The organism is Sphingopyxis panaciterrulae, assembly GCF_014199295.1.
Lineage (GTDB): Bacteria > Pseudomonadota > Alphaproteobacteria > Sphingomonadales > Sphingomonadaceae > Sphingopyxis > Sphingopyxis panaciterrulae.
On the sequence record NZ_JACIJH010000012.1, the window covers coordinates 1 to 57,671 of the forward strand.

Annotated in this window: 44 protein-coding genes and 1 tRNA gene; 18 read left to right on the forward strand and 27 right to left on the reverse strand. The window is 67.8% G+C overall.

Annotated features, from left to right (window positions below; translation table 11 throughout):
* Positions 1 to 14 precede the first annotated feature (14 nt).
* A complete protein-coding gene (locus FHR21_RS15585) occupies positions 15 to 443 on the reverse strand; it encodes an Arm DNA-binding domain-containing protein (protein WP_184100000.1) in 429 nt (142 codons plus the stop codon).
* A 196-nt stretch (positions 444 to 639) separates the two neighbouring features.
* Positions 640 to 715: transfer RNA gene (locus tag FHR21_RS15590), tRNA-Thr, on the reverse strand.
* 32 nt (positions 716 to 747) lie between these two features.
* Between FHR21_RS15590 and FHR21_RS15595 the strand changes: the two genes are divergently transcribed.
* The 6 genes from FHR21_RS15595 to FHR21_RS15620 all read left to right on the forward strand — a co-directional run bounded on the left by FHR21_RS15595 (position 748) and on the right by FHR21_RS15620 (position 5,164).
* Positions 748 to 990, forward strand: coding sequence for a hypothetical protein (locus tag FHR21_RS15595; RefSeq protein WP_184100002.1), 243 nt, complete (start codon positions 748 to 750; stop codon positions 988 to 990).
* A gap of 51 nt (positions 991 to 1,041) precedes the next feature.
* On the forward strand, positions 1,042 to 1,308 hold the full coding sequence (locus FHR21_RS15600) for a hypothetical protein (protein ID WP_184100004.1): 267 nt from the start codon (positions 1,042 to 1,044) through the stop codon (positions 1,306 to 1,308).
* The gene (locus FHR21_RS15605; RefSeq protein ID WP_184100006.1) at positions 1,309 to 1,746 is read left to right on the forward strand and encodes a periplasmic heavy metal sensor; all 438 of its coding nucleotides are present in this window, start codon (positions 1,309 to 1,311) and stop codon (positions 1,744 to 1,746) included. It abuts the gene before it with no gap.
* Positions 1,743 to 2,309 carry a sigma-70 family RNA polymerase sigma factor gene (locus FHR21_RS15610; protein WP_184100007.1) on the forward strand — a complete coding sequence of 189 codons (567 nt, stop codon included), beginning with the start codon at positions 1,743 to 1,745 and terminating at the stop codon, positions 2,307 to 2,309. The genes FHR21_RS15605 and FHR21_RS15610 overlap by 4 nt, the downstream gene beginning before the upstream one ends.
* 93 nt (positions 2,310 to 2,402) lie before the next feature.
* On the forward strand, positions 2,403 to 4,196 hold the full coding sequence (locus FHR21_RS15615) for a copper resistance system multicopper oxidase (protein ID WP_184100009.1): 1,794 nt from the start codon (positions 2,403 to 2,405) through the stop codon (positions 4,194 to 4,196).
* The gene (locus FHR21_RS15620; protein WP_184100011.1) at positions 4,193 to 5,164 is read left to right on the forward strand and encodes a copper resistance protein B; all 972 of its coding nucleotides are present in this window, start codon (positions 4,193 to 4,195) and stop codon (positions 5,162 to 5,164) included. The genes FHR21_RS15615 and FHR21_RS15620 overlap by 4 nt, the downstream gene beginning before the upstream one ends.
* Positions 5,165 to 5,355: 191 nt before the next feature.
* Here FHR21_RS15620 and FHR21_RS15625 read toward each other — a convergent pair whose 3' ends face one another.
* The 8 genes from FHR21_RS15625 to FHR21_RS15660 all read right to left on the reverse strand — a co-directional run bounded on the left by FHR21_RS15625 (position 5,356) and on the right by FHR21_RS15660 (position 16,129).
* Complete coding sequence (locus FHR21_RS15625) at positions 5,356 to 6,351, reverse strand: bile acid:sodium symporter family protein (RefSeq protein WP_184100013.1); 996 nt, start codon at positions 6,349 to 6,351, stop codon at positions 5,356 to 5,358.
* Positions 6,352 to 6,643: 292 nt separating this feature from the next.
* Positions 6,644 to 7,504, reverse strand: coding sequence for an acyl-CoA dehydrogenase family protein (locus FHR21_RS15630; RefSeq protein WP_184100015.1), 861 nt, complete (start codon positions 7,502 to 7,504; stop codon positions 6,644 to 6,646).
* Positions 7,504 to 8,655, reverse strand: coding sequence for an acyl-CoA dehydrogenase family protein (locus FHR21_RS15635; RefSeq protein ID WP_184100017.1), 1,152 nt, complete (start codon positions 8,653 to 8,655; stop codon positions 7,504 to 7,506). Before FHR21_RS15635 ends, FHR21_RS15630 begins: the two co-directional genes overlap by 1 nt.
* Positions 8,656 to 8,743: 88 nt before the next feature.
* Positions 8,744 to 10,423, reverse strand: a complete 1,680-nt coding sequence (gene nagE / locus FHR21_RS15640) for an N-acetylglucosamine-specific PTS transporter subunit IIBC (RefSeq protein WP_184100019.1) — start codon at positions 10,421 to 10,423, stop codon at positions 8,744 to 8,746.
* Entirely contained in the window at positions 10,420 to 12,906 is a 2,487-nt protein-coding gene (gene ptsP, locus FHR21_RS15645) for a phosphoenolpyruvate--protein phosphotransferase (RefSeq protein ID WP_184100021.1), read from the reverse strand. Before ptsP ends, nagE begins: the two co-directional genes overlap by 4 nt.
* An 11-nt stretch (positions 12,907 to 12,917) precedes the next feature.
* On the reverse strand, positions 12,918 to 14,060 hold the full coding sequence (gene nagA, locus FHR21_RS15650; RefSeq protein ID WP_184100023.1) for an N-acetylglucosamine-6-phosphate deacetylase: 1,143 nt from the start codon (positions 14,058 to 14,060) through the stop codon (positions 12,918 to 12,920).
* Positions 14,057 to 15,082, reverse strand: coding sequence for an SIS domain-containing protein (locus tag FHR21_RS15655; RefSeq protein ID WP_184100025.1), 1,026 nt, complete (start codon positions 15,080 to 15,082; stop codon positions 14,057 to 14,059). The genes nagA and FHR21_RS15655 overlap by 4 nt, the downstream gene beginning before the upstream one ends.
* A 309-nt stretch (positions 15,083 to 15,391) precedes the next feature.
* Positions 15,392 to 16,129, reverse strand: a complete 738-nt coding sequence (locus tag FHR21_RS15660; protein WP_246427274.1) for a GntR family transcriptional regulator — start codon at positions 16,127 to 16,129, stop codon at positions 15,392 to 15,394.
* 442 nt (positions 16,130 to 16,571) lie between these two features.
* On the opposite strand from FHR21_RS15660, the gene FHR21_RS15665 reads away from it, so the two are divergent.
* Positions 16,572 to 19,136 carry a family 20 glycosylhydrolase gene (locus FHR21_RS15665; protein ID WP_184100029.1) on the forward strand — a complete coding sequence of 855 codons (2,565 nt, stop codon included), beginning with the start codon at positions 16,572 to 16,574 and terminating at the stop codon, positions 19,134 to 19,136.
* Positions 19,137 to 19,347: 211 nt separating this feature from the next.
* Here the strand turns inward: FHR21_RS15665 and FHR21_RS15670 are convergent, their stop codons facing one another.
* Positions 19,348 to 21,114 (reverse strand): GGDEF domain-containing protein, encoded by a 1,767-nt coding sequence (locus FHR21_RS15670; RefSeq protein ID WP_184100200.1) that lies wholly within the window; start codon positions 21,112 to 21,114, stop codon positions 19,348 to 19,350.
* Positions 21,115 to 21,202: 88 nt separating this feature from the next.
* Complete coding sequence (locus tag FHR21_RS15675) at positions 21,203 to 22,066, reverse strand: lipase family protein (RefSeq protein WP_184100031.1); 864 nt, start codon at positions 22,064 to 22,066, stop codon at positions 21,203 to 21,205.
* A gap of 165 nt (positions 22,067 to 22,231) precedes the next feature.
* Here FHR21_RS15675 and FHR21_RS15680 point away from each other — a divergent pair, with 165 nt between their 5' ends.
* On the forward strand, positions 22,232 to 26,158 hold the full coding sequence (locus FHR21_RS15680) for a Dyp-type peroxidase (protein WP_184100033.1): 3,927 nt from the start codon (positions 22,232 to 22,234) through the stop codon (positions 26,156 to 26,158).
* Here the strand turns inward: FHR21_RS15680 and FHR21_RS15685 are convergent.
* The 7 genes from FHR21_RS15685 to FHR21_RS15715 all read right to left on the reverse strand — a co-directional run bounded on the left by FHR21_RS15685 (position 26,145) and on the right by FHR21_RS15715 (position 36,479).
* Positions 26,145 to 29,195: an ATP-binding protein gene (locus FHR21_RS15685; RefSeq protein ID WP_184100035.1), complete on the reverse strand. Its 3,051-nt coding sequence runs from the start codon at positions 29,193 to 29,195 to the stop codon at positions 26,145 to 26,147. The genes FHR21_RS15680 and FHR21_RS15685 overlap by 14 nt on opposite strands.
* On the reverse strand, positions 29,192 to 29,887 hold the full coding sequence (locus FHR21_RS15690; RefSeq protein WP_184100037.1) for a Crp/Fnr family transcriptional regulator: 696 nt from the start codon (positions 29,885 to 29,887) through the stop codon (positions 29,192 to 29,194). Before FHR21_RS15690 ends, FHR21_RS15685 begins: the two co-directional genes overlap by 4 nt.
* A gap of 71 nt (positions 29,888 to 29,958) precedes the next feature.
* Positions 29,959 to 31,554 (reverse strand): acyl-CoA dehydrogenase family protein, encoded by a 1,596-nt coding sequence (locus tag FHR21_RS15695; protein ID WP_184100201.1) that lies wholly within the window; start codon positions 31,552 to 31,554, stop codon positions 29,959 to 29,961.
* A gap of 159 nt (positions 31,555 to 31,713) precedes the next feature.
* On the reverse strand, positions 31,714 to 32,928 hold the full coding sequence (locus FHR21_RS15700; RefSeq protein ID WP_184100039.1) for an acetyl-CoA C-acetyltransferase: 1,215 nt from the start codon (positions 32,926 to 32,928) through the stop codon (positions 31,714 to 31,716).
* Between the two features lie 128 nt (positions 32,929 to 33,056).
* Complete coding sequence (locus FHR21_RS15705; RefSeq protein ID WP_184100041.1) at positions 33,057 to 34,253, reverse strand: CoA transferase; 1,197 nt, start codon at positions 34,251 to 34,253, stop codon at positions 33,057 to 33,059.
* Between the two features lie 128 nt (positions 34,254 to 34,381).
* Complete coding sequence (locus FHR21_RS15710) at positions 34,382 to 35,551, reverse strand: acyl-CoA dehydrogenase family protein (protein ID WP_184100043.1); 1,170 nt, start codon at positions 35,549 to 35,551, stop codon at positions 34,382 to 34,384.
* A gap of 10 nt (positions 35,552 to 35,561) precedes the next feature.
* Positions 35,562 to 36,479, reverse strand: coding sequence for an SDR family NAD(P)-dependent oxidoreductase (locus tag FHR21_RS15715; RefSeq protein WP_184100045.1), 918 nt, complete (start codon positions 36,477 to 36,479; stop codon positions 35,562 to 35,564).
* A gap of 104 nt (positions 36,480 to 36,583) precedes the next feature.
* On the opposite strand from FHR21_RS15715, the gene FHR21_RS15720 reads away from it, so the two are divergent.
* Together FHR21_RS15720 and FHR21_RS15725 are read left to right on the forward strand one after the other, a co-directional pair.
* Complete coding sequence (locus FHR21_RS15720; protein WP_184100047.1) at positions 36,584 to 37,315, forward strand: helix-turn-helix domain-containing protein; 732 nt, start codon at positions 36,584 to 36,586, stop codon at positions 37,313 to 37,315.
* Positions 37,316 to 37,398: 83 nt separating this feature from the next.
* Positions 37,399 to 38,625 (forward strand): NAD(P)/FAD-dependent oxidoreductase, encoded by a 1,227-nt coding sequence (locus tag FHR21_RS15725; protein ID WP_184100049.1) that lies wholly within the window; start codon positions 37,399 to 37,401, stop codon positions 38,623 to 38,625.
* Here FHR21_RS15725 and FHR21_RS15730 read toward each other — a convergent pair.
* On the reverse strand, positions 38,622 to 39,254 hold the full coding sequence (locus FHR21_RS15730; protein ID WP_184100052.1) for a DUF4126 domain-containing protein: 633 nt from the start codon (positions 39,252 to 39,254) through the stop codon (positions 38,622 to 38,624). The genes FHR21_RS15725 and FHR21_RS15730 overlap by 4 nt on opposite strands.
* A gap of 101 nt (positions 39,255 to 39,355) precedes the next feature.
* Between FHR21_RS15730 and FHR21_RS15735 the strand changes: the two genes are divergently transcribed.
* The gene (locus FHR21_RS15735) at positions 39,356 to 40,153 is read left to right on the forward strand and encodes an NUDIX hydrolase (protein ID WP_184100054.1); all 798 of its coding nucleotides are present in this window, start codon (positions 39,356 to 39,358) and stop codon (positions 40,151 to 40,153) included.
* Between the two features lie 89 nt (positions 40,154 to 40,242).
* Positions 40,243 to 40,572, forward strand: a complete 330-nt coding sequence (locus tag FHR21_RS15740) for a hypothetical protein (RefSeq protein WP_246427275.1) — start codon at positions 40,243 to 40,245, stop codon at positions 40,570 to 40,572.
* A 167-nt stretch (positions 40,573 to 40,739) separates the two neighbouring features.
* Here the strand turns inward: FHR21_RS15740 and FHR21_RS15745 are convergent, their stop codons facing one another.
* A complete protein-coding gene (locus FHR21_RS15745) occupies positions 40,740 to 41,588 on the reverse strand; it encodes a carbon-nitrogen hydrolase family protein (RefSeq protein WP_184100056.1) in 849 nt (282 codons plus the stop codon).
* A gap of 87 nt (positions 41,589 to 41,675) precedes the next feature.
* Between FHR21_RS15745 and FHR21_RS15750 the strand changes: the two genes are divergently transcribed.
* A complete protein-coding gene (locus tag FHR21_RS15750; RefSeq protein ID WP_184100058.1) occupies positions 41,676 to 44,618 on the forward strand; it encodes a M16 family metallopeptidase in 2,943 nt (980 codons plus the stop codon).
* A 3-nt stretch (positions 44,619 to 44,621) separates the two neighbouring features.
* Here the strand turns inward: FHR21_RS15750 and argC are convergent, their stop codons facing one another.
* The 3 genes from argC to FHR21_RS15765 form a co-directional block, all read right to left on the reverse strand.
* Positions 44,622 to 45,548, reverse strand: coding sequence for an N-acetyl-gamma-glutamyl-phosphate reductase (gene argC, locus FHR21_RS15755; RefSeq protein ID WP_184100060.1), 927 nt, complete (start codon positions 45,546 to 45,548; stop codon positions 44,622 to 44,624).
* A gap of 4 nt (positions 45,549 to 45,552) precedes the next feature.
* On the reverse strand, positions 45,553 to 46,497 hold the full coding sequence (locus FHR21_RS15760; protein ID WP_338113179.1) for a C40 family peptidase: 945 nt from the start codon (positions 46,495 to 46,497) through the stop codon (positions 45,553 to 45,555).
* Between the two features lie 84 nt (positions 46,498 to 46,581).
* Positions 46,582 to 47,985: a leucyl aminopeptidase family protein gene (locus FHR21_RS15765; protein WP_184100061.1), complete on the reverse strand. Its 1,404-nt coding sequence runs from the start codon at positions 47,983 to 47,985 to the stop codon at positions 46,582 to 46,584.
* Between the two features lie 54 nt (positions 47,986 to 48,039).
* On the opposite strand from FHR21_RS15765, the gene FHR21_RS15770 reads away from it, so the two are divergent.
* Genes FHR21_RS15770 through FHR21_RS15780 form a run of 3 tightly spaced genes read left to right on the forward strand, consistent with a single transcriptional unit; the run spans position 48,040 to position 50,029 of the window.
* Positions 48,040 to 48,873 (forward strand): DUF4163 domain-containing protein, encoded by an 834-nt coding sequence (locus FHR21_RS15770; protein WP_184100063.1) that lies wholly within the window; start codon positions 48,040 to 48,042, stop codon positions 48,871 to 48,873.
* 14 nt (positions 48,874 to 48,887) lie between these two features.
* Positions 48,888 to 49,823, forward strand: a complete 936-nt coding sequence (locus FHR21_RS15775; protein ID WP_184100065.1) for an SDR family oxidoreductase — start codon at positions 48,888 to 48,890, stop codon at positions 49,821 to 49,823.
* A gap of 23 nt (positions 49,824 to 49,846) precedes the next feature.
* Positions 49,847 to 50,029, forward strand: a complete 183-nt coding sequence (locus FHR21_RS15780) for a DUF3008 family protein (RefSeq protein WP_184100067.1) — start codon at positions 49,847 to 49,849, stop codon at positions 50,027 to 50,029.
* On the opposite strand, the gene FHR21_RS15785 is transcribed toward FHR21_RS15780, so the two are convergent.
* Entirely contained in the window at positions 50,030 to 51,583 is a 1,554-nt protein-coding gene (locus FHR21_RS15785; protein WP_184100069.1) for a flavin-containing monooxygenase, read from the reverse strand. It lies immediately after the preceding gene.
* Between the two features lie 180 nt (positions 51,584 to 51,763).
* Here FHR21_RS15785 and FHR21_RS15790 point away from each other — a divergent pair, with 180 nt between their 5' ends.
* Positions 51,764 to 52,888: a DUF47 family protein gene (locus tag FHR21_RS15790; RefSeq protein ID WP_184100071.1), complete on the forward strand. Its 1,125-nt coding sequence runs from the start codon at positions 51,764 to 51,766 to the stop codon at positions 52,886 to 52,888.
* 142 nt (positions 52,889 to 53,030) lie between these two features.
* Complete coding sequence (locus FHR21_RS15795) at positions 53,031 to 54,044, forward strand: inorganic phosphate transporter (protein WP_184100073.1); 1,014 nt, start codon at positions 53,031 to 53,033, stop codon at positions 54,042 to 54,044.
* A 362-nt stretch (positions 54,045 to 54,406) separates the two neighbouring features.
* Here FHR21_RS15795 and FHR21_RS15800 read toward each other — a convergent pair whose 3' ends face one another.
* Positions 54,407 to 55,888, reverse strand: coding sequence for a DUF4403 family protein (locus FHR21_RS15800; RefSeq protein WP_184100075.1), 1,482 nt, complete (start codon positions 55,886 to 55,888; stop codon positions 54,407 to 54,409).
* A 186-nt stretch (positions 55,889 to 56,074) separates the two neighbouring features.
* On the reverse strand, positions 56,075 to 57,445 hold the full coding sequence (gene rimO, locus FHR21_RS15805) for a 30S ribosomal protein S12 methylthiotransferase RimO (RefSeq protein WP_184100077.1): 1,371 nt from the start codon (positions 57,443 to 57,445) through the stop codon (positions 56,075 to 56,077).
* Positions 57,446 to 57,671: the final 226 nt, after the last annotated feature.

The window sequence follows — 57,671 nt, forward strand, 5'->3', positions numbered from 1 at the left end:
GCGCAAGGCCATCTTCAACAAACCAACATCATATCCAAAAAGGGGGTCCCTCTTCGACGCCGATCGGGGGTCCCTTTTGAACGCCGTTTGACAATGAAGTTCGTCGCCACCGCGTGAAAGGTGTTGGCCGCCCCAATTTTAGCAGCCCGCTTGTCGCGCTGTTTCTTTTCGGCCGGATCGATACCGCTGGCGAGTTGCTGGCGCGCCGCGTCGCGCCGCTCGCGCGCCGCCTGTAAACCGACGTCGGGATAAGCGCCCAGCGCCAGCATCTTTTCGATCCGCTTGGGCTGGCCATCTGCGCCGATGCCATCGACGCGATATTTCCAGCGCCACAACATGCCCCCGGATGGCGACACGATAAGGGACAGCCCCTTTTCGTCGGCCAATTTATACGGTTTCGCCTTGGGTTTTGCTGCTTTTATCGCGGTTACCGTCAACGCCATTGGGGGTATCTCCCAATCCGTCACCGGCAATTTGGGGGTATTTTAAACGGCCCTTTTGCCAAATACCCCCACACATACCCCCTGCGGCATGCGATTGTCGGCGACCAGTCGCGCACATTGGCGACCGTTCCGACCTAGTTTTTGGCAGATTTCCGGGGTTTTTGCAACCATTCCCGGTCATTGGCGAACAGGGGAATGGTGCCGCTTACAGGACTCGAACCTGTGGCCCCATCATTACGAATGATGTGCTCTACCAACTGAGCTAAAGCGGCAACGCGGGCGCCTCTAACAGCGCCGCCGGATGATGACAAGCGCCCTCTGGCATTTGTTTTCGGCCCCGGTCTCGATCGTCGCGGGGACGAGTTTCTCGCCGAATGCCAGCTTCACCGACGTCGCCTTCGAGACCATCGAGCCGGTCGCGGGCATTCGTACTCGCCGCGACCGGCGCGACAAGCGGGACGAGTGCGGTCGCTACATCTCCAATCATGGGTCTGCCCGCCAATACGCTGGCCGGCGGATTTACCTCATCGCGTCGTTTGAGGGATGATTGCCGCAGCCGCGTATGCTGATATGAAAAAGACCTCCGGCAGGACGGGCCATGGACGACGAACTTCGTATCTTGAGCAGGGTCGATATACCGACGGCGCTGAGCGCGCTCGACGACCGGATCATCCATGCTCTCGGCGTCCGCCGTCGCGAAGCGGCGGCCATGCGCCGGGTGATGGCGCTCTCCGCATTCATATCGCTGGGTGGCGGCTTCATTGCGGGAAGCGCTGTTTCACAGCCGGCGGTTGCGGCCGGCCCGCTCAGCCCGCTTGGTGCGGCAAGCGTGCTCGCTCCGTCGACCCTGCTGGATGCGCAATAGATGCCGTCGCGCCGCATGCTCCTCGTTGGGCTCATCGCCTTCGCGGCCGCCATCGCCGGCGTGTTCGTCGGGCGTATGGTCACGCAGACGCCAAGGGCGAGCGAGACCGAACTGCATGCGCTGCTTCACAGCCAGCTCGACCTGACGGCGCAGCAGGAAGCGCGCATCGAGAGGATCGAAGCCGATTTCACCGGCCGTCGTCATGCGTTGGAGAAGGAGATGCGCGCCGCCAATATGCGGCTTGCGCAGGCGATCGAGGCCGAACATGGCTATGGCCCGCGCGTGACCGAGGCGATCGACCACAGCCATCAGGTCATGGGGACGCTGCAAAAGGAAACGCTGGAACATCTCTTCGCGATGCGCGCCGTTCTCGACCGCGACCAGGCGCGTATGTTCGACAAGAGCGTGGTCAAGGCGCTGACCGCCGATGCGCGGTGAGTTCCGGCCCGGGGCAATGCTCCGACAAGGAGCTGGCGGCGCAGGCGCGCGCGGGGCGCGAGGGTGCCTATCGTGAGCTGCTGAATCGCTACAAGGCACCGATTTTCGGGCTGATCGTCAAGCAGGTCGGCGATGCCGACGAGGCGATGGACCTGACCCAGGAAGCCTTTGTCGCGGCCTTCGCGGCGATCGACCGCTACGACAGCGAACGGCCGTTCCGCATCTGGATCAGCCGCATCGCGATCAACAAGTGCCGCGACTGGGCGCGGCGGCGTAAGGTGCGGGCATTCTTTGCGCGCGCACTTCCCATCGAGACCGCGCGCGCCGTTGCCAGCGACACGCCGCTTCCGGACAGGGAGGTTGACGGCCGGTCCGAACTCGCCCGCGTCCAGGCGGCGATAGCGCGGCTGCCCCAGAGTCTGCGCGAGGTTCTGGTCCTGCGAGGCGTGGAGGAGGTCAGCCAGGCCGAGGCAGCGGCAATGCTGAACGTCAGCGAGAAGGCTGTCGAAACGCGCCTGTATCGCGCGCGGATGCGGTTGAAAGCCCTGCTGGCCGAAGTGTGATCCGGCGATACGCCAACGGAGGCGTTTTGGGTGAGGGTCGCCGACGGCACCTGCGTATGGTTCTGAAGAGCAGCAGAAACGGTCGGAAAGAAAATGCAGATAGACAGGCGTGGGTTCGTCAGTGCGGCTTTGGGCGGCGGGGCGGCAGCCGCCGCGATGGCGGGCTGGTTCCCCGTCTGGGCGCAACCGGTGTCGTCCGGAATCATCGCTCCCCTCCCGGCCGTGTCGGGGAACGACATCATGCTGCGCATCGCACGCCAGACAATGCGGATCGACGGCAAGGTCAGCCGCGCGATCGGAATCAACGGCACCGTTCCCGCACCGCTGATCCGGTTGAAGCAGGGTCAGACCGCACGCCTGACCGTCGTCAACGACCTCGACGAGGACAGTTCGATCCACTGGCACGGGCTGATCCTGCCCTTCGAGATGGACGGGGTTCCGGGCGTCAGCTTTCCGGGGATCAGGCCCAGATCGACCTTCGTCTACGAATTTCCGGTCGTCCAGTCGGGGACCTATTGGTATCACAGCCACTCGGGCCTTCAGGAACAACTCGGCCATTATGGGCCGATCGTCATCGACCCCGCGGACACCGACCCGATCGCCTATGACCGTGAGCATGTCGTCGTGCTGTCGGATCACAGCCGGATTTCGCCCGAGGCGATTTTTCGCAAACTCAAGGTCAATCCCGGCCATTTCAACCGGCAGCGCCAGACGCTCGCCGGGCTGCTCGCCGGCAAGGATCAGCCGCTGAAGGACCGTCTTGCGTGGGGCGCGATGCGGATGGACCCGACCGACGTCGCCGATGTCAACGGCTCGACCTACAGCTTCCTCGTCAATGGCCACGGTCCGCGCGACAATTGGACCGCGCTCTTCGATCCGGGCGAGCGGGTGCGGCTGCGGATCATCAATGCGTCGGCGATGTCGATCTTCAATGTCCGCATACCGGGTCTTCGAATGACCGTCGTGCAGGCCGACGGCCTGAACATCGTGCCGGTCGAGACCGACGAGTTCCAGATCGCGGTCGCCGAGACCTATGACGTCATCGTGACCCCTGCGGAGGATCGCGCCTTTACGCTCATCGCCGAAGCCAGCGACCGGTCGGGGATGGGGCGGGCGACGCTGGCGCCGCGCGCCGGAATGGTGGCCGAGGTCCCGCCGCTGCGTCCGCGGCCGCTCGCGACCATGAAAGACATGGGGATGGGCGACATGGGCGCGATGGCAGGAGATGACGCGTCCTGTCCCCCCGAACATGCCGCGATGGGCCATTGCACGCCCGCAGGCGGCGGCGCGATGGCGGGCATGGACCATGGGTCGGGCGGCGGCGCGATGGAGCACAGCATGCGCGATTTCGACGTCGCGCCGCAGGTCAAGCGCGACCCGAGCGTCCAGACGATCTCACCGATGCCCGTCGACCGGATGGGCGAGCCCGGCCAGGGTCTCGAGGATGTCGGACACGACGTCCTGACCTATAAGGATCTCGTCGCGCTCGACCGCAATCCCGACGTTCGCGCGCCCGAGCGTTCGCTCGCCATCCATCTGACCGGGAACATGGAACGCTTCATGTGGTCGTTCGATGGCGTGAAGATGTCGGATCATCACGAACCGATCCCGTTTCTGGAGGGCGAACGGGTGCGGGTGAACCTCATCAACGATTCGATGATGAGCCACCCGATCCACCTGCACGGTCATTTCTTCGAACTGGTCACCGGCAAGGGCGACCGGGCGCCACGCAAGCACACCGTGCTCGTCCAGCCGGGTGGGACTGCGACCTTCGATTTCACCGCCGATGCGCTCGGCGACTGGGCGTTCCACTGTCACCTCCTTTACCACATGCATGCCGGCATGATGCGCGTCGTCAGCGTCCGCCCGCGGGGAGAGGCAGCATGATCCGGCTCGCGCTGACTTTCGCCAGCACCGGCGCCTTGATCTTCTCTGTGCCGGCGGTGGCGCAGGACCATTCGATGCACGAAATGCCGCCCGCTGAGCCGGCAGAGGCCCGGCCCGCACCGGTCGCCGCCGACCCTGAGTGCTCGCCGGTCCATGCCGCGATGGGCCACTGCACGCCCAAGGCGATGCCCGATCGCCCGACCGGTGCAGTCGGCACCGACCTGCCCGCCGGCGATGCGCCGGCGCCGGCTCCGCCGGACGACTGGTATGCCGATCGAATCTACCCAAAGGCGGAGATGGATCGGTCGCGTCATGCGATGATGGAAGAAAATGGCGGGCAGACGATCGCCTTCCTGAACTTCGATCTCGCCGAATATCAGGCACGCAAGGGCCGCGACGGATTCCGCTGGGGCGTCGAGGGCTGGTATGGCGGCGACATCGACCGCCTGACGCTGAAGAGCGAGGGGGAGGGCGCCTGGGGCGAAGGCGTCGAGGCGGCCGAACTCCAATTGCTCTACAGTCGGGCGGTCGGCCCCTATTTCAACCTTCAGGCCGGCGTGCGGCAGGATCTGGGCGAAGGGCCAGACCGCAGCTATGCGACGGTCGGCTTCGAAGGACTCGCGCCTTACTGGTTCGAAACCGCAGGTGCGCTGTTCCTGTCGAACAAGGGCGATGTGCTCGGGCGGCTCGAAGGCTATTATGACCAGCGCATCACCCAGCGGCTGATCCTGCAGCCGCGGGCAGAGGTCAATTTCGCGGCTCAGGATGTTCCCGAAACGGGCATCGGATCGGGGCTTTCCGACTTCGAGTTGGGACTCCGGCTTCGCTACGAGATCGTCCAGGAATTCGCCCCCTATGTCGGGGGCGTATGGACGCGCAAGTTCGGCGATACCGCACGCTTCGCGCGCACGGCAGGCGAGGATGTCAACGGCGTCGGCCTCGTCATGGGGGTGCGTGCCTGGTTCTAGGTTCGCGAGGGCGCGGCCGCAATGCGGACGTGCGCTATCAGGAATGATGTGCTCTACCGACTGAGCTGCCGGAGCCTCCATCGGCGGGCTTGGCGATGACAAGCGCTGTTGCACGTTTCGGCCGATGGCTGGGGAATGAGCCGCCCGCCGTCGCAGAAATGCGCCCCAGTCGACCCAGACGATTATTGCGGTCAGGCGCCCGCCAGTTGCCGGTCCGTTTCGTCCTCTTCGGCGGTGTGGCTGGCATAATGACGGGCCAATATGGCGCAGGCGAAGAGCTGGATTTGGTGAAACAACATCAGCGGCAGCACCGCGAGACCGACCTGCGACACCGGAAAGAGAATGCCCGCCAGCGGTACGCCGGAGACGAGACTCTTTTTCGATCCGCAGAATTGCAGCACGATGGCATCGGTGCGATCGAGCTTCAGCAACCGGCCGAGCAGCCAAGTCGCGGTCAGGATCGCCGCGAGCAGCCCGATGCAGCAGACTGTCAGCACCAGCAACTCGGCAGGGGCGACGCGATGCCACAGCCCTTCGACCACCGCGGCGCTGAAAGCGGTATAGACGACGAGCAGGATCGACCCGCGATCCGAGACACTCACCAGGCGTTTATGCGCCGTCACCCAGTCACCGATCAGCGGACGCAGCAGATGCCCGGCGGCAAAGGGCAAAAGAAGCTGGAACAGGATGGTGCGCGCGCTTCCCCACGACAGGATGACGCCGCTCGCGCTCATCAGCAGGCTGGCGAGCAGCGGTGTGAGTGCGATGCCGAGCAGGTTCGAAAAGGACGCGCTGCACACCGCCGCGGCGATATTGCCGCGCGCGATCGAGGTGAAGGCGATCGACGATTGCACCGTCGACGGCAGCAGGGTGAGGAACAGGAATCCGGCCGCCATCGTTGGATCGAGCAGATGGAGCCGGCCGATCCCGAGCCCGAGCAGCGGAAAGATAAGGAAGGTCGACGTCAGGACGGCCCCATGCAATTTCCACGCCCCGGCGCCCGAGAGCAGCGCCTGGCGCGAGAGCTTCGCCCCCTGCAGAAAGAAGAGCAGGGTGATCGCGGCGTCGGTAAGGATATCGAACAGCCTGACGCCGGTGCCATGGGCGGGCAGCAGGGTCGCGAGGACGACGGTCGCGATCAACGCGAAGAGAAAGGGATCAACGGCGGCTTTCAGGAGACGGGACATGGCGTCCCTCTACACGCCCGGCCGGCTAATGTCCGGGGCAATCCTCGCCTTAGAGCAATCTGCATCACCCTTTCTTCCGTTCGTGCTGAGCTTGTCGAAGCACCGTCCTTTCTTTTCGGCGTCGCAAAGAAAGAATGGCCCTTCGGCAAGCTCGGGGCGAAGGGTTCAGATTTAACGCACGATGCTGTAGCGGCCGGCGGCGCAAAGCGGAACGCCGTCGACCTTCCAGGAGAGAGCAAGAGACGGGTGCCGGCATATCATCCGTACTTGTCGCGAACGTCTGATTGCGCCCTCAGCCCGTCACCGCGGCCCGGACCCAGTCGACCGAACCGACGTTTGCCGCGAGCCGTTCCGTCCCCAGCCGCGCTTCCCACCAGCCTTCCGATCCATGTTCCATCCGCCAGGCGAGCAGGCGCCGCGTGTAAAGGTGGAGGTCGTGCTCGGCGCTGATGCCGATGGCGCCGTGGACGGCATGGGCGGTCGCGGCGATCGATGGCGCGGCGGTCGAGGTGACGATCTTGGCCGTGGCGGCGGGCGCGAGGGACAGCGGCAGACCGGCGGCGCAGGCGATCTCGACCGCGATGCGCGCGGCGACAGTCTGTTCGGCCATCACCGCGAGCTGCTGCTGGAGCGCCTGCTGGCGCCCGATCGGCTTGCCGAACTGGACGCGCTCATTGGCATAGGCGAGCGACGCATCGAGCAGCCGTTGCGCGCCGCCGGCGATCGCGGCGGCGCGCACGAGCGCGGCGAGATGGAGGCTTGGCGTATCGCCATCGACGCGGATTTCCTGTGCGCGGGCGGCGGGCAGTGCGCCGACTGCCGCCGCTTCGGCGTGACCGCCGGTCAGGCGGATCGGGCCGGGCGGCGGCGTTTCGCCGCGCAGCGCCAACAGGTGGCGCGCGGCGATGGTGTCGCCGACCGGCAGCGGCACCGCGAAGCGGCCGCACGCGATCAGGATCGGCGCCATATCGGCGAGCGCCAGCCCGGCGCCGCCCTGCGCTTCGGGCACCAATGCGTCGAGAAATCCCGAGGCTTCGATCGCGTCCCACAGCGTCGCCGCGTCGCCGCCCGCTTCGATGGCGCGCACGACCGCCGGAGTGCAGGCGCTCTCGAGCAGTCGCTCGAACGGTGCGAGAAGTTCGGTTCGGTCCATCAGCGTAGTCCCAGTCCGCGGGCGATGATGCCGCGCAAAATCTCTCGCGTTCCGCCGCGCAGCGAAAAGCTGGGCGCGATATGCGCGACATAGAAGAGCGCGCGGCGCAGCTCGGCATCGACCGGCACATCGGGCCGCGCGGCGAGGTCGTTCGCGATCGCGGCCGGCAGTTCCTGTTCGAAACTGGTGCCCAGATCCTTGACCAGCGAAGCTTCGACGACGGGGCTTTCTCCCTGCGCGAGCAGCGCGGTGCAGGCGATCGACATCGCGCGCAGCGTGGCGAGCCGCGCCGTGAAATTGCCGGCGAGCCGCAGCGAGGCCTCGCCGACGCTGCCCTGCTTCTGCAAATGGGCGATCCAGGCGTCGAGCAGGATGATGCTCGAATAGATGCGCTCGGGACCGCTGCGCTCGAACGCCAGCTCGGCGGTGACCTGCTTCCAGCCTTCATCTTCGGTGCCGATCAGCGCGTCGTCGGGCAGGGCGGCGTCCTCGAAGAAGACTTCGGCGAAATGCGCGTCGCCGGCCAGATCCTCGATCGGGCGGACGGTCACCCCGGGCGCCTTCAGGTCGACGATCAATTGCGACAGGCCACCATGGCGATCGGCTGCCGTACCCGACGTCCGCACCAGCGCGATCATGTAGTCGGCGCGATGCGCGTTGGTTGTCCAGATTTTCTGGCCGTTGAGGCGCCAGCCCGATGCGGTGCGCTCGGCGCGGGTGCGGACGCTTGCGAGGTCCGATCCCGATCCGGGCTCGCTCATCCCGATACAGAAGAAGATTTCGCCGCGACAGATGCGCGGCAGATAGTGCCGACGCTGTTCCTCGCTGCCGAAATTCAGGATCAGCGGCGCGCTCTGCCGGTCGGCGATCCAGTGCGCCGCGACCGGGGCGCCGAGCGTCAGCAGTTCCTCGACGACGACGAAACGCGCGAAGGGGCCGCGCTCGCCACCGCCATAGTCGCGCGGCAGCGTCAGGCCGAGAAAACCCGCCTCGCCGAGCTTGCGGCTGAAGGCGGCATCGAAACCCTGCCACGACCGCGCGCGCTGGTCGGCGCCGAGCGACGCGGCCGCCTCTTCGGCGAGTACCCGGATCGCGGGACGAAGCGCCTCGTCTTCGGGCGGGAGCGAATGAAAAGTGAAGGTCTCGAACAAGGGGCGACCGTCCTACTGGCTGCGTCGCCCCGCGATGCGCGAAGATGCGCTGGGAATCAAATGTCTATTGTGCGGGCGCGGGGCCGGTTCAGGCGTGCAGGATGTGATAGACGCCGGGCGCGGCGCGCACGAAGCCCCGGCCTTGGGTGGCCAGCCGACCGGCGTCGACCGAAGCTTCATCGGCCAGATCGACACGGTAGCGGCCGTGAAGCGCCTGCACCGTGCGGATATTTTTTTCGCCGCCGAGCGCCTCGACAAGGGAAGCGGGCAGGGTGGCGTCGGTGTCGGCGGTCCGCGATGCGGGCGCCGCAACCGGCACCGCGGCGTCGCTTGCAAGCACGCCGCGCATCTCTTCGGCGACCAGGTCGGCGACCGGACCGAGCACGACCTGCACCGCGTTCGCCGATGGCCGGATGATGCCGCGCGCGCCGAGCGCCGTCAGCGCGGCTTCGTCGATCGCCTGGCTGTCGGCGACGATCAGGCGCAGACGCGTCGTGCAGGCGTCGACGCTCGACAGATTCTTCGCGCCGCCGAGCGCCGCGACGAAGGCCGCGCCGCGCGCGCTGCCGGGTGTGGCGGCCGCCGCCTCGGCGACTTCGCCCGCCTCGCGCCCCGGCGTCGTCAAGTTGAAGCGCCGGATGAAGAAGCGGAACAGCCCGTAATAGACAAGCGCATAGGCGGCGCCGACGGGGAGCAGCATCCACGGCCGGGTCGCGAGGCTGAAGTTCAGCACATAATCGAACAGCCCCGCCGAAAAGCCGAAGCCGAGCTTGACGTCGAGCGCGTTCATCAGCGCCATCGCCGCTCCGGTGAGCAGCGCATGGATCGCGTAGAGCAGCGGCGCGACGAACATGAAGCTGAACTCGATCGGCTCGGTCACTCCGGTCAGGAAGCTGGTGAAAGCCAAGCTGAACAGCATGCCGCCGACCGCCTTGCGCCGCTCGGGCCGCGCTTCGTGATACATGGCGAGGCAGGCGGCGGGCAGGCCGAACATCATGACCGGGAAAAACCCACTCATGAAGGCGCCCGCGGCGGGATCGCCGGCGAAGAAGCGGCGCAGGTCGCCAGTCGCGCCGGCATAGTCGCCGACCACGAACCAGGCGACATTGTTGATGATGTGATGGAGCCCGGTGACGATCAGCAGCCGGTTGAGCGCGCCATAGAGGAAGAGGCCGAACCCGCCGCTTTCGACGACGACGCGGCCCGCGCTGTCGATTGCGCCGCTGATATGGGCATAGCCATAGCCCACGACCACAGCGAGCAGCAATCCGGCGACTCCGCTGGCGATCGGTACGAAGCGCCGTCCGCCGAAGAAAGCCAGATATTCAGGCAGCGCGATGGTCGCGAAGCGGTTGTAGAAGTGGCCGCCGATCAGGCCCGAGAGGATGCCGACCGGAACCTCCAGCCGGTCGATCAGGCCGACCGCCCAATTCTTCATCGCCAGCGCCGCGACCGGTTCGGGCAGGCCCGCGCCGACGTCGGGCGGCACGGTCAGGAAGGTCTGCGCGCCGTTGGTGGTGACCAGATAGCAGGTCACGCCGGCGAGCGCCGCGGCGCCATTGCCGTCGCGGGCGAAGCCGACCGCGACGCCGATCGCGAAGAGCAGGCCAAGATTGTCGAAGATCGCGGCGCCCGCTGCCGAGACGAAAGCGATGTCGAGCAGGTCGGGCTGGCCGATACGGAGCAGCAGGCCGGCGATGGGCAGCACCGCGATCGGCAACATCAGCGCGCGGCCAAGCGGCTGGAGCGTTTCGAGTATCTTCCTCATGTCGCCGTCTCCCCGAATGCGTGCGCCAGCGCCCGCACCTCCGCCGCCGATGTGCATTGCAGCGCGCGGGCCGCGTGGCCGCGCGCCGCCTCGACCGTCAGGCTGCGAACGATCGCCTTCGCCTCGGCGACGAAGCCGGGCACCGCCGACAATTCGGTGACGCCGAGGCCGACGAGGATCGGCAGCGCCGCGGGGTCGGAGGCGAGTCCGCCGCACACGCCGACCCAGCGCCCGCGCGCCGCGGCGAGGCGGCAAGTGTCGGCGATCATCCGCAGCACCGCGGGATGCATCGCGTCGACTCCGGCGGCGACCGCCGGGTTGCCGCGGTCCATCGCGAGGACATATTGGGTCAGGTCGTTGGTGCCGATCGACAGGAAATCGGCCTCGGCGGCGAGCAGATCGGCGGTCGCGGCGGCGGCGGGCGTTTCGATCATCACTCCGACCTCTACCGGCCCGGCGATGCCCATCTCGCCGCGCAGCCGGTCGACCAGCGCGCGGACCTGCCGCAGTTCGGAAAGTCCGGTGACCATCGGGATCATGATCCGGCATTGGCCGACGGGCCGGACGCGCAGGATCGCGCGGAGCTGGGTTTCGAGAAGCGCCGGATGGGCGAGCGCGACGCGGATGCCGCGCTGGCCGAGCGCCGGATTCTCCTCCGCCGGCATTGCGATATAGGGCGTGGGCTTGTCGCCGCCGATGTCGAGCAAACGGACAATCACCGGCTTGCCTGCCAGCGCGTCGGCGATGGCCTGGTAGGCGGCGTGCTGCTCGTCCTCGGACGGCGCGCGGTCGCGGCCGAGGAACAGGAATTCGCTGCGCACCAACCCCGAGCCTTCGGCGCCGCTCGCGGCGGCGAGCGCGGCGTCCTCGACCGTGCCGATATTGGCGAATATCTCGATGCGCGTGCCATCGGCGCTGTGGCAGGCTTCGGCCGCCGCCGCCTGGGCCGCCGCGCGTCGTTCGCCGCGCCGGGCGAGCCGCGCGGCGAAGGCGTCGCGCGCGGCGGGGGAAGGCGCAGCCGTGACATGCCCGGCCTCGGCATCGAGAAGCAGGTCGTCGCCGTCGGCAACCGCATCGAGCGCGGTACCCATCGCGACCAGCGCCGGGATTCCCATTCCCGCGCAGAGAATAGCGACGTGTGAGGTCGGGCCACCATGCGCGAGGCACACGCCCGCGGGCCGGCTCGCCGCGAGCGTCACGAGCTGCGAGGGTAGCAGGTCGTCGGCGACGAGGATCGCCCCCGGCGCGATCGCGTCGGCTTCCACCGGCGCGCCGGTCAGCACGCCCAGTACTTGCCGCTCCAGATCGATCAGATCGTCGACCCGCTCGATCAGGTGCGCATTGCCTGTTCCGCGCAGCGCCGCGATCTGGTCGTGCACGATGCCGCGCCAGGCGAAGCCCGCGCTCGCACCCTCGGCGATACGGCGCCCGGCGCCCGCGAGCAGTTCGGGGTCGTCGAGCAGGGCCAGATGCGCCCGCATCACCGACGCGGCGCTGCCGCTCGCCGCCTCTGCGCGCGCGGCGATGCGGTCGCGCACGGCATCGCGCGCGGACAGCAGCGCGGCGCGCTCGACCTCCGCGCCTCGCCCCTCGCGCGCGACGGCGATGTCGGTTTGCCGCAGCCGCGCCGCCGGCCCCATGGCAAGGCCCGGCGAGGCGATCACGCCGCCGATCTGGCCGGGCGCGAGGGCCGGGGTTTCGACCGCCGGGGCGGGGGCGGGCGCCTTGCTTTCGTTCATGTCGCTGCGTAGCAGGGCGACGATGGCCGACAGCGCCGCTTCGGCGTCGTCGCCGCACGCCTGTACCGTCACCTCGTCGCCGAAGCGGGTGCCGAGCGCGAGCAACGCGACCGTGCTGCGCGCGTCGCCGCGCTTGCCGCCGTGGACGAGCTGGATGTCGGCCTGAAATCCGCGCGCGCATTCGCCGATGCGTGCCGCGGGGCGCGCGTGAATGCCGTGGGGCAGCGACAACGTCACCGCCTGCTCGACCAGCGTCCCGTCGTCGGAGCGCCGCACGGCTTCGCCCGCCACCGGCGCCAGCGTCATCAGCGCCTCGCATGTGCCGACCGCGCAGTCGACCGCGCGGCGGGTGATGGTGAAGGCTTCGGCGTTTGTGACGATGACCGGGGTAATCAGGCTCGCCGCCGCCAGGGCGACCGTGTCCATGTCGAAACGGATCAGCGGGTCGCCGCGCGCCACGCTCTGGCCGGGCGCGACCAGCGGCGTGAAGCCTCGACCCTTCAGAGCGACCGTGTCGAGGCCGATATGGATCAGCAGCTCGACGCCCTCGGTGCTGCGCAGCGCGATGGCGTGTGCGGAATCGTGCAGTGTCGTGACTTCGCCATCGAAGGGCGCGACGATGGTGTCGTCGAGCGGCTGGATCGCGACCCCGTCGCCCATCATTCGCTGGGCGAAGACGGGATCGGGAACGCTGTCGATCGCCGAGGCCCAACCCCTGAGCGGCGAGGTGACGATCAGGCTCATCGGCGCTTCCCCTATTGCGCGGTGGTCAGGCGCTGGCCGCCGATCCAGGTTTCGCGCGGGGCGAGCGCGCTGTCTAGCCATACCCAGTCGGCGCGGCGCCCCGGCGCGAGCGCGCCATGGCTGTCCGACAGCGACAGGAAGGCGGCGGGCGTCGCACTCGCCATCCGCGCCGCTTCGGCGACGTCGAGCCCGGTGACCTTCACCGTCTCGCGCAGCGCCGTCGCCATGTCGAGATGCGTCCCCGCGAGCGTTCCGTCCTCGAAGATGCAGACGCCGTCCTTCACCGCGATGCGCTTGCCTTGCAGCGTGAATTCGCTGGCGTCGGTGCCGACGCTCGGCATCGCGTCGGTCACCAGCATGATCCGGTTCGTGCCCTTCACCGCCACCGCGAGGCGGACGATGGCGGGGTGGAGGTGAACGTCGTCGACGATCAGTCCGCAATAGCAATCCGAATCGAAAGCCGCGCCGACCGCGCCCGGCGCGCGGTGGTGCAGCGGCGACATCGCGTTGAACAAATGGGTGAAACCGGTCAGCCCCGCCGCGATCGCGCGCTTCGCCTCGTCATAGGTCGCGTCGCTGTGCCCGGCGCTCAGAATCACGCCATGCGCGACCAGCGTGCGCAGATCTTCTTCATCGCACAGTTCGGGCGCCAGCGTCAGCATCACCTTGCCGCGCCGCGGCGCGGTGAGCAGCGCGAGGGTTTCGGCGTCGAGGCGGCGGATACGATGCACCTCGTGGATGCCGCGCTTCACCTCGTTGATGAACGGCCCCTCGATATGGATGCCGACGGCGCCCGGCACGCCGGCCTCGATCGCGTCGTCGACAGCGGTCAGCGCCGCCGCGATCTGTTCGGGCGTGTCGCTGATCAGCGTCGGCAGGAAGGCGGTGGTGCCGAAACGCGCGTGCGCGGCGCCGATCGCCGCGATGGCGTCCACGTCGGCCTGGTCGTTGAACAGCACGCCGCCGCCGCCGTTGACCTGCGTATCGACGAAGCCGGGGAGCAGCCAGCCGCCGCTCAGGTCGATCGCATCGCCGGCGGCGAGGGCCGTGGGCGCGTCGATCGCGGTGATCCGTCCATCCGTGACCCTGATGTCCGCCGCTTCGACGATCCCGTCGGGCAGGGCGATCCGCCCGTTGTGGAAGCGCAGCGTCATAGCGTCTCGGTAACCTTGTTCAGATGCGGTGGCGAGTCGGGGTCGCACCCGCGCGCGAGCGCCAGCGCATTGACCATGCGATAGAAGCTCTGGATCAGCAGTATCGGCTCGATCGCCGGATGGCCGGCGATCGCGGGCAGGTCGCCGCCGCCGCCGGGGTCGGCGAGCAGCACCGCCGCGCCGCGCGCGCGGAATTCTTGTGCCGCGTCGCATACGCTGACCCCGGCGCGGTCGGTACCGCCGAGCGCGAGGATGGGGAAGCGCTCGCCGATGATGGCCATCGGTCCGTGGCGCACCTCGGCGGCGCTGAAGGCCTCGGCGTGGAGCGCACAGGTCTCCTTGAACTTGAGCGCCGCTTCCTGCGCCGCGGCGAGGCCGTAGCCGCGCCCGAGCACGAACAGGTCCGTCGCCCCGGCGAAGGCGGCGACCGCGGGCGACCAGTCGAGCGCATCGGCGGCGGCCAGCCGTTCGGGCAACTCGTCGAGTGTGCCCGACAGCCCCGTATCTTCGGTCCAGGCGGCGACCAGTGCGGCGATGGCCGCGAGCGAGGCGATCCAGGATTTGGTTGCCGCGACCGACCGCTCCGGCCCCGCGCCGAGCGCGATCACGGCGTCGGCGAGGTCGGCGAGCGGCGATCCCCCGGCGTTGACCAGCGCGACGACGAAGGCGCCGGCGGCACGCTGCTGCGCGACGGTGGCGAGCAGGTCGGGGCTGCGGCCCGACTGCGAGATGGCGAGGCAGAGCCGCGCGCCGGGCGCGGCCGCCGGTGCGTCATAGAGCGACGCGACCGACAGCGCGGCCGAGGCGGTGGGGGTGCCGGTCATCGTCTCGATCAGATATTTGGCGTAGGTCGCGGCATGGTCCGACGAACCGCGGCCGCAGGTCACGACCACCGCCGGCGGCGCGGCGCGGAGGCGGGCGCCGATGTTGGCGAAAGTGCCGCGCATCGTGACCAGCAGGCGCCGCACGACCGCCGGAGCTTCGGCCGCTTCGGTTTCCATCAGCGTCGGTCCGTCTTTCATGCTGCGCGAATCCCCGGTCGGCGTTCAACTTAATTGGTACTATATAGGTTATAGATTTCCTATCAAGAGGTATGTTGCGCCGATTCCGGTTTTCACGATCCATCCCTTGCGCCGCAGCCCCTATCGCGCCTCAGACCGGCAGCATGGAGAGGAGGATCGACACAGCGAGGCGATGGGGCCGTCCAGCGAAGGGCGCGGGCAACAGGTCCCGGCGCCCGGCCTGGGCGGTGAGCGACCGGGCGGGGGCGCCTCTGCTATCGCCGCCGCCGCGCGCGGGCGCTGCGCGGACTGTCCGGCTGATCGGGGATATTATCCGTTCAGTTCCGCCACCACGTCATAGGCATCGCCGCGATAATAGCTTTGCGTATATTCGGCCGTGCGCCCGTCGGGCAGGAAGCCGCGACGCTCGATGAACAGTCCCGGCGATCCGGGCTCGATTCCGAGCACTTCGGCCTGTTCGGGGGTGAAGGCAATCGCGCGCAGGCGCTGGAGTGCGCGCACCGGCAGACGCCCCGCCGCCTCGAGCGCTTCGTAGAGCGACGCGCCGACCGCATCGACCGAGGGCAGGCAATAGGCGGGAATCGTCGCATATTCGAGCGCCATGGTCAGATCGTCGGCGTAGCGGATGCGGTGAAAGCGATAGACGCGCGAGCCTGGCGACAGGCCGAGCGACAGCGCCTCCTCCGGTGTCACCGCGCCTGCGGTCTTGCTGACCCAGCGGCTGTGTGGCTTGCGCCCGCGCGATACCATGTCCTGCGAAAAGGACGTCAGCTTGGAAAAGCTCTTTTCGACGCGCGGTCGGGTGACGAAAGTCCCCGCGCCGCGACGGCGCGCGACCAGCCCGTCGCCGACCAACCCGTCGATCGCCTTGCGCACCGTGATCCGCGACACGTCGAACTCCTCGGCCAGGTCGCGCTCGGTCGGGATCGCTTCGTCGGCCTTGACGATCTGGCCTTCGATCGCGTCGCGCAGGATCTTCTGCAATTGCAGGTAAAGCGGTGTCGGATCGTCCTTCTGGAGTGGACCCACATGATCGATCAGCGACAAGGACGATGCTCCACCCGATTGCGAGATGCCGCCGGCAAAAACGGCCAGCGCCCTTCCCATGTGTTGCATTGGTATCGTTGCGTCAATCCTTGCCGCGATTCGGCCCCGCCGTCGAACCTGACGACTTTCCCGATCGGGGGTCTCTGAATCCGCCTGAACGGGGATTTCAAGGAGGGCGGCCTGCCGGCGAGCCCGCCCCGACGGGAAGATCGGCAATATCAATGTAAAACCAATTGAAAATGAGGCGACCCTCCCGATAGGGGATACCGCAGTTTTCCCGAGGAAGTGCTGTATCCGAAAGCCGTTGACCGGATGATTTTGACATGACAAATTAAATACAACTTGTCGACGAAAGGATGGTGACGCCGCTTGGCCCCGGGGTGACGATGAGCAAAAGCATGCGCCCCTTTTCAAGCCGCATCATCGCCAATGGGAGGATGATATGCGGCGGATGATGGGGGCGATGCTGGCGATGGTTCTGGCGGCACCGGCTGCCCGGGCCGACGAGGCGCCTGCGCAGGCGGCGCTCGACCGTTTTGCCGACACGCTTGGCTATCGCTTCGCGATCGTCGACAATCACCCGACCTGTCCGGCCGGTATCGACGGCTGTTTCCTGTCGACGATCACGCTGACGATGCCGGAGTCGATTCCCGCGGCGCTGCCGACGCAGGATCTGTCGCTCACGTTCGGCTTCGTGAACCGGTTGCCGCGGGTCGAGAGCGACATCTTCGACCATCGCCTCGTCAACGGCGACCTGCAGCAATTGACGCTGAAGCCCGGCGCAGTGCTGAAGCCCGGCGCGTCCTATACGATCAGGCTGTGGGGCGTGGGGGCGTATTTCTCGAAGGCGTTCGCGATGCCCAACGCCTATCTGGCCGCCCGGGGACTCGACGCGCGGACGATCGCAGCGACCCGCCCCGTCGTCGATTCCGACACGGGTCTTGAAACCTTGCCCTTCGTCGCCCCGATGACCGACGAGGCGAAGCTCGCCACCAAGGGGCCGCCCGACCGGACGCGCTGGCTGACGCCCGAGCGCGCATTTGTCGTGCAGGCCGAGCGCCGGGCGCCCGTCGCGAGCGGTGTCGTGATCCTGCCGAAGCCGGTCGAGGCGGTGCAGCGGCCGGGCGCGCCGGCCGATCTGACGGGCGGCGTGGTCCTCGCGCTGACGGGTGTCGATCGTGCCGCCGTCGCGCCCGCGCTTGCCGCACTGGCGCGCACGGGCGTCGCCGAGGGCGGCCGCCTGCCGCTGGCGATCGCCGTCGATCCGGCCGCGCCGACCGCGGCGGAGGGCTATGTGCTCGACGTCGCGCCGCAGGGCATCGCCATCCGCGCACGCGATGCGGCGGGGGCGAGCCACGCGCTGCGTTCGCTTGCACAGCAGGCGGCGTTCGAGCGGGGCCGGGTGAAGCCGCTGCATGTCGCCGACGCGCCCGAATATGGCTTTCGCGGCCTCCACATCGACCTGGGTCGCAACTTCCACGGCCGCGCCGAAATATTGAAGCTGGTCGAGGCGATGGCGGCCTACAAGCTCAACAAGCTCCATCTCCATCTCGCCGACGACGAGGGATGGCGGATCGAGATTCCGGCGCTGCCCGAACTGGCGGTGATCGGATCGAAACGCTGTCACGACCCGTCGGAGCGAACCTGCCTGCTGCCGCAACTCGGCGCGGGACCTGACGGCACCGGGGCGGTCAACGGCTATCTGACCGTTGCCGACTATGAGGCGATCGTGCGGGCGGCGGCGGCACGGCAGATCGAGATCATTCCGTCGATCGACATGCCCGGCCACAGCCGCGCCGCGATCTGCGCGATGGAAGCGCGATATGCGCGACTGATGGATGAAGGAAAAAGGGATGAGGCGGAGCGCTATCGACTGGTCGACCCCGCCGACACGACCGAATATCGCAGCATCCAGAATTATGACGATAATACGCTGAACGTCTGTCTGCCCGCGACCTATCGCTTCGTCGACACGGTGGTCGACGCGCTTGCGGCGATGCACCGCGCCGCGGGGGTGCCGCTGAGCAGCTTTCATCTCGGTGCCGACGAGACGGCGGGGGCGTGGGTGAATTCGCCGGCGTGCGCGGCGATGATCGCACAGAATGATGGCGACGCGCGCCAGCTCACCCCGCGCTTCATCGAGCGGGTCAGCAAAAGCCTCGCGGCCAAGGGGCTGCGCGTCGCGGGCTGGAGCGACGGGATGGGGCACACCGACCCTGCCACCATGCCGAGGGACGTGCAGACGAATATCTGGACCGTCGTTCACGGCGGCGCGATCCGCGAGGCGCACGACCAGATGAACCGCGGTTGGGATGTCGTGCTGTCGATCCCCGACCTCGGCTATTTCGACATGCCCTATGCGCCGCACCCCGACGAAAGAGGCTATAATTGGGCGTCGCGCGGTGTCGATACGCATCAGGTGTTCGGCTTCATGCCCGGCAATATTCCCGCCAATGCGGCGATGATTCGCGACATACGCGCGATCGCGCAGCCGGTCCCCGACGAGCCGGTGCGCGGCGAAGGGCGCCGCATCGCCGGCGTCCAGGCGCAGCTCTGGAGCGAGACGCTGCGCACCGACGCCGGGGTTGAATATATGCTGTTCCCGCGCCTGCTCGCGCTGGCCGAACGCGGCTGGAGCGCGGCGCCCTGGACGCCGCCATACCGGCCGGGAGCGAGCTATGATTGGGGCGACAAGCGGGTCGACGCTGCGGCGCTGGCCGCCGGCTGGCGCGATTTCGCCGGCCGGGTCGCGGCGCAATTCCCACGGCTTGACGCGATGGGGATCGCCTATCGCGTCGCGCCGCCGGGCGCGCGGATCGCGGACGGGATGCTGGAGGCGAACAGCGTCTTTCCGGGTACCGCGATCGAATATCGGCAGGGGGGCAGCGTGTGGACCCGCTATGCGGGACCGGTGACGGTGACGGGCACGGTGGAACTGCGCAGCCGTTCGGCCGACGGCCGGCGTGCGAGCCGGATCGTCCGCGTCACGCCCGTTCGAACCGATTGAACCCTGGCGGTCCCCGAATCTGTCCTATCCAGGTAAAATCATTCCTCACCGTAGCCTGCGAGCCTGTCGAAGGGCGCTTCTCGGCGAGAAGCGCCCTTCGACAGGCTCGCAGGCTACAGTTCAATCCAATCGGGGCAACTCTAGGTCACATACCCATTGCCCTGAACAAAATCGCTTCAAACCTCGATCGCGCCGGTAGCGGGTATGTGACCTAGCCCGACAGGATCGTCTCGCGGTCGGGTTCGTCGGGCGACGGCCCGCTGCCGTCGCGGTGGCGCTGTAGCGCGACCTGGTCGCGGCCGGCGTGCTTCGCTTCATAAAGCGCGTCGTCGGCGATGCGGTAGAGGCGCTGGAAATCGCACGCCGGGCGCACCTCGGCGACGCCGACGCTGGCGGTGACGCGCCGCTCGCCGAGCAGGTCGGCGTGATCGCAGGCCGCGATCTCACGCCGGATGCTTTCGGCGAAGCGGTCGAGGACGATGCCCTCCATGCCGACCGTCAGCAAGCCGAACTCCTCGCCGCCCAGCCGCGCGACGCTGCACAGCGGGCCTTCCCAGCGGGCGATGCGGCGGGCGATGCGGCAGAGCACGGCATCGCCGACCTCGTGCCCATAGCGGTCGTTGACCGATTTGAAGCGGTCGATGTCGACCAGCAACAGCGCCGCGGGCAGATCGTCGTTGCGCGCGCGTTCGAGCAGGGGGGTCACGCTTTCGATGAAGCCGCGGCGATTGGGCAGGTCGGTCAGCGGATCGCGGCGCGCGAGCTCGCGCTCCTGCGCCTCGGCGGCGCGGGCGTGATCGCGCTCGACGCGCAATCGCGCCAGCCGCCGCGTCGCCGCCGCCGACAGCCAGAGCGCCTGCCAGGTCGCGGCGAGCAGCACGAGCAGCTTCGACCCGCCGCCCCAGAAACCGTCCTCGACATCGACGATGTTGATGAAGGCGAGGACCGCCATCGGCAGGCACCAGGCGGCGGCGAAGTCGCGCGCCTCGGTCGCGCCGCGCCGCCAGCCCCAGGCCAGACACAGCGCGACGGCGGCGAGGTCGGCGAGGATCGCGAAGCTGAGAACGGCGGCCCACAGGTCGATGGGGCCGCTGCGCATCAGCGCGAGCGGAATGCCGGCGAGGCCGACGCCGACCCCCAGCGCCAGCGTTGCTCCGCGCAGTGCGGCGGGGACCCCGCTGCGGTCGAGCGCGGTCACCGAGCTGGCGGTGGCGAAGGCGATCGCGAGGCAGGCGAGGAAGGTGCAGATCTGCGCCGAGACCGTGCCCGCCATGAAGGGCAGGACGGCAAGATGAATCTGCGACCACAGCCCGCCCCATAGCAGCATGGTCGCGGCCCAGCCGGCCTGCCAGGCAAGATATTGGCGGCGCACCGCGACCGCGAGCGACAGGCTGTAGATGGTGCTGACGAGGAGCAGCGTCAGCGCGGCGCCGACCGCCGCCGCCATGCCCGCGGCCTGCATTCCGGCGTCGCTTTTCGGCAGGATGCGGGCGCGCACCAGCTCGTGGCTCGCAAGCCGGTCGAAACGCATGGTCACCGCGCTTAGCGGCGCGGCGCGATCGGGCGCCTCGAACACGATCTGCCCGCCTGCGCGCCAGTGCGAGCCGTAATCGCCCTGGCGCACCCGCTGCCAGCGCACCTGCCCGTCGGCATAGGAAAAGGCGACCGCCAGCCGGTCGAAGCGCGAATGATGGATCATAAGCGCCGCGCCGCGCTGGGCGCCCGGCGAGCGGCTGAGGTCGGCGCGCAGCCACAGGCTGCCATGCTGATAGCCGGTCGGCTCGCCGGTGCAGGAAAAATGTCGGTCCGCAAGGCTGGCGTCGCTTGCCCCTATCCCGCTTGCCGCATGGCACAGCGACCGGTCGATGTGGAGCGTCGCCGCCGACGCCGACGCGCCGCCGCCCAGCGCGGCAAGCCCCATCAAGGCAAGCAGCAGCCGGCCGAAAAAGCGAATCGGATGGATCGCCGCTCCCGTCATCCGGCGAGCTATGGCAGCCAAATATTGGGAAAGCTTTACCAAAAGCGGACGTCATTTCGGTCGTCCCGCCCTTCTCGGCCTTTCGTCGTCAGGCGAGCACCGCCGCCAGATTCTCGGCGAGCGGCGCGTGGTCGAGATAGTCCTCGGCCAGGTGATAGGGGAAGGGCATGCCGCGGCGTCGGTGGTTATGCGTATAGGTCAGCCCGTCGAGCGGAAGCCCCTGGCCGCCCGCGACCAGATCGGTTGCGGCATAATAGTTGCGCCATTCGGCGACGAAGGCCGGTCGCCGGAACGGTTGCGGCGCCCGCTTGCGGATCGTGCGCAGCGCGAGGGGCGAGCCCATGGTGACGAACTGGCGAACCTGCCCGGCGCGCCCCGCTGCCTCCCATTGCGCGAGCAGCTTCCAGGCGATCACGCTGCCGAGCGAATGGCCGACGACGACCGGCCGGTCGCCCGCCGCCAGGGCGGGGCCGAGCGTATGGAGCACGCGGGTGTCGATCTCCGCGGCCGCGGCGGGGGTGGTGAAATAAATGTCGGCTTCGAGGAGGAAGCGGCGCAGCAGCGCGATCAGGTCGGCGGGCAGCAGCGACAGATAGGCGCTGATCGGCCCCAGGAAATCGCGCGTATCGGCGATTACAAGCATGGACGGCGGCGGCGCGGGAAGGCCGAGCAGGCGGAAATCGACCGACTGGACGATCTCGATCAGCAGGTCGAGCATCAGTCCGCCGTCGGCGCCGGTCATCAGCGAAACGGGATCGGCCCAGTGCGGCAGGCGGCGCTGACGGCTGTAGCGATGCAATATGTCGCCATAATAGCAGAGCAGGCGCGGCTGCGCGTCGATGCGCCCGTCGCCGTCATGCTTCGCGAGCGCTCCGCGCCAGCTTTCGGTGATGGCGCCGGCATGGCCCGGATCGGGGTCTTGCGCGATGCCGTGGATGAAGACGAGGGTCATGCAGGTCTCCGCCCGCCGAACTGGCGGATGATCGCCCGCACGCTGCCAGAAAGGATCGGCGCCGCGCCACGTGATTTTTCGCACAGGGATGGGCGCGCGTCATTGTCGACGCGCGCCCATCGTGCCAGTTTCGACGATGCGAAGGCCAGCAAAGGGGTGGGGCGAATGGCGCGCGAAGTCGCAAGCAAGATATTGGACGGCATCAACGACCTGGTCATCATGGCGCCGATCCGGGACGGTTTCATTCCCGCTTATGAGCCGGTGACCTATGCGACGCGGCTGCGCGTCATCTGCGAGGCGCTGAACGACGTGCGCGCGACCGCGCGCGAATATGAGAAGGTCACGCCCTTCGCCGATGCCTCCGAGCGCATCCTGTCGCTGCTCGATTTCAAGGCGGGGATCATCGACAACGGGTCGCTTCAGCTCGACCCGCGCCTCGGCCTGACCGCGCGGCGCTATTTCTATCTGATCGCGACCTTCGACGGGGTATGGGAACCTTATATGCGGCTGATCTGGCGGCCGCTCGGTTCGCTGCTCGACCTGCTCTTTTCCAATTGCGACGGCTATGTCTTTGCCGAGGACAACAGCTTCGCTGACTATATCGAATGGGTGCGCAGCGCGCAGGTCGACAGCGCGGTCTTCTTCACCACCACCGGTGTGACGGTGCAGGACCAGATCTACCTGCGCAACCTGGAAAAGCTGCACCGCGAGCAGGAGGCGAGTGCGGGCGACCTCGCGACGCTGCGCATGGCGGTGGTCAATCCCGGCGACGAAGCGGCGGCGGTGCGCGCCGCCAACCCAGCCGAGGCGAACCGGCTGGCGCTGGAGGCGCTGGGGGTCTTTCACCGGCTGGCCGACTATTATCCGCCGCTCGACGCACGCTATCGCGGCGGGTGGCCGGGCGAGGGGCATCTGCTCCAGCGCGCGGTGCACCGCATCCTCGAAGGCTGGGATTATCGGCCGCTGCTCGCGCTGTTCGACCTACCCCATCCGTCCGACTTGCCGCCGGACGACCCGCGGCGGCCCTATGCGATGCAGAAGCTGGCGCTCGAACGCTTCCGCATCCTGATCCAATGGTATGCGGACGGCGACGGCGCCTTTCCGCCCGCCGTCCAGCCGGTGCCCGATCCGGTGCTCGACCGCGCCGAGGTGCAGCGGGGCATACTCTCTCCCTTCGCCGGCGCCGGGACGAAGCTGCGACGCGGCGCGCTACTGCTGATGACGGTCGGCGACGCGGCGAGCGGTGCCGCTTTCGTCGGGCGGCTGCTGGCCGATAAAGCACTGAGTTTCGAGGATGAGGCGGATACGCCGTGCGACGGCGTCTTTCGCTCGCTGGGCTTCACCCGGTCTGGGCTGGAGCGACTGGCGATCGCGCGGACAACGGTCGACGCCTTTCCGAAGGAATTTCGCGAGGGGCTGCATGTTCGCGCGCCGCAGCTCGGCGATGTGTGGGACAATCATCCGCGCAACTGGCGCCTGCCCGAACGCAACTGGCCGCCGGCGCCCGCCGATGGCCTGCCGCGGCCCCCGGTGGAAATGGAGGAAGTCGATATCGCGCTGGTGCTGCGCCATGCCGCTGCCGCGGACGATGGCGGCGCCCGCATTGCCGCCGAGGTCGCGCGGCTCGCGGCGCTGGCCGCCGAGCATGACGTGGCGCTGATCGCGTGGGAACCGCTCGCCAATCACTATGACGCCGAGGGCTATTTCCGCGATCATTTCGACCTGCGCGACAATTTCAGCCAGCCGGTGCCGCGAGTGGAGGCCGGATCGGATTTCGCGCAGCGCCGGCGCTCGCGGCGCGACGAGGTGCGGATCGGCGAATTGCTGTGCGGCTATGCCACCGATCGCGGCGATTTCGCGCCGCCGGAGATCGAAGACCCGCTCGCGACCTCGCCGAACGCCAGGCTCGAAGCGGGGCGCGAGGATCGTCGCAAGGCGCGGGACCTGCAGCGGGACGGAAGCTATCTCGTCATCCGCAAAATGAGCGAGGACGTCACGGCGTTCGAAGATTTCCTGCGCGCCAATCGTCACCATGCCGGTGGCGACGCGAAGGCGCTGGCGGCGAAGCTGCTCGGCCGCCATCCCGACGGGCCGTCGCTGATCGATCCCACGGCGAGCGATTATAATGATTTCGATTTTGCGCAGGACGACGAAGGGCAGCGCTGCCCCTTCGCATCGCACGTCCGGCGCACCAACCCGCGGCGGGTCGAGCATGGCCGGCCGTCGCCGCGGCTGCTGCGCCGCGGCATGACCTATGGCCCGCGCCTCGACCCCGCCGATCCGGCGAGCGCGGCCGCGCCGCGCGGGCTGATGTTCATGGCCTATAATGCCAGCATCGCCGAGCAATATGAGACGATCCAGCGCTGGGTGAACGGCGGCAACATCAGCGGCGTCGCCTCGGGCAACAACGACCCGCTCGTCGGCACCGCGCCGCGGCCGGACGGCCGGCGCGTCTATCGTTTCGAACTGGACGGGCAGGTGATCCGCACCGAAATCGCGCGGCCCTTCGTCCGGCTCGAATGGGGGCTCTATCTGTTCACGCCCTCGCGCAGCGCGCTGACCGAGATCGCGAAGCCCGGCCGGACCTATGTCGAGATCGACGCACCGCGGGAGAAGGGCGGTCGGGCCTTCCTCGACCGCGTGGCTGGCCTGCCCCCGGCGCTGGCGGCGGCGGAATGGAAGCGCGTGCTTGAGGATTTCGACAGCAAGGACCCCGGCGAGCACAGCCTGACCCCCGATGTCTATGCCGCGATCCGTCGCGAGTGCGGCGGGGTGGCGGCGGTGCCGGGCGGGATCGGCGACGAGGCGGGGCGGACGCCCGCTGTCGTCGCCGCCTCGCGCGAGACGATCCTGACCGTGCTCAAGGATTATAAGCATTTCACGGTCGAGACACAGCTCGACCGGCTGTGGGACACGAGCGGGCCGATCTATGTCGCCGAGCAGCCCGACGATTGCTACGACGATCCCCGGCTCCAGTCGGACTATCGGGGCGAGTCCGCCGGGACCAACGCGATCATCGACGCTTATGGTCATGAAGACGGCTATGCCCATGGCTATGAGGCCGGGCGTGCGGTGCTCGACTGGCTGATCTGCGACGCCGAGCAGCGCCATGCGATCATGCAGGCGCCCGGCAAGCCCGAGTTCAAGATGGAATTGCGCCGCGAATATCTGTCGCCCGCGCTCGCGCGGCTCAACGCCAAATGGTTCGGCATTCCCGACGGCGGCTTCGTCGAAGACGGCAAGGACGGCCGGCCCGCGCGCTTCATGGCGCCGGGCGACTGGGACTGGGTGCCGGCGACTGAGCGGATGCCGCTCTGCCCCGGCGACTGCCTGTCGCCTTCGCGCCACGCCTTCTATCCGCAGTCGAACGACGTGTCGGCGGCACTCGCCCGCGATCATGGGCAGGCGATCCGCGAGGCCGGGCGGCGCTTCGCCACCGCCTATTTCGACGAGATCGGTATCGACAAGGTCCCCGGGCTTATCAGTCGGGCGCTGTTCGCATTGCCTGGCATGACCAAGGAACTGGCGGCGCGCAACGTCATCGGCATCATGCTAGGCGCGACGCCGCCGACGCTCGGCAACCTTCAGGGCATCGTCTATGACTGGCTTCACGAGCGGACGCTGTGGCGCCACCAGGCGGCGCTGCGCCGCGCGGCGGGGGACCGGCCCGCCGACTATGCCGCCGCGAAGGCGGCGCTGCTGCAACCGCTGTCGGCGTCGATGTGCAAGCGCCCGTCGCCCGAGCTGCTGTTCCGCACCTGCAAGGGCGCTGCGGACGGCGGGCCGGTGACCCTGCCGCGCGCGGGGGACGAGGGCGATATCGCGGTCGAGCGGGGTGCGACCGTCTATCTGCCGCTCGCCAGCGCGACGCAGAGCGCGATCATGGAAGGCGCCGGCTGTCCCGGCAGCCTGGCCGACGGGACGGCGGTGGTTTTCGGCGGCGAGCGCGGCCGCGAAGGCGCACCCGACCACGCCTGTCCGGGGCGCAAGCTGGCGATGGGGGCGATGCTGGGCGTCGTCGCGGCGCTGCTCGACGCCGGGCGCATCCAGGCGCAGCCGGCGGGTCTGATCGTGCGGGTCAGCGACTGGTAGCGAGCAGCGCCTCCGCGCGCGCCGCGTGGGATTCCATGTCCATCGCGCGGAACAGCGCGAGGGCGTCTTCCGCGTGGGCGGCCGCCCGCTCCGTTTCACCACGTGCCGCCGCGATCCCGGCTTCGCACAGCAGGGTTGCGGCGCGCGCGCGGGGTGACTGACGCCGCTCCGCCGAGCGATGGGCGATGGCGAGATAATGGGCGGCGCCCGGTCGCCCCGGCGTACTCGGCGCGAGGCGGGCGAGCGCACGTGCGGCCGATCCCTCGCCGAAGCCGTCGCCGACGCGCGCCCGTGCAAAGGCGCGCGCCGCCAGCGCCCGCGCCCGCGCGACGTCGCCCAGCGCCGCCATCGCTTCCGCCGCCCAGCCGAAGAAGAGCGAGATGCGATGGCCGTGCGACGCCGCCTCGAGCCAGCGGGCCGCGTCGACGAGGCGCTCGGCCGCTTCGCGGCTGCCGCTTTGGCAAAATTCGGCATAGCCGGCGAGCGCCTGCGCGATCATCACATTGATCCGCGAATGATTTTTCAGCCCCAGTTCTTCCGCCGCGCGCGCGAAGTCGATTGCGCCGGCATAGTCGCCGAGCCAGATGCACGCGCCTGACCGCTTGGTCAGCAGCGAGCACATCACCGCGGGGCGCTCGCCGCCGATCACGTCGACGACATGGGCGAAATCCCGCTCGGCGCGCGCGAACTCGCCGCGCTCGGCGTAAATCTGCGCGCGGTCGGCGACGGCGTAAACATAGGCGGCGACGCTGTGCGGCCCGCGCTGGCCCTGCATCGCGGCGATCGCTTCGTTCAGCAGCGCCTCAGCGCGGTCGCAGCGGCCGGCGTCGAACCAGCCCTGGCCGAGGGCGGCGACGATCTGCGTCGCCAGCCCCTGCCGGCGCAGGCGCCGCGCGATCGGCAGCGCCTGGTCGAGCAGCGCGATCGAGGCCCGCGCCTCGCCGAGCCCGTAATGGATCGAGCCGAGCCAGTAGAGCGCCAGGGCGACCGCGGCGTCGTCGCGGTCCTCGCGCGCCATCGCGACCATTTCCTGCAGCGGGGGAATCTGGTCGCGCGAGGGATCGACGACGCAGGCCCGGCCATAGCTGGAGATAAGCTCGGCGAGCGGCACCGGCGACTGGGCCGAGGTCGCGAGCGCCTTGTAGGCGGTGAAGGCGCGCAGATATTGAGTCTGCGCGCGGTCGAGCGCGGAAGCCGCCATCGCGCGCTGCCCCGCCGCCATCGCATAGCCGAGCCCGCCCTGCACGTCGCCGCTGGCGGCGCAGTGATAGGCGAGCAGTTCGAGGTCGCCGAAGCCCTCGTTGGTCGTGCCGCCAGCCGCCAGCCATTCGGCGATCCGGGCGTGAAGCGCGCGGCGGCGTTCGAGCCCGACGATGCGATAGACGGCGTCGCGGGTCAGGCTGTGCTTGAAGCGCCATGTCGCGGCATCGTCGCCGGGGTAGATGAAGTCGGCCTCGCTCAGCGCCCGCAGCACCGCCTCATCGAGCGGCGCATCGCTGACGGCCTCGAACAATCGTATCGGCACGACGGGCCCGATCACCGACGCGACGACGACCCGTTCGGCGAGCGCGGGGGGCAGGGCGGCGAAGCGCGCCTGGATCAGCGCTTCGAGCCAGGACGGACCGTCGGCCTCTCCCCGTGCGGCGCCGGGAACGCTTGCCGAATGGCACAGCTCCTCGACGAACAGTGGGCAGCCGCCGGCGCGCGCGACGATCCGGTCGACGAGGAAGGGCGGTGGCGCGGGGGCGTCGCGGGCCGCGAAGATCGAGCCGATCGCGTGCCGCACCTCATCCTCGTCCAGCGGTGGCAGGCGGATGATCTGGGCACCCGATAGCGTGTCGAGCCGCCGGTCGTCGCGCGCGGCCAGTGTCAGGAAAAGCGGCCGACGCACGTCGCGCAACAGACCCTCGAGCAGGCCCGCGCTGGCGTCGTCGGTCCATTGCCAATCGTCGATGCACAGCCCGATCGGGCCCTCATCGCGGTCGACCAGCGCGACGATCGCCGCGGCGAGGTCGGCGAAGGGAACTGGCGGCGCATCCGGTCCGGCCGCACCGAACCAGCGTGTCAGCGTCGCTCCATGCCCCGGCACCAGCCGTTCGAGGGCATCGGCGAGGGTCGCGCCGCCGGCGGCCGGGTCGACATGGTGATCGTGCAGCAGGATCGAGCGGACGATCTGGTGGAAGGGCTGGAGCGCGCTTCCCCCCAGATAGGTTTCGCAATAGCCGCGATGCACCGGCGTCCCGTGCTGCATGAGCCGCGCAGTCAGCTCGTCGACCAGTCGTGTCTTGCCCATGCCCGACGGCGCGAGCAGTGCGCAGAGCCTTGGCGTGCCGGGTTCCAGCGCGTCATGCGCGTCGAGCAGCCGGGCGAGTTCCTCCTCACGCCCGGCGAGCGGGGCGATGGCGCGCCGCGACCAGGCTTCGCGCCGGCTCGGCGCGGCGGCGCGCCCGGTGATGCTGTGGACGCCGAACGGCCGCCGCGCGCCGCGCGGGGTGACGAGCCGGCGCGGCGAGGCGTCGAAGAAGCCGAGGTCGAGCCCCAGCGCCGTCTCGCTCGCGACGATCTCGTCGGGCGCGGCGAGGTCGCACAGGTGCGCGGCGATGTTGGTCGCGTCGCCCAATATCTCGTAGCGACCGCGCACCAGGTCGCCCGCGCTGACCAGTACCACGCCCGAATGGATGCCGCTGTGCAGGCGGACGCGGCAGCCGGTCCCGGCGACCGTCGCGTCGAGCTCGGCGGCGGCGCGGTGCAGATCGAGCGCGGTCTCGACAGCGCGGCGCCCGCCATCCTCGATCGGAAGCGGAAAACCGAAGATGCAGATGACGCCGTCGCCGTCGATGCGGATGATCTCGCCGCCGTGGCGTGCGACGATCTCCGCCGTCCGCTCGCGCAGTCGTTCGAGCAGCGCGCTGAAGATTTCGGGCTCCATCGCCGCCGCGAGCCCGGTCGAATCGCTGAGGTCGGAAAAGAGCAGGGTCAGATAGTGGCGCGCCGGCCGCGGCGCGACCGGCGATGGTGTCGCAGCGCCGCGCATCATTGCGCGTGCCGGCGCAGCGCCGCGCGCAGCCGTTCGAGCGAGCGGATTTCGAGCGTGCGGCCCTGTTGCCCGACGATCCCTTCCTGATGGAGCAGTCGCAGTTCGCGCGTCACCGCTTCGCGGTGCGTGCCGATCCGCGCCGCGAGTTCCATATGGGTGGGCAGCGGTGCGATCACGCAGCGATCGCCGTCGACAGGCCGTTCGAGCGCGAGGCGCAGAAGCTCGCTCTGCAGCCGCGCGCTGACCGGCAGCGTCGCGAGGTCGCGCGCCTTTTCGGTGAGGTTGCGCACCCGCGCGGCAAGCTGCACCGCCATCCAATAGCCCGCGCCGGGCTCTTCCTGCATGAACGCCCGGAATCCGGCGCCGGAGAGCATGCCGAGGCTGCTGTCCTCGACCGCGGTGACGCTGGCCGAGCGCGGCATGGCGCTGATCGCCGACATTTCGCCGACCAGCCGCCCCGGCCCCATGTCGCGCAAGATCGTCTCGCGCCCGTTCGCCGCGAACATGGAAATCTGAAGCCGGCCGCCGACGATCAGATAGACGTCGTCGGCCGTGCTTCCTTCGGCGATCAGCAACTGGCCCTTGCGTGCGCGAACGGTCGCGGCGCGCGCAAGGAAGGCGGCGGCAAGCGTCTCCGGCAATATTTCTTCGCGGTCGATCCCCCCGACCAGCACATCCGGCTCCGCACCCATCCCGCGACCCCTTTGCCGCCCCGAACCATGCCCAATTGTGCGGATAGGCACAAGGCGGATGTCATCGGGCGTCAGTTGCGCCCGCTCGTCAGCCCGCGCGCGATCACCTGTGCCTGAATCTCCGCCGCACCCTCGAAGATGTTGAGGATGCGCGCGTCGCACAGGATGCGGCTGATTTCATATTCGAGCGCATAGCCGTTGCCGCCGTGGATCTGCAGCGCGGCGTCGGCATTCGACCAGGCGGCGCGCGCGGCGAGCAGCTTGGCCATGCCTGCCTCGATATCGCAGCGCTTGCCGCTGTCCTTGGCGCGGGCTGCGGCATAGCTCAGTTCGCGCGCGGTGACGAAATCGACGAGGCTCATCGCCAGCTTGTCGGCGACGCGCGGGAAATGGACGATCGCCTTGCCGAACTGCCTGCGGTTCATCGCATAGTCCAGCCCGAGTTCGAGCGCGCGGCGCGCGACACCCACGGCGCGCGCGGCGGTCTGGATGCGGGCGCCCTCGAAGGTGCGCATGAGCTGCTTGAAGCCTTGCCCCTCCTCGCCGCCGAGCAGCGCGTCGACGGGTGCGGTCATCGCGTCGAACTGCAACGCATATTCGCGCATTCCGCGATAGCCGAGCACCTCGATCTCGCTGCCGGTCATGCCGTCGGCGGGGAAGGGCTTGGCCTCCGTGCCGCGCGGCTTGGGGACGAGCAGCATCGACAGGCCCGCATAGCCCGTGGCGTCGGGGACGGTGCGGGCGAGCAGCGTCATCAGGTCGGAGCGGCTGGCGTGGGTGATCCAGGTCTTTGCGCCGTCGATGACCCAATGATCGCCTTCGCGCCGGGCGCGGGTCTGGAGCGACCCGAGGTCGGAGCCGACATCGGGTTCGGTGAACACCGCGGTCGGCAATATTGCGCCGCTGGCGATCTTCGGCAGCCATTCGGCCTTTTGCGTATCGGTGCCGCCCATCGCGATCAGCTCGCCCGCGATCTCCGACCGCGTGCCGAGCGAGCCCGCGCCGATCCAGCCGCGTGACAGCTCCTCGGTGACGATGCACATCACCAGCTTGCCGAGGCCGAGGCCGCCAAACGCCTCTGGAATGCAAACGCCAAAGGTGCCGAGTTCAGCCATCGCCTGAACCGTGGCGTCGGGGATCAGGTCGTTCGCGAGATGCCAGCCGTGCGCATGCGGGAGGATCGCGGCGTCGGTGAAGCGGCGATATTGCTCGCGAATTGCGTCGAGGTCGGGGTCGTGCAGCGTCTCGCTCGGCCAACGGCCTTCGGCGAGCGCGGCGGCGACTTCTGCGCGGGTCGCGGCATGGTCGGCGTCGAGCAGGCCGGCGCAGGCGGCGGCGAGGGTTCGCGCCGCGGCGCCGAGGCCGAGGTCGGCGGGCCGGAATATCTCGTTCTGCCCCATCGGCAGGCCGCCGACGAGCTGACCGATGCCTTCGGCGAAGGCGAGGGTTGCGATCCTGGCGTCGAGTGGATTCGAGTCCTGGCCGGACTCAAACCACGCGAGCGTCGCTTCCAGCGCGGCGACGGTCGTTGCGATCCATGCGAAACCGTGCGCTGCGCGCTGCTCGGCGTCGATGGCGCGCGTCGCCAGACGTTCGGCTAGCGCCGTGCGGGCGGCGGCGCGATAGGTCTGGGCGGCGGTGAGAGTGCTGTTCAGATCGGCGCACATCGTCACAGCCTGCCCTCTTTTTCATCGTCACCCCGGACTTGATCCGGGGTCCCGCTTGTCACCGACGCGGAGCGGGACCCCGGATCAAGTCCGGGGTGACGATAAAGGGAAGATGTTTGTTTCATACCAACCGCCTGTCGCCCGTCGATCCGAGCTCCCTCAAACCGCGCGCTCGAAGATCGCGGCAATGCCCTGGCCGCCGCCGATGCACATGGTTTCAAGGCCGTACCGGCCGTTCCTGCGAACCAGTTCACGTGTCAGGTTGGCGAGGATGCGCCCGCCGGTCGCGCCGATCGGGTGGCCGAGCGAGATGCCTGAGCCGTTGACGTTCAGAATCGCGTTACGGCTGTCGTCGTCGGACCAGCCCCAGCCCTTGAGCACCGCGAGCACCTGCGGCGCGAAGGCCTCGTTGAGTTCGACGAGGTCGATGTCGCCCCAGCCGAGCCCGCTGCGCGCGAACAGCCGTTCGACCGCGGGCACCGGGCCGATGCCCATGCGGCTCGGGTCGCAGCCCGCCGCTGCCCAGCTATGGAACCAAGCGATGGGTTCGAGGCCGAGTTCGTCCAGCTTGTCCTCGGCGACCACCAGGCACGCCGCGGCGGCGTCGTTCTGCTGGCTCGCATTGCCCGCGGTGACGACGCCGCCTTCGAGCGGGCGCAGCTTGCCCAGCGTTTCCATGCTCGCGTCGGCGCGATAGCCTTCGTCGTGCGCGAAGACGATCGGATCGCCCTTCTTTTGCGGCACGCTGACCGGCACGAGTTCGTCGTCGAACAGCCCCTTGTCCCACGCCGCCGCGGCGCGCTGGTGGCTGCGCACGGCATAGGCGTCGGCCTGCTCGCGGGTGATGTCATAGTCCTTCGCCAGATTCTCGGCGGTTTCGATCATGCCGGTGATGACGCCGAAGCGCTCGACCGGCTGCGACATCACGCGGCCGCGGGTCAGCCGGTCGTGCAGCGTCAAATTGCCGGCGCGCACGCCCTTGCGAAGCTGGGTCGTGTAATGCTCGACGTTCGACATCGATTCGACGCCGCCCGCGACGACGATATCGGACATGCCCGTCTGGACCATCATCGCGGCGTTGACGACCGCCTGCAGTCCCGAGCCGCAGCGGCGATCGAGCTGATAGCCCGGCACCTCGAGCGGCAGACCCGCGGCGAGCCACGACCAGTGCCCGATGCTCGGCGCTTCGCCATTGCCATAGCCTTGCGAGAAGACGACGTCGTCGACGCGTGCCGGATCGATCTTCGTGCGCTCGATCAGCGCCTTCAGGATGACGGCGCCGAGTTCGCCGGCGCCCATCGACGACAGGCTGCCGCCGAACTTGCCGACGGGGGTGCGGATCGGGGCGACGATGGCGGCGCGGCGCAGGGTCATTTCGGGTCTCCGGTTACTATCGGTAATGGGCTGAATCGTCACCCCGGACTTGATCCGGGGTCCCGCTCGGCAACGGTGAAAAGCGGGACCCCGGATCAAGTCCGGGGTGACGGGAAGAGGAGGGCATCTTATCCAACACCGACGATGCCCGCGTCGATCAGGCGGGCGATCTCGCCCGAGGACAGCGAAAGGCGTTCCGCCAGAACCTCTTCCGAATGCTGGCCGTTGCGCGGAGCGGGGCGGGGCGGTTGACGGTCCATCTGGGGCACTGTCGCAAAGGCGCCGGCGGCGGGATAGGCAAAGCCGCTGGGGTTGTCGGCGGCGCCGAAAATCGGGTTGTTCGCGACCAGCGCCGGGTCGTTCGCGGCGTCGAGCATCGTGCGATAGGGCGAATGGACGATCCCGCCCGCGTCGAAGGCGGTGGCAAGATCGGCGTGATCGCGGCTCGCGATGGCGCGCTCGAACAGCGGATAGAGCGCGTCGCGGTGGGTGAAACGCAGTCCGTCGTCCTTTGCGAAGGACACGTCGCGCGCCGCCTCGACCGCCGCGACCGCTTCGCCGAGGTTCAGCGCGGCGATCAGGTTCGCCCATTGGCGTGGGGTGACGACGACGATCATCGTGCGCTGGCCGTCGCGGGTCGTGAAATCGCGGCCGAACAGGCCATAGACGGCGTTGCCGAGCCGCGGGCGGTTCTCGCCGGTATAGAGCATTTCGGCGATGCCGCCCATGTTGGCGACCGAGCCGATCGCGATGTCGGAGAGGGGCAGGCGGATCTCGCCACCTTCGCCGGTCGCGCCGCGTCGCTGGATCGCTGCGAGAAGCGCAAAGGCCGCATAGGCGCCGGTCAGCAAATCCCAGGCGGGGAGAACGTGATTGACCGGCTCTGGCCCCGCGCCGGTGAGCATCGGAAAGCCGACGCTGTTGTTCACCGTATAGTCGAGCGCGGGCGTGCCGTCGGCCCAGCCCATCACGCGCACGGTGATGAGGTCGGGGCGGTCCTCGGCGAGCGTGTCATGGGCCAAAAAGCCGCCGGCGGGGAAATTGGTGACGAACTGGCCCGTCGCGCGGACCAGCGCCTGAAGCAATTCGCGTCCTTCGGGCCGGGTAAGGTCGAGGGCGAGCGATTTCTTCGCGCGGTTGAGATTTTCCCAATAAAGCGAATTATTCTCAGCCGTTACCGGCCAGCGCCGGAAATCGGGGCCGCCGCCAATCTGGTCGACGCGGATCACCTCGGCCCCGAACTGTGCGAGATAAAGCCCGGCGGTGGGGGAGGCGACGAAGGATGACGCTTCGATGACCGGGAGGTTGGTGAGGAGGTTATACATGGGCAGCCTTCTTGAGCCCCTCCCCTTCAGGGGAGGGGTTGGGGTGGGGGCTCGAAGCCTTGCGCAAGACCGATGGACCCCACCCCCGACCCCTCCCCTGAAGGGGAGGGGCTTTAAAGGCGTTTTCCTCAGCCACCCGTGTTAAATTCGCGCAGCATATGCTTGGCGATCTGGAGCTGGAGGATCTGCGTCGTGCCCTCGTAGATGCGATAGATGCGGGCATCGCGGAAGAAGCGTTCGGCGTCATATTCGGCGAGATAGCCGGCGCCGCCAAAGACCTGAACGCAGGCATCGACGACGCGGCCGCACATTTCGGACGCGAACACCTTGAACGCCGCGGCCTTGCGCAGGACATTCTCGCCCGCGTCGGCGCGGCGGGTGACGTCCTCCATCATGCATTCGGCGGCATAGATGTCGATCTCGCTTTGTGCGAGCATCTGCTGGATGAGCTGGAAGTTCGCGATCGGCTCGCCGAAGGCCTTGCGCTCGGTCGCATAGCGCACCGCGCTGTCGAGCGCGCGGCGGGCGTAGGCGGTGGCGGCGGCCCCGACCGACATGCGGCCGTTGTCGAGGCTCATCATCGCATAGACGAAACCCTTGCCGAGTTCGCCGCCGAGCAAGGCCTCGCCGCCGACGCGCACCTCGTCCATCACGATATCGGCGATATGGCTGCCCGACTGGCCCATCTTCTTGTCCGACTTGCCGATCGACACGCCGGGCGCGTCCATCGGCACGATGAACGCCGAGACATGGGCGTTCTTCGGCAGATTCTCCTTCGAGGTGCGCGCCATGATGAGGCCGACCTTCGCGAAGGGCGAATTGGTGATGTAGCGCTTGGTGCCGGTCAGCACCCAGCCGTTGTCGGTCTGGGTCGCGGTCGTCTGCAGCCCCGCCGAGTCCGATCCCGACCCCGGCTCGGTCAGGCCGAAGCAGGCGATTTCGCCCGAAGCGACGCGCGGCAGCCACTCGGCCTTCTGCGCCTCGGTCCCGCCATTCTTGAGCGCCGAGGCGAACATGCCGATGTTGATCGAGATGATCGAACGGAAGGCCGGCATGGCATAGCTGATCGTGTGGATCGTCTTGACATATTGGCTGACGTTCATTCCCGCGCCGCCGAACTCTTCGGGAATGGTCAGGCCGAAGAGGCCCATATCGCGCATCTCGGCCAGGATGTCGTCGGGGATGCGGTCGGTCTCGACGATCTCCTTCTCGGCGGGGAGAAGGCGCTCGCGGACATAGCGCTGAAGCTGTTCGATGAACTGCGCGAAGACGTCGGCGTCCATGCCGGGGTTGCTCATGGGCTGTTCCTCAGATCGGGTCGTAGGGGAAGACATGCGCGGACACTTCGTCGGCGCGCGCGAAGCTCGGGCGGAAGGCCGGGATCAGTTCGTCGGCGATCGCCTCCGCGGTCCAGCCTTCGAGCTTGGTCATCGAACGCACCGGGCGCGGTTTTGAGAACAGGACGATCTCGTTCTTGCGCACCGAGAAAATCTGGTTGGTCACATCCCTCGACAGATCCGACGCGAGATAGGCGACGAGCGGCGCGATCTTGTCCGCCGACATTTCCTGGATGCGCTTGACGCGCTCCTGTTCGGCGGGCGTCGTCGCGGGGATCGAGGCGGTCATGCGGCTCCACGCGAAGGGCGCGATGCAGTTCGAGCGCACCCCGACGCGCGCCATGTCGAGCGCGATCGACTGCGACAGCGCGACGACGCCGAGCTTCGCGGCCGAATAATTGGCCTGGCCGATATTGCCGATCAGCCCGCTGGTCGAGGTGAAGTGGATGAAGCTGCCCGACTGCTGTTCGCGAAACCAGGGCGTCGCGGCCTTGGAGACATTGAACACGCCGGTCAGATTGACCTCGATGACGCTCTTCCAATCCTCGTAGCTCATCTTGTGCCAGATGGTGTCGCGCAGGATGCCGGCATTGTTGACGACCGCGTCGATGCGGCCGAATTTGGCGACCGCATCCTCGACGATGCTCGCGGCATCCTTCGGATCGGCGACGTTGCCGAAGTTGGCGATGGCCTTGCCGCCCGCAGCGATGATGTCGGCCGCGGTCGTTTCGGCCGGAGCGGCGTCGCCGCCGTCGCCCGCCTGCGCGACGCCGGGGTCGTTGACCACGACGGCGGCCCCCTGCGCCGCGCAGTGCAGCGCCAGTTCGCGGCCGATCCCGCGCCCCGCGCCGGTAATCGCCACCACCTTGCCGTCCAGACAGCCGCTCATGCCGATCTCCCTGCCGATTCGCGTCGATAGCGCGATAGGACTCTCGCCGCATTATTTCAACATTGAGAATTGCTTTTTCATCATGTTGAAAATATCAGGAGGTCATGACAGGCCCGGTCCGTTCCGTTTCGCAATCCTTCGCCATTCTGCGCCTGCTTGCCGAAGCGGGGACGCTGACACTGTCCGACATCGGGCGGACCGTGGGGCTCAGCCCGTCGAGTTGTCTCAATCTTCTCAAGACACTGGTCGGCGAAGGCGCGGTCGAGCGCGACGCGCGCACCAAATATTACCGGCTGGCGCCCGCCTGGCAGGCGGTGGAGGTGTTGCGCACCGATGCCGCAGCGCGCTTCATCGAGCGCGCGCAGCCGCACATGGCGCGGTTTGCGCAGCAAAGCGAGGCCGCAATGGGTCTCTGGAAGATCGTGTCGCGCGACCGTATCCAGCTCACGGCGCGCGCCGAAAGCGATGCCGCGACCCGGCTGAGTCTCGCGGACGATCAGCGGCAACCGCTGGGCGGCGGCGCCGCGGGCCGCGCCATCGCCGCGGCGCAGGGGGCCGGCGAAGCCGAGCTCGCGCGTCGCTTCGCGCTTGTGCGGTGGCTGACCGATTTGCCTTTCGACACCTATGCCCGGCAGGTGAGCGATGCGGCCGCAAAGGGCTTCGCGGTCGACCGGGGCGACACGCATCGCGGGGTCTGTACCGTCGCGGTCGGCATCGCCGATATCGCTCCCGGCTTCGCCCTGTCGGCCTCGATCGTCATGGGGTCGCGCAGCGAAGCCGAAATCGATGCGCTGGGGGCCGGGATGATTGCGCTTCGGGACGAGTTGAAGCTGTAACACGCCAAGCCAATGTTTCTTGTTTCGCCCGACCAGTCATGTCAGGGCGCAGCCGCAAGGCGAACGGTCGTTCGGGAGACGGGATGATGCAATTCGACGTGGTAATCGTGGGTGGGGGCCATGGCGGCGCGCAGGTTGCGGTGATGCTGCGCACGCAGAAGTTCGAGGGCAGCATCGCGATCGTCGGCGACGAGCCCGAACTGCCCTATGAGCGCCCGCCCTTGTCGAAGGAATATTTCGCGGGCGAGAAGGAGTTCGAGCGCATCCAGCTTCGTCCCGCCAGATATTGGGACGAGCGCGAGGTGACGATGCTGCTCGGCAAGCGCGTCGTCTCGGTCGATCCGGCCGCGCACAGCGTCACGACCGGCGACGGCGAGACGATCGGTTACGGCAAGCTCGTCTGGGCGACCGGCGGAACCCCCCGGATGCTGCCGATCCCCGGCGGCGACCTGCCCGGCGTGCAGGGGGTGCGCACGCGTGCCGACGCCGATGCGATGAAGGCCGCCTCTGAAACCGCGAAGCAGATCGTGGTGATCGGCGGCGGCTATATCGGGCTCGAGGCGGCGGCCGTGCTGACCAAGGCGGGCAAGAAGGTCGTGCTCTTGGAAGCGCTCGACCGCGTGCTCGCGCGCGTCGCGGGCGAGGATCTGTCGCGCTTCTATGAGAAGGAGCACCGCGAGCATGGCGTCGACCTGCGGCTCGGCGTTTCGGTCGCGGCGATCGAGGGCGCGGATCGGGTGACGGGCGTGCGGCTGGCGGACGGCGAGGTCATTTCCGCCGATCTGGTCATCGTGGGCATCGGTATCGTCCCCGCGGTCGAACCGCTGATCGCAGCGGGCGCCGAGGGCGGCAACGGCGTGCTGGTCGACCGGCACTGCAAGACGAGCCTGCCCGACGTCTATGCAATCGGAGACTGCGCCGCGCACGAGAATGCCTTTGCCGAGGGCGCGTGCATCCGGCTCGAATCGGTACAGAACGCCAACGATCAGGCCAATGTCGTCGCGAAGGGCATCGTCGGGGACGAAGCGCCCTACCATGCCATCCCCTGGTTCTGGTCGAACCAGTATGACCTCAAGCTCCAGACCGCCGGCCTGTCGACCGGGCACGATCAGACCGTGGTGCGCGGCGACATCGCCAGCCGCAGCTTCTCCATCGTCTATCTGAAGGCGGGACGAGTGATCGCGCTCGACTGCGTCAATGCGACCAAGGATTATGTCCAGGGCCGCATGATCGTCACCGCCGGGTTGATCGCGACAGCGGAACAGCTCGCCGACACCGAGACGCCGCTGAAAACGCTGTTGCCGGCCTAGGTCGGCGGCAGAGCCGGATCGGCAGGCGCGTCGCCGAGCGCCTTTTTCAGCGTCGCCTTGATATTGCGCAGCAGCCGGCGCAGCGCGACGATCACGATCACCGCGGCGATCGCCAGCAGGATCGCAATCGCGATCGCCAGCGGCGGAAAAGCGATGGCCAGCGCGAGCAGGCCGCCGGTCGCGACATCCTCGCCGGTCGAGACCACCGCATTGCTGTAGGGCTCTGGGCTGACGTTGACGACCGCGCGCGTCGTCGCCTTGGCGCCGTGGCTGAGCAAGGCGCCGCCGCCGCCGAGCAGGAAGGCGGTGACCTGCCAGGCCGGGTCGGAACTGTCGACGAGCGCGAGCGCGAGCAGCGCGCCGCCGAGCGGGCGGACGATGCTGTGGATGCCGTCCCAGATCGAATCGACCCAGGCGACCTTGTCGGCGAAGAATTCGGCGAGCGTGCCGAGCGCGGCGACGCCGAGGATCCAGGGGCTCGCCAGTATCTGCAGCGCCTGCAGATGCTCGGGCAGCGGCAGCCAGCCGAATCGCATCGCGACGCCCGTCGCCAAAATGGTGAGGTAGAGCCGCCACCCCGCGAGCAGGCTCAGGCTGCCCGCAACCCCCAAAATCTCGACGATACCCATGGGTTGCTCCCGGCCGTTTTCGGTCGGCGCATCTTGCCCCGCGCGTGCGCCGTCCGCAATGGCCGGATGACAAGCCGCCGCCGGCTGGGTATCGCGGGGGCATGACCGACCCCAATGCATCGTCGTCCGCGCCCGCGGCGGCCCCCGAAGGCGCCATTCCCGCCGCGACGCTGGTGATCATGCGGCCCGCGCCGGGTGGCGGTCCCGACGAGATATTGATGGTCAAGCGTTCGGCGGCCATGGTCTTCGCGGCGGGCGCGGTGGTGTTTCCCGGCGGCCGGATCGATCCGGACGATCATGTCGTCGCGGCGCGGCACGGCTTTGCGGAGGACGATATCGATGGCGCGGCGCGCGTCGCGGCGCTGCGCGAGACGCTCGAGGAGACGGGGTTGGCGGTCGGCTGGCCGACGCTGGCCGAAACCGACGCCGAAACGGTGCGCCGCGCGCTTCTGGAAGGGCAGTTGCTGTCGGAGATTCTGAGCGGGCGAGGCGAACGGCTGGAACTCGATGCGCTGCTTCCCTTTGCGCGCTGGTGCCCGAACTTCAAGGAAACCCGCACCTTCGATACGCGATTCTATGCGGCTTCGGCGCCGACGCATCGCCACGAACTCACGGTCGAGGCCGCCGAGCACAGCCATATTTTCTGGGCGAGCGCGCAAGCGACCCTCGCCATGGCCGATCGCGGCGAGGTGTCGATCATCTTTCCGACCCGCCGAAATCTCGAACGTCTGGCGCAGGCCGATGATTTCGCCGCATTTTCGGCGCATGCTGCCGCCTATCCTGTCGATCTGGTGACACCGTGGATCGAAACGCGGGAGGGGGCATCGCATCTCTGCATTCCCGGACATCTGGGCTATCCGGTTACATCCGAGCCGTTCGAGCATGTTCGCCGCGGGTAAACCAATGCCAAAATGGCGCTTTTTGTCGGTTAAGCAAATCGATAGGAATCGCCGTTAGCGGACAAAAGGCATTGCAATTACCGGCGCCTGTGCCTAAAGACGTCAATGCCGAAGACGGTCGGGGCAACATTCTCCGGGCGATTCGAAAATATCTAAAGTACCAGTGGATGGAGAAAATGATGAATCTGCTCACCAAAGCTGCGGTCTCTCTCGCCGCGACCTCGATGATTGCGGCGCCGGTTGCGGCCTCTGCCGCGACCGCGTTCGACGGTGCGCGCTCGACCTCGGCCGTTTCGAAGAAGAATGGCCTCGAAGGCGGTTCGAGCTGGATCATCGCTGTTCTCGCCGTTGCGGCGATCATCGGCGGTATCATCATCGCGGCCGACAACGACAGCGACACGCCGACCAGCCCGGCCTAAGCCCCGCTTCGGTTCAAGTTAGTGCAAAGGGTTCCGGACATTGTCCGGGACCCTTTGTGCATTTCGGGCTCCGTGAATTGCGAATGGCGTTCGCAGGATTGGAAGCCCGCCCGTTGATCGGGGAAAGTCGGCCGTCGAAACCGATGGCGTGCCGGGGCGCTGCCGAATTACAACGCGATGTTGCGGATCGACCGTGACGTTGCGAGCGGTATCGCCTGTCGGGCGTGCTCGACGGCGCTGATATCCACCGGCGCCAGGGCAATGCGATAGAGGGCATCGCGCGGTTCGTCCGCGATTTCGGCGATGGGCGCGCCCCATGGATCGACCGCAAGGCTGTGGCCATAGGTTGCGCGCCCGTCGGCATGGGTGCCGGCCTGCGCGGCTGCAAGGACGAAGCAGCCGGTCTCGACCGCCCGCGCGCGCAACAGGAGGTGCCAATGCGCCGCGCCGGTGGAGACCGTGAACGCGGCGGGAATCGCGAGCAGGGTCGCGCCGCGATCGACCAGCGCCCGATAGAGTTCGGGAAAGCGCAGGTCGTAGCAAATGCTGAGCCCCAGGCGGCCGAGCGGCGTATCGACCACTGACAGCGCGTCGCCGCCTGCGAAGGCCGCCGATTCGCGCCAGTTTTCGCCCGAGGGCAGCGTGACGTCGAACATGTGAATCTTGTCGTAGCGGGCGCGGATGCTGCCGTCGGCGGCGACGACATGGCTGCGGTTGACCCGCCGCGCGCCATCCTCGGCGAGCAGCGGCATCGAGCCCGAATGAATCCACAGGCCGTGGCGCCGCGCCATTTCCTGCAGCCGCGCCGGCCAGGGGCTGTCGGCCTCACGCACGATATGGGCGGCCGACCGGCCCCGGTCGCGATCGAGAAGCAGCGACATTTCGGGAAAGAAGGCCATGACCGCGCCGCCCGCCGCGGCTTCGGCGAGCGCGGTATCCATCGTCGCCAGATTGACCTCGGGATCGATGCCGCTGGTCATCTGGACCAGCGCGGCGCGGGTTGGGGAAGTATCCATGATTTTTGGTTAGGACGAGCGGAGAGCGGGGGCAAGCGGAGCGACGGTTCAGTGGCCAGCAAGCTTGGAAGGCGATAAGGAGACGCGATGCGTCCTTTCCCCCCGCCAAATGCGCGCCGCGCCGGCTTCTCGATCCTGTCCATGCTGGCCGCCGCGATGCTGCTGGCCCTGCCCACCGCCGCGCCGGCCCAACCGCAAATAGCTCCCCCAGCCGCGCCACCGAGCGCGGCCGAGGACAATTGGCTCTATGCCGGCAGCGACATTCCGCGCGACCTCGCCTGGCAGTTCGGCGAGCTGCCGAATGGGCTGCGCTATGCGGTGCGCAACAATGGCGTGCCGCCGGGGCAGGTGTCGATCCGGGTGCGGATGGACGTCGGCTCGATGTTCGAAACCGAAAAGGAGCGCGGCTTTGCCCACCTGCTCGAGCACCTGACCTTTCGCGGTTCCGAACATATTCCGGATGGCGAGGCGAAGCGCATCTGGCAGCGTTTCGGCGTGACTTTCGGCAGCGATTCGAACGCGCAGACGACACCGACCCAGACCGTCTATCAGCTCGACCTGCCGAGCGTGACGCCGGCCAATCTCGACGAAAGCATGAAATTGCTGGCGGGCATGATGCGCGAACCGCGCATTTCGGACGCCGCGGTCGATGCCGAACGCGGCGTCGTTCTCGCCGAATTGCGCGAATCCAACGGCCCCCAAAAACGGATCGCCGACGCGACGACCGAGCATTTGTTCGCCGGCCAGTTGCTCGGCGACCGCTCGCCGATTGGAACGATCGCGTCGCTGAATGCGGCGCGTGCGTCGGCGGTGCAGGCGTTTCACAATCGTTGGTATCGGCCCGACCGCGCGGTGGTGGTCATCGTCGGCGACGGTGATCCCGCGGAATTCGTACGGCTGATCCGCACCTATTTCGGCGATTGGAAAGCGACGGGCGCCAATCCCGCGGAGCCCGATTTCGGCAAGCCCGATCCCAAGGCACCCGTAACGCGGGTGATCGTCGAGCCGAACCAGCCGCTGTCGCTGACGCTGGCGACGATCCGGCCGTGGATCAAGCGCCTGGACACGGTCGAGAACACGCGGCGGCTCTATCTCGAGTTCCTCGCCATCGCGCTCGTCAACCGGCGGCTCGAATATCGCGCCCGTGCCGGCGGCTCCTATCTGGTCGCGACGGTGCAGCAGGATTATCTGAGCCGCAGCGTCGACATGACGACGACGCAGATCGTGCCGCTCTCCGACTGGAAGACGGCGTTGGCCGATGTCCGCGGCGTGATCGCCGACGCGATCCAGACGCCGCCATCGCAGGCCGATATCGACCGCGAAGCCAACGAGATACAGACCTTCCTTCAAAAGGAGCTGGAGAATGCGCGCAACGAGCCGGGCGCGCGGCTGGCCGACGATCTGGTGCGCGCGGTCGACATCCACGAAACGGTGACGAGCCCGCAGGGCCAGGTTGACATGTTCAAGGCGATCCGCGCCTCGGCGACGCCCGAGGTGATGCTGAAGATCAGCCGCGCGATCTTCAGCGGCCCGGTCACCCGTCTCGTCCTCACCACGCCGAAGCCGATCCCGGGCGGCGACGGTGCGCTGCTCGCCGCGCTCGCGCGGCCAGCAACGATTCAGGACGACCGGCTGGCCGCGGTCGATGCCGATTTCAGCCAGCTACCGAAGTTCGGCGCGCCGGGGACGATCGTGTCGCAGACGGCGTTGCCCGGACTGCGCGCCGAGCGGATCGAATTCGCCAATGGCGTAACCGCGCTCGTATCGAACAACACGGTCGAGCCGGGCAAGGTGCGGGTCAATGTCCGCTTCGGGACCGGCAACCGCAGCGTCGGCGCCGACGAGTCCAATCTGCTGTGGACGGGCGACTATGCACTGGTGGCGAGCGGCATCGGTCCCTGGGGTCAGTCGGGGATCGACCAGATCACCAATGGCCGGCAGATCGAGCTGAATTTCGCCATCGACGACGATGCGTTCGAGCTGGCGGCGGAGAGCCGTCCCGCCGATCTGGCCGATCAACTCAAGCTGATCGCGGGCAAGCTGGCCTTTCCGCGCTGGGACGCGGCGCCGGTCGAGCGATTGCGCGTCGGCCTGCTCACCGGTTACGACCTCAATGACGCGACCCCCAATGCGGTCCTCGAGCGCAATCTGGAGGGCTGGCTGACGGGCGGCGATACGCGCTGGGCGCCCCCCGACCGGTCGGCGATCGAGGCGCTGACCCCGGCGGCCTTCAAGGCCTTCTGGGCGCCGCGCCTTGCCAGCGGCCCGATCGAGGTGGAGATTTTCGGCGATCTGTCGACTGTCGACTATCGCACGATCCTGACCAATACTTTTGGCGCGTTGGCGCCTCGCAAGCCGATATCGCCGCCGGACGGGCAGCGCGTCGGCTTTGCGAAGCATCGGGCAACGCCAGAGGTTGCCTTTCATAGCGGGGAAAAAGGGCAGGCCGCGGCGATGATGGCCTGGCCGACGAGCGGCGGGCGCGCCGCGTCGCGCGATCAGCGCGCGCTCGACGTGCTCGCGGCGATCTTCAATGACCGGTTGTTCGATCGCCTGCGCGCGGCCGACGGCGCAAGCTATGGCCCGATGGTCGAGAGTCACTGGCCGACCGGCTTCGAGGGCAGTGGCGGCTATCTGCTCGCGGGCAGCCTGCTCGCGCCGAAGGATGTCGATCGTTTCTATGCGATCGCGCGCGATATCGCCGCCGACCTGGTCGCGCATCCGGTGACCGCCGACGAACTGGCGCGCAACGCGGGGCCGATCCGCGAGCAGGTGGCGCGCGCGTCGACCGGCAATGTCTATTGGATGTTCCTGCTCGAAGGTGCGACGCAGGACCCGCGGGTCACGGCGGCGGCGCTGTCGATCCAGAGCGATATTTCGGCGGTCACCGCCGCCGATATCCAGCGGCTCGCGGCGCAATATCTGAAGCCCGAGCGGCAATGGTCGCTGGCGGTCCTGCCGAAGGGGATGACGCTGGCGGAGGCTTCGGCGCTGGGCAAGGCGTCGGCCTCCGCCGTTGGTGGGCGGTAGGGGTCAGAGCCGCAGGCCCGTGGTTTCGGGAAGGCCGGCCATGATGTTGAGGTTCTGGACGCAGGCGCCGCTCGCGCCCTTGCCGAGATTGTCGAGCCGGGCGACGAGGCGGGCCTGGCTGGCGTCGGCATTGGCGAAGACGAACAGTTCCAGCCGGTCGCTGCCGGCGTCCGAGCCGCGCAGCAGCATTTCCCCGTCGGCGGGCGGCTCGCCCATCGCAACGACGGCGCTGCCGGCATAGTGATCGGCGAGCGCGGCGCGCATCGCCTCGGGCGTTCCGGTGCCGGGTATCGCCGCGAGCGGCAGCGGCACTTCGACCACCATGCCGCGATGCGCCGGGATCACCGCGGGCGAGAAGAGCGGGGCGGTGGTCAGGCCGCAGCGCGCCTGCATTTCGGGCACATGCTTGTGGCCGAGCGTCAGGGCATAGCCGCGCCATGCGATATCGCGGTCGGCCTCAAACCGCTCGATCAGCGCCTTGCCGCCGCCCGAATAGCCGCTGACCGCATGGCAGACATAGGCCCAGTCGGCGGGGAGCAGTCCGGCGCGGACGAGCGGTGCGACGAGCGCGATGAAACCGGTCGAATAGCAGCCGGGGTTGGAGACGCGCGCCGCCCCGGCGACTGCGTCATGCCCGCTGACCTCGGGAAAGCCGTAGACCCAGCCCGGCGCGACGCGATGCGCGGTCGAGGCGTCGATCACGCGCGTCCGGTCGTTGTCGATCATCGCCACCGCCTCGCGCGCTGCCTCGTCGGGCAGGCAGAGGATGACGAAATCGGCGTCGTTGAGCGCTTCGGCGCGCCGCGCGGCGCTCTTGCGCTCGGCGTCGGGAAGGGTGACGAGCGCGAACTCGCTGCGCCCGGCGAGCCGTTCGGCGATTTCGAGGCCCGTGGTTCCGGCCGCTCCGTCGATGAAAACCTTGTGTGTCATAGCTTTAGCGCGGCCGCTTGCAGCCGCGAACCGGCGGTTCGTGACTTTCGGCCGCGAAGCGCGCGACCACGTCGGCGAGTGGCTCGGCTTTCGTGGCCATCCAATGCTGGCTCGCGTGAATCAGCGTGCGCGCGTCGGCCATGATGCCGACATGGCCGGGGAAGAAGACCAGGTCGCCCCGTTGGAGCTGGTCGCGAGCTACGTCGGTTTCGGGACCGAACGCCGCGAGCTGGAGGTCGCTGTCGCGCGGCAATTGCACGCCGGCGGCGCGCCACGCAAGCTGGACCAGCCCCGAACAGTCGATGCCCTTGCCCGTACGCCCGCCCCAGACATAGGGGGCGCCGATCAGCGTCTCGGCCACCGCCGCGGGATCGGTTTCGACGGCGTCGATCTCGACGAGCGCCGCCATCGGCAGATAGCCATGCGCGGTCGCGAGCCATTCGCCCTGGCATTCGCCCATCACCAACGCCCCGCGCGGCAGAATCGCCGACCCGCCGCTTGCCGCATCGGGCGCGCTGTGGAGGACCGCTTCGGCGGCGTGGACACGATGGGTCGGGGCGATCGGCGCTCCGAGCGCATTGGCGGCGAGATAGCCGACATAATGATCGGCGAGCGAATAGCCCCACGCCCAGCCGCCGGTCAGGTCGAGCAGCGCGAAGCCTTCGCCGAACAGCAGCTCGCTCGTCTGTTCGGCGTCGAGCGACGGTGCCGCGCGCATCGCGGCGGCCGGCAGCACGCTACTGGTCATCTTGGGCGCGACATAATGCGGCGCGAAATGCATCCCGGCGACCGCGATGTCAGCGAGGTCGGGCCGGATCGCGACCATGCGCGGGTCGAAGGCCTGCGACGCGCCGCTCAGCCCGAAGCGATCGCGCCCCGCGCCGACGGCGCCGGGCCGGCCCATGCGCACGCGATGGATCGCCGAATTGAGGCCAGTTTCTGCTGTCACATGCCGTCCTGTTTGTGCCTTTGCTCCGCCCCGGCGGGCAATCGCGCGCCATTAGACCAGCGCCCGGCGCTTGATCAAGAAAGTTCAGCTACGCCCGCGGCGGTCGTAGCGCGCCTGCAGCATTGCCCAGGCGGCGCGCAGCCCGAGCGCCGCGCCGCCCTTCGGCCGGCCGGGCTTCGCGGCGGGGCGCCAGGCGAAGGTGTCGAAATGCGCCCAGGGCGTGTCGTCGGGCACGAAGCGCTTGAGGAACAGCGCCGCGGTGATCGACCCGGCAAAGGCCGAACTGCCCGCATTGCCGAGATCGGCGATGTCGGTTTCGAGCAGGTCGGCATAACCGTCCCACAGCGGCATCCGCCACAACGGGTCGTCGCGGTCGGTGCCGCCGGCGAGCAGGTCGGCGGCGAGCGTATCGTCATTGGCGTAGAGCGCGGGCAGGTCGGGACCGAGCGCGACGCGCGCGGCGCCGGTCAGCGTCGCGAAATCGACGATCAGCCCCGGTTCGTCCTCGCCCGCCTTTGCGAGCGCGTCGCCCAGCACGAGGCGCCCTTCGGCGTCGGTATTGCCGATCTCGACCGTCAGGCCCTTGCGGCTTCTGAGCACGTCGCCGGGCCGGAAGGCATCGCCGGAAATGGCATTTTCCGCCGCCGCGACGAGGCAGTGGAGCCGCACCGGCAGGCCGGTCGCCATGACCAATTCGGCGAGCGCGAGGACGTGCGCGGCGCCGCCCATGTCCTTCTTCATCAGCCGCATCCCGGCCGCTGGCTTGATATCGAGCCCGCCGCTGTCGAAGGCGATGCCCTTTCCGACCAGTGCGACGCGCGGATGCTCTTCCTTGCCCCAGACGATTTCGATCAGCCGGGGGGCGTGATGCCTGGCGGCGGCACGGCCGACCGCGTGGATCATCGGATAGCCATGTTCGAGCGTCTCGCCCTTGGTCACCGTCAGCGTGCCGCCATGCGCCCCGGCGATCCGCTCGGCCTCCTTTTCCAGCATTGCCGGTCCCATGTCGGCGGCCGGGGTGTTGACGAGATCGCGGACGAGCGCGACCGCGCGCATCTCCGCCACCATCGGCGCGATCGCCGCGACGTCGGCGGTGAGCAGCACGCGCGCCCCGCGCGCCTCGCGCTTCGAGCGATAGGTGTCGAAGCGATATTGTCCGCTCATCCAGCCGAACAGCGCCTTGCCCGGGTGCCCGTCGGCAAGGCGGTAGCGGCCTTCGGGCAATATTTGCCCCAGCTTTGCGAGGCACCAGGCCGACAGGCTGCCGGCGTCGGCGACCGCGCTGACCACCGACCAGTCGTCGGCATCGTCGCCGGGCAGGATCGCGTGGGCGAAGCCGTCGGGCTTGTAATCGGCGGCGGCGAGGGTGGCGCGTTCGCGCGCGCTGCGACCCTTCAGCCAGTCGTCATAGCCCTTCTTGTCGACGAGATGGATGGTGCGGGCGTCCTGTCCCTTGTCGGGTTGGACGAGGTCGGAATAGTCGGTCATGCCTGCCTGCTAGGCTTCCATGGAAACTTTGTCGATTCCTGGCGTTATTGGGCCATGACGACGATGTCCCGCTATCGCTGTGCGGCGCTCCTCCTTTCGGGCGCGCTGCTTGTTGCCGGCTGTTCCGAGAAGGCCGAAACCCTTGCCGAGAAGAAGGCGGCCGCGTCGGTTCCCGGCGCACCGCCGGGCGGAGCGGCGGATATCGCAGCGAAGGCGGCGACGGCCTCCAAGGTCGAGGAAAAGACCGATCTCATCGAGTTTTCCTATAGTTATCCGGTCGAGGCGGCGCGCATTCCGGGGCTCGCCGCCTGGCTCGATTCCGACCGCGCGGCGCAGCGCGGCGCGCTGGTCGATGCGGCGGAGCGCGACAAGGCCGCGGCCGAGAAGAACGACTTTCCCTATCACGCACACAGCCATCTGGAGACGTGGCAGCGCATCACCGACACGCCGCGCTTCCTGAGTCTGTCGAGCGAGATCGCGACCTATATGGGCGGCGCGCACGGGATGCAGAGCTTCGACACGCTGATCTGGGACCGCAAGGAGGCGAAGCGGCTGAAGCCGCTCGATATGTTCGAAAGCGCCGCCGCGTTCGACAACGCCGCGAAGGACGATTTGTGCGCCGCCATCGAGCGGGCCAAGGCGGCGCGCGGCGTCGCCTGGTCGCGCGACCCCGACAGCCCTTTCGGGCAATGCCCGGTACCCTCGGCGCAGACCATCTGGCTGGGATCGTCGGACGGAAAATATCTCGATCGTCTGACCATCGCGATCGCGCCCTATGAGATCGGGCCCTATGTCGAGGGCAGCTACAAGATCAACCTGCCGATGTCGGCGGCGATCGTGCATGCCGCGAAGCCCGATTACAAACGCGATTTCCTGCCGCTGAACTGAGGAAAGGGCGATCGATGGCGAAGAAGCCGAAGGCCGGCAAGATCGGCGAAACCCCGACCGAAAAGAAGGGCAAGAAGCGTGCGGCGGCGAAGCTGGAGAAGACGGTCGGCAAGGCAAAGTCGATTCCCCGGCCGCCGCGGGATCGGGAAGCCGACCTCGACCGCGCGCCGCGGTGGGAGCCGCGCTATCCGGGATCGGGGCGGCTTGCGGGCAAGGTCGCGATCGTCACCGGCGGCGACAGCGGCATCGGCCGCGCGATCTGTGCCTTATTCGCGCGCGAGGGTGCCGATATCGCGATCGTCTATCTGGAGAACAAGGTCGATGCCGCGGACACGGTCGCGATCGTCGAGGCCGAAGGACGGCGCGCGATCGCGATCAAGGCCGACGTCGGCAAGCCCGCGGCGGGCGAAGCGATCGTGAAGCGGGCGGTCGAGCGTCTCGGCCGCCTCGATATCCTGGTCAACAATGCCGGCGAGCAGCATCCGGCGGCGGATATCCGCGACATCGCTCCCGATCAGCTTCAGCGCACCTTCGCGACCAATATCTTCGGCATGTTCTACCTCGTCCAGGCGGCGCTGCCGCACCTGGGGAAGGGGGCGGCGATCGTCAACTGTACCAGCGTGACCATGTATCAGGGGTCGAAGGGGCTGTTGGATTATAGCGCCACCAAGGGAGCGATCACCGCCTTCACCCGCTCGCTGAGCGAGAATCTGGTGGAGAAGGGCATTCGCGTCAACGCGGTCGCGCCGGGGCCGATCTGGACCCCGCTCAACCCGCGCGGCGGCGCGCCGGTCGAGAAGGTCGCGCATTTCGGGGAGGGCACGCCGATGAAGCGGCCGGGCGAACCCAATGAGGTCGCGCCCTGCTTCCTGTTCCTTGCCTGCGACGACAGCAGCTATATGTCGGGCCAGGTGCTGCATCCCAATGGCGGCACGATCGTTAATGGATAGCGGGGGCTGACAGGAGAGATGTCATGCCAGCCAAATCCAAGGCCCAGCAGAAAGCCGCCGGCGCCGCGCTGAGCGCCAAGCGCGGCGACACGCCCAAGTCCGAACTCAAGGGCGCCTCGCGCGAAATGGTCGACAGCATGAGCGAAAAGGAATTGGAGGATTTCGCCAAGGGCTCGCGCAAGGGCAAGCCCGAGCATGTCGACTGATTATTCGGCCGCTTCCAGCGCCGCCGTCGACACCGCGGCGGGATGCGCATGGCCGAAGGCGAGGATGCCGTCGTCGATCGCGCCGGTGCGCATGTCGATGCGGTCCTGCACATAATTCTGGCTGAGCCGCCAAGGCATTCTGTCGGCGTTCTTCGGCATGATGTGCAGCGCGCGCTGGATATAGCCCGACGAGAAATCGAAGATATTCTCCTCGGTCAGGCTTGCCGGGTCCGCGAGGACCGGCGTCGCTACTTCGGCGTTCGAGTCCCGCATATGATTGAGGACACGGCAGACATATTCGGCGACGATATCGGCGCGCAGCGTCCAACTCGCGTTCAGATAGCCGAATACCACCGCGAAGTTCGGCACGTTCGAGAACATGCACGCCTTGTAATAGAAATGCTGGCTCCAATCGACGGGATCGCCGTCGACGCGTACCGGAATCTTGCCGGCGACCGCGAGCTTGAGGCCGGTCGCGGTGATGATGATGTCGGCGTCGAGATGCTGGCCGGACTTCAACTGGATGCCGCCCTTGTCGAAACGCTCGATATGATCGGTGACGACCGACGCCTTGCCCGCCTTCATCGCCTCGAAGAAATCGGCGTCGGGGACGAGGCACAGCCGCTGATCCCACGGGTTGTAGGGCGGGGTGAAGGCGACGGGATCATAGCGGTCGCCGAGCGCGGCCTTCAGCCGCTTGGTCAGGAATTCCTTGACCTTTTCGGGCTTTTCGCGCGCGCGGCGGAAGCCGATGTCCTGCAGTCGGACATTCTTGAAGCGCGTGATCTTGTACGCCAGCTTTTCGGGCAGGATCTTGCGCAGGAAATTGGCGAAACCATCCTTGGCCGGGCGGATGAAATACCAGGTCGGCGTGCGCTGGAGCATGGTGACGTGCGACGCTCCCTTGCCGTCGCCCTTTTCGGTCATCGACGGCACGATGGTGACCGCGGTCGCGCCCGACCCGATCACGACGACCTTCTTGCCCGCATAGTCGAAATCCTTCGGCCAGAATTGCGGGTGGACGATCTGCCCCTCGAAATCCTCGCGTCCGGGGAAATGGGCGTCATAGGGCTCGTCATAATCATAATAGCCCGAACCGAGGTAGAGCCAGCGCGCGGTCGTCGTCGAGGTCGCGCCGCTCTCGTCCTCCATCGTCACCGTCCAGCGCGCCTCGGCGCTGCTCCAGTCGGCACCGACCACCTTGCGGCCCAGGCGAATACGCTCGCGGATGCCGCGTTCGTCGACGATGCGGTTCAGATAGTCGAGGATCGAGGGGCCGTCGGCGATCGACTTTTCATGCTTCCACGGCTCGAAGACGAAGCCCAGCGTGTGCATGTCGCTGTCCGAGCGGATGCCGGGATAGCGGAACAGGTCCCAGGTGCCGCCCAGATTGGCGCGGCGCTCGACGAGCGCAAAGCTGCGGTCGGGGCAGTTCATCTGCAGATGCACCGCCATGCCGATGCCCGAAATGCCCGCGCCGACGATCAGCACGTCCTGATCGACGGGGGCGGCATCCGCCTGCACGCTGCGGTCGAGGGTCGCCGTGCCTGCCATCATATCGTCTCCCAACTCTATTTAGCGTCAGCTTACGCATAGCGTTGCATTTTGCAATCGAATTGACGTTAACGGAAACTGCCGCTGCGGCACAGCGGCATTGCCGCTGTCACAATATTGTCATAGGGGCGTCACCCTGTTGTCATCGTCGAGCGTCCGCCGGGAAAGGGAGGGCTTCTTATGCGTCAGATCGCCGTCCTTCCCTATCGATTCGGCGGCCCCGGCATGGACGGGCCGACGGAAATCCTGCTGATTACCTCGCGCGGCACCGGCCGCTGGGTGATCCCGAAGGGCAATCCGCTCACCGGCATGCCCCTCCACGCCTCGGCCGCGGTCGAGGCCGAGGAGGAGGCGGGGGTGATCGGGGCGGTCTGTCCGACGCCGATCGGCAGCTATCAATATCGCAAGCGGCGCGCCAATGGCGCGTCGGTGATGCTCGACGTCGAGGTGTTTCCGCTCGCGGTGACCCGCGAACTCGGGGAGTGGAAGGAACAGGACGAGCGCGAACGGCGCTGGTTCCCCTTTTCCGAAGCCGCCGGTGCGGTCGACGAGGCCGATCTTCAGGCGCTGATCCGCTCGTTCGGCGACCAGGGCTTTCGCGCCGTCGCGCGTTCGACCAGCGTCGTTGACAATATAGCCCAAAAAACGGGGGTAAGCCGTATGTTCGCCTGGTTCCAGCGCCTGCTTCCCCGGCAGGGCAACTTCTTCGAGCTGTTTGAAAGCCATGCCGCCACGCTCGCGGCGGGGGCCGAGGCGCTCGCGCGGCTGATGCAGGGCGGTGAAGGGATCGCCGACCATATCCAGGAGATCGTCGAGCGCGAGCATGACGCCGACGCGATCACGCGCGAGGTGCTGCAAACAGTGCGCCGCACCTTCCTGACCCCGTTCGATCGCAGCGCGATCACCGACCTGATCGCCGCGATGGACGATGCAATCGACGAGATGCAGAAGACCGCAGGCGCGGTCGACCTCTATGACGTCACCGAGTTCGAACCCGAGATGCGCGATATCGCCGGCCTGATCGTCGATGCGGCGCGGCTGACCGTCGAGGCGCTGCCGCTGCTCCGCAATATCTCTGCCAACGGCCCGCGTCTTCACGAATTGACCGAGCGGCTCGTGCGGATGGAGGGGCATGCCGACGAGATCCACGCCGCGGGCCTCAAGCGCCTGTTCAAGGAACATGGGTCCTCGAACACGATGCGCTTTCTGATCGCGCGCGAACTTTTCCGCCATCTCGAACGCGTGACCGACAGTTTCGAGGACGTCGCGAACGAAATCGACGGCCTGGTCATCGACCACGCATGAGCCTTCACATCGCATGCGACAAAACCATGATCCGTTCGCATCGAGCGAAGTCGAGATGCCCATCGACCTTGCGCCCCGCAGAGGGGTGTCTCGACTTCGCTCGACACGAACGGGTCGAGGTGGGTGTGTAAGGGGATAGCCGATGCATGAACTGGCCTTTCCCCTTCTCGCCGGGCTGATCGTCCTCGCGCTGGCGTTCGATTTTCTGAACGGGCTGCACGATGCGGCGAACAGCATCGCCACCGTCGTCGCGACGCGGCTGCTGCGGCCGGTGCAGGCGGTGATGTTCGCCGCCTTCTTCAATTTCGCCGCCTATTTCTTGAGCCTTGCCTTTCCGGCGCTGCACAAGGTGGCCGAAACCATCGGCGCCGGGCTGATCGACAAGGATCTGGTGACGCCCGCCGTCGTGTTCGGCGCGCTGGTCGGTGCGATGTTCTGGAACATCGTGACCTGGCTCAAGGGCATTCCGTCCTCGTCGAGCCATGCGCTGGTCGGCGGCATCGTCGGCGCGGGCGTCGCCCACGCGGGGTTCGAGGGCATCCAGTGGGCGGGGCTGAACAAGACGGTCATCGCCATCTTCCTGTCGCCGCTGCTGGGCATGCTATTGTCGATGCTGGTCATGCTGGCGAGCAGTTGGGCGCTGCGCGGCGCGACCGCGAAATTCGCCGAGCGGAGCTTTCGCACGCTGCACCTTTTTTCCTCGGCCGCCTATTCGCTCAGCCACGGGCTCAACGACGCGCAGAAGACGATGGGGATCATCGCGGTTCTGCTCTATTCGACCGGCTATATGACCGGCGATTTCCACGTTCCGCACTGGGTCGCCTTCTGCTGCTATATCGCCATCGCCTTCGGCACGCTGTCGGGCGGGTGGAAGATCATCGAGACGATGGGCGGGCGCATCACCAAGCTGTCGCACCACCAGGGCTTCGCCGCATCGACCGGCGGCTCGATCATGGTCTTCACCGCCAGCCTGCTCGGCATCCCGGTGTCGACGACGCACACGATCACCGGCAGCATCATCGGCGCCGGCGTCGCCCGCCGCGCGAGCGCGGTGCGCTGGGGCGTCGCGGGCAATGTGGTCGTCGCCTGGTTCATCACCATCCCGGCGAGCGCGGTGGTCGCCGCGCTCTTCTATTCGCTGACGCGGCTGTTCTGAGCGGCGCGGGCGAAACGGGAAAGCGGCGGAAAACGGGGTAACTTCACTCGCGATTCGCATTTTGCGCGCGCGATCGGCCGCGATCCCGCCGCCGTCCCGGACCCGATCGGGGAGCCTGCCTTTTCCCATCGCCGAACCGGGCGCCGAATCGAGTCCGGAATAGCGGCAAGGGCGGTCGGCGCGTTGGAGTGCAGGCGGCGCCGGTGGCGGAAATCCGCGCAACTTCACTCGCAAACGGGGATGCGGCGGGCGGGCGCGATCCTCGCGTATCGAAGGGCAGGGGATGGGCAGGCCGGGCGTCATGGCGGGGAGGCTATGACAGTCCGATATTGTAGGACAGGGGGCTTTCGGTCCGATTGATCCTATTTTGCCGGGCGCCAGGCGATGCTGGCGGAACCGGTCATCCGCACCGGCAGATAGAGGCCGTTGCCATAGGCCCTGATCTCGCCCGTCTCGAAATTTTCGATACGGGTGCGGATCAGGAAATCGCCCTCGCGCCGCTCGTCGACCGCGCGGCGGATCTTGGCTTCCAGTTCCGCGACGTCGCGGGTGAAATTCTGGGTCAGCGCGGCGGCGATCAATTGGGTGAAGCCGGGGCTCTGGCCGAGCCGGAGGAGCAGATCGCCGCCGATCCCGTCGGTGTCGCCGGCGATGCGGACATCGGTAAAGCGCACCTCGGCCGAGCCCGGTTCGTTGACCGGCACCGCCGTTGCCCAGATGCGGCCATGGGTCGGTGCCTGCCGGATCGCTTGCGGCTGAGCCGTGACCGAAATGCCGACCGCGATGCGGCCGCCGGGCGCGCCATAGGTGGTGACCTTCGAGAAGCTGGCCGTCACCGGGCCGATGCGGGGAATGGCGAACGGCCGCGCCGAGCGCTCGGCCAGCGCGCGCAGGATCACCGGTTCGAGCTGGCGATAATCGGCGACCACCGGCACGAAGACGTCGAGGTGCGGGCGCGGTGTCCCGCGCTCCAGCGGCGGCAGCGGGGTCGCGGCCGGATCGGTCGGGCGAGCGCCGACGAAGCTTTCGGTCACCGCCTCGAGCGCGAGGTTCAGCCGGATGCGGGCGCCGTCGAGGCTGTAGCCGCCATAGAGGATGCGCTGCGGCGTGATGCGCATCCACACCGGCGGGTTTTCGCGGTTGAGGTTCAGCGTGGTGAAGCTTTGCCGCCAGATGTCGGCGGCCTGCCGTTCGATGCGGATTTTCGCGATCTCGCGGTTCACTTCGCGCTCGACGTCGCGAACCACCGGCTTCAGCTTGGCGTCGGCCTCGTCGGCGAAGGTGATGCGGCGGCCGAGGAAGTCGATGCCCGGCGCTTTGGTCCAGCCATAGGCGATGCGCGCCTTGCCGCGCAGCCGCCAGTCGGGGCCGAGCTCGACGCGGATGCGGGCGTGTGCCATCGCCGATCCGGTCGCGGTCTCGCCCTTCAGCACCCCGCCGACGTCGCGCGCGCCGACCGCCGCGTGCAGCGGCACGTCGACGACGATCTCCTGCCCCTCGCCGCGCAGGCGGAGCGCACCGCGGGTCACCTTGCCAACGATGGTGCAGGCGATCGGCGGCGTGACCTTCACCCGCTTGCCGAAGACCTTGACCCGCTGCGGCGGCACGCACGCCTTTTCGCGGCGGTCGATGGTCCACAAGGTCCGCGGTACCGCGCGTTCGAGGGCGCTCCTCAGCATCGCGGCGTTGGCGTCGATCGGCACCGCGATCAGCGAGGTCTGTTTCGGGGTGGGCGCGACGTCGGTGGCCTGCGGCGGCGCGACGTCGGCGACGGTCTGGCGCTTGCAGCCGGCCAGCGTCGCCGCGATCAGCACTATGGCAGCCAAGACGTTGAAAGCGCGCATGAGTCGGCCCCCTGGTTGGGTCTTCTCATACCACCGAGCCGGTCGAAGCGTTCCATGGAAACATCGCCACAGCCCGGCCGTTTGATCCGGGGTTGTCGAAGCCCTGTCCTTCCTCTTGCGGCGCCAAAAGAAAGGACGGCCCTTCGACAAGCTCAGGGCGAACGGTTCATATGTGGGGCTTGTTGTTCAACCGGCGACCACGCCGAACAGGTCGTGCTCGTCGGCGTCCTCGACCAGCACGTCGACGATGTCGCCGGCCTTCAGCGTCGCGGCGACGTCGCGGAGGTAGACGTGGCCGTCGATCTCGGGCGCGTCGGCCTGGCTGCGGCCGGTGGCGCCGATGCTGCCCTCGTCATCGGCCTCGCCGACCTCGTCGATGATGACGGGCAGGGTGCGGCCGACCTTGGCGGCGAGCTTCGCGGCGCTGATCGCGGCGGTCTTTTCCATGATGCGCTGGAACCGCTCTTCCTTGACCTCCTCGGGCACCGGGTCGGGCAGCGCGTTGGCCTGCGCGCCCGCGACGGGTTCGAAGCGGAAGGCGCCGACGCGGTCGAGTTGGGCTTCGTCGAGCCAGTCGAGAAGATACTGAAAATCCTCTTCGGTCTCGCCGGGGAAGCCGACGACGAAGCTCGAACGGATCGCGATGTCGGGGGCGATGGCGCGCCAGCTTTTCAGCCGGTCGAGGACCTTTGCCTCGTTCGCCGGGCGCTTCATCGCCTTGAGCACCCTGGGGCTCGCATGCTGGAAGGGGATGTCGAGATAGGGGGTAAGCAGCCCCTCGGCCATCAGCGGGATCACCGCGTCGACATGGGGGTAGGGATAGACATAATGGAGGCGGACCCACGGCGCGCGGCCTTCGCCGGTTCGAAGTTGGCCAAGTTGCCGCGCAACGTCGGTCATGTGCGCGCGCACGTCCATGCCCCGCCATTGGCGAGTTTCGTGTTTTATATCAACGCCATAGGCCGATGTGTCCTGGCTGATGACGAGCAATTCCTTCGTCCCGGCCGCGACGAGCTTTTCGGCCTCGCGCAGCACCGCGTCGACGCGGCGGCTGACCAGCTTTCCGCGCAGGTCGGGGATGATGCAGAAAGCGCAGCTATGGTTGCAGCCCTCGCTGATCTTGAGATAGCTATAGTGCCGGGGAGTGAGTTTCAGACCGCCCTCGGGGACGAGGTCGACGAAGGGGCCCTGCGTCGGCGGCGCGGCGTCGTGGACGGCGTCGACGACCTGCTCATACTGATGCGCGCCGGTGACGGCGAGCACCTTGGGGAAGCGGGCGCGGATGACGTCGGCTTCGCTGCCCATGCAGCCGGTGACGATGACGCGGCCGTTCTCTGCCATCGCCTCGCCGATCGCCTCGAGGCTTTCCTCCTTCGCCGAATCGAGGAAGCCGCAGGTGTTGACGAGCACGACGTCGGCGCCGGCATAGTCGGGCGAAAGGCCATAGCCGTCGGCGCGCAATTTGGTCAGGATGCGTTCGCTGTCGACCAGTGCCTTCGGGCAGCCGAGCGACACCATGCCGACCTTCGGCTGGGCGGGGAGGGTCTTGATTGTCATGATCGGGCGCGCCCATAGGGCATTTTCGCGAGTTTGTCACGCGCGGAGCGCGGGTGATGGAGGCTTCCCCTGCATCGTCACCCCGGACTTGATCCGGGGTTCCGCGAAGCAACCGTGGAAAAGCGGGACCCCGGATCAAGTCCGGGGTGACGATAGAGGGAATCTGACCTTTCAAAGGCAGATCGCGCCATGACCGCCTGTTGCAAGATCGGACCATGGATGCTGA

Bases quoted from the DNA above. Each gene is read 5' to 3' on its own strand.
- FHR21_RS15585 (WP_184100000.1), bottom strand. From the start codon at position 443: ATGGCGTTGACGGTAACCGCGATAAAAGCAGCAAAACCCAAGGCGAAA.
- FHR21_RS15595 (WP_184100002.1), top strand. From the start codon at position 748: ATGACAAGCGCCCTCTGGCATTTGTTTTCGGCCCCGGTCTCGATCGTC.
- FHR21_RS15600 (WP_184100004.1), top strand. From the start codon at position 1,042: ATGGACGACGAACTTCGTATCTTGAGCAGGGTCGATATACCGACGGCG.
- FHR21_RS15605 (WP_184100006.1), top strand. From the start codon at position 1,309: ATGCCGTCGCGCCGCATGCTCCTCGTTGGGCTCATCGCCTTCGCGGCC.
- FHR21_RS15615 (WP_184100009.1), top strand. From the start codon at position 2,403: ATGCAGATAGACAGGCGTGGGTTCGTCAGTGCGGCTTTGGGCGGCGGG.
- FHR21_RS15620 (WP_184100011.1), top strand. From the start codon at position 4,193: ATGATCCGGCTCGCGCTGACTTTCGCCAGCACCGGCGCCTTGATCTTC.
- FHR21_RS15625 (WP_184100013.1), bottom strand. From the start codon at position 6,351: ATGTCCCGTCTCCTGAAAGCCGCCGTTGATCCCTTTCTCTTCGCGTTG.
- FHR21_RS15630 (WP_184100015.1), bottom strand. From the start codon at position 7,504: ATGGACCGAACCGAACTTCTCGCACCGTTCGAGCGACTGCTCGAGAGC.
- nagE (WP_184100019.1), bottom strand. From the start codon at position 10,423: ATGAGGAAGATACTCGAAACGCTCCAGCCGCTTGGCCGCGCGCTGATG.
- ptsP (WP_184100021.1), bottom strand. From the start codon at position 12,906: ATGAGCCTGATCGTCACCTCGCCGCTCAGGGGTTGGGCCTCGGCGATC.
- nagA (WP_184100023.1), bottom strand. From the start codon at position 14,060: ATGACGCTGCGCTTCCACAACGGGCGGATCGCCCTGCCCGACGGGATC.
- FHR21_RS15655 (WP_184100025.1), bottom strand. From the start codon at position 15,082: ATGAAAGACGGACCGACGCTGATGGAAACCGAAGCGGCCGAAGCTCCG.
- FHR21_RS15665 (WP_184100029.1), top strand. From the start codon at position 16,572: ATGCGGCGGATGATGGGGGCGATGCTGGCGATGGTTCTGGCGGCACCG.
- FHR21_RS15670 (WP_184100200.1), bottom strand. From the start codon at position 21,114: ATGACGGGAGCGGCGATCCATCCGATTCGCTTTTTCGGCCGGCTGCTG.
- FHR21_RS15675 (WP_184100031.1), bottom strand. From the start codon at position 22,066: ATGACCCTCGTCTTCATCCACGGCATCGCGCAAGACCCCGATCCGGGC.
- FHR21_RS15680 (WP_184100033.1), top strand. From the start codon at position 22,232: ATGGCGCGCGAAGTCGCAAGCAAGATATTGGACGGCATCAACGACCTG.
- FHR21_RS15685 (WP_184100035.1), bottom strand. From the start codon at position 29,195: ATGATGCGCGGCGCTGCGACACCATCGCCGGTCGCGCCGCGGCCGGCG.
- FHR21_RS15690 (WP_184100037.1), bottom strand. From the start codon at position 29,887: ATGGGTGCGGAGCCGGATGTGCTGGTCGGGGGGATCGACCGCGAAGAA.
- FHR21_RS15695 (WP_184100201.1), bottom strand. From the start codon at position 31,554: ATGTGCGCCGATCTGAACAGCACTCTCACCGCCGCCCAGACCTATCGC.
- FHR21_RS15700 (WP_184100039.1), bottom strand. From the start codon at position 32,928: ATGACCCTGCGCCGCGCCGCCATCGTCGCCCCGATCCGCACCCCCGTC.
- FHR21_RS15705 (WP_184100041.1), bottom strand. From the start codon at position 34,253: ATGTATAACCTCCTCACCAACCTCCCGGTCATCGAAGCGTCATCCTTC.
- FHR21_RS15710 (WP_184100043.1), bottom strand. From the start codon at position 35,551: ATGAGCAACCCCGGCATGGACGCCGACGTCTTCGCGCAGTTCATCGAA.
- FHR21_RS15715 (WP_184100045.1), bottom strand. From the start codon at position 36,479: ATGAGCGGCTGTCTGGACGGCAAGGTGGTGGCGATTACCGGCGCGGGG.
- FHR21_RS15720 (WP_184100047.1), top strand. From the start codon at position 36,584: ATGACAGGCCCGGTCCGTTCCGTTTCGCAATCCTTCGCCATTCTGCGC.
- FHR21_RS15725 (WP_184100049.1), top strand. From the start codon at position 37,399: ATGATGCAATTCGACGTGGTAATCGTGGGTGGGGGCCATGGCGGCGCG.
- FHR21_RS15730 (WP_184100052.1), bottom strand. From the start codon at position 39,254: ATGGGTATCGTCGAGATTTTGGGGGTTGCGGGCAGCCTGAGCCTGCTC.
- FHR21_RS15735 (WP_184100054.1), top strand. From the start codon at position 39,356: ATGACCGACCCCAATGCATCGTCGTCCGCGCCCGCGGCGGCCCCCGAA.
- FHR21_RS15745 (WP_184100056.1), bottom strand. From the start codon at position 41,588: ATGGATACTTCCCCAACCCGCGCCGCGCTGGTCCAGATGACCAGCGGC.
- FHR21_RS15750 (WP_184100058.1), top strand. From the start codon at position 41,676: ATGCGTCCTTTCCCCCCGCCAAATGCGCGCCGCGCCGGCTTCTCGATC.
- argC (WP_184100060.1), bottom strand. From the start codon at position 45,548: ATGACACACAAGGTTTTCATCGACGGAGCGGCCGGAACCACGGGCCTC.
- FHR21_RS15765 (WP_184100061.1), bottom strand. From the start codon at position 47,985: ATGACCGACTATTCCGACCTCGTCCAACCCGACAAGGGACAGGACGCC.
- FHR21_RS15770 (WP_184100063.1), top strand. From the start codon at position 48,040: ATGACGACGATGTCCCGCTATCGCTGTGCGGCGCTCCTCCTTTCGGGC.
- FHR21_RS15775 (WP_184100065.1), top strand. From the start codon at position 48,888: ATGGCGAAGAAGCCGAAGGCCGGCAAGATCGGCGAAACCCCGACCGAA.
- FHR21_RS15780 (WP_184100067.1), top strand. From the start codon at position 49,847: ATGCCAGCCAAATCCAAGGCCCAGCAGAAAGCCGCCGGCGCCGCGCTG.
- FHR21_RS15785 (WP_184100069.1), bottom strand. From the start codon at position 51,583: ATGGCAGGCACGGCGACCCTCGACCGCAGCGTGCAGGCGGATGCCGCC.
- FHR21_RS15790 (WP_184100071.1), top strand. From the start codon at position 51,764: ATGCGTCAGATCGCCGTCCTTCCCTATCGATTCGGCGGCCCCGGCATG.
- FHR21_RS15795 (WP_184100073.1), top strand. From the start codon at position 53,031: ATGCATGAACTGGCCTTTCCCCTTCTCGCCGGGCTGATCGTCCTCGCG.
- FHR21_RS15800 (WP_184100075.1), bottom strand. From the start codon at position 55,888: ATGCGCGCTTTCAACGTCTTGGCTGCCATAGTGCTGATCGCGGCGACG.
- rimO (WP_184100077.1), bottom strand. From the start codon at position 57,445: ATGACAATCAAGACCCTCCCCGCCCAGCCGAAGGTCGGCATGGTGTCG.